This window comes from Pseudomonas asuensis, assembly GCF_014646755.1.
Taxonomy (GTDB): Bacteria; Pseudomonadota; Gammaproteobacteria; order Pseudomonadales; family Pseudomonadaceae; genus Chryseomonas; species Chryseomonas asuensis.
On record NZ_BMNW01000011.1, the window covers coordinates 68,804 to 111,850 of the forward strand.

At 47.1% G+C, this 43,047-nt stretch carries 57 protein-coding genes; 36 read left to right on the top strand and 21 right to left on the bottom strand.

Annotated features, from left to right (window positions below):
• Window positions 1-172: 172 nt before the first annotated feature.
• The 3 genes from IEX86_RS20315 to IEX86_RS20325 all read right to left on the bottom strand — a co-directional run bounded on the left by IEX86_RS20315 (window position 173) and on the right by IEX86_RS20325 (window position 1,477).
• Window positions 173-427: a hypothetical protein gene (locus IEX86_RS20315; RefSeq protein ID WP_188867972.1), complete on the bottom strand. Its 255-nt coding sequence runs from the start codon at window positions 425-427 to the stop codon at window positions 173-175.
• 322 nt (window positions 428-749) lie between these two features.
• Entirely contained in the window at window positions 750-1,088 is a 339-nt protein-coding gene (locus IEX86_RS20320) for a hypothetical protein (protein WP_188867973.1), read from the bottom strand.
• A gap of 65 nt (window positions 1,089-1,153) precedes the next feature.
• Window positions 1,154-1,477, bottom strand: a complete 324-nt coding sequence (locus IEX86_RS20325) for a hypothetical protein (RefSeq protein WP_188867974.1) — start codon at window positions 1,475-1,477, stop codon at window positions 1,154-1,156.
• Window positions 1,478-1,710: 233 nt separating this feature from the next.
• Here IEX86_RS20325 and IEX86_RS20330 point away from each other — a divergent pair, with 233 nt between their 5' ends.
• Window positions 1,711-1,995: a hypothetical protein gene (locus IEX86_RS20330; RefSeq protein ID WP_188867975.1), complete on the top strand. Its 285-nt coding sequence runs from the start codon at window positions 1,711-1,713 to the stop codon at window positions 1,993-1,995.
• A 140-nt stretch (window positions 1,996-2,135) separates the two neighbouring features.
• Here IEX86_RS20330 and IEX86_RS20335 read toward each other — a convergent pair whose 3' ends face one another.
• The 5 genes from IEX86_RS20335 to IEX86_RS20355 are packed head-to-tail and all read right to left on the bottom strand — an operon-like array spanning window position 2,136 to window position 4,516.
• Window positions 2,136-2,519, bottom strand: coding sequence for a hypothetical protein (locus IEX86_RS20335; RefSeq protein ID WP_188867976.1), 384 nt, complete (start codon window positions 2,517-2,519; stop codon window positions 2,136-2,138).
• 39 nt (window positions 2,520-2,558) lie between these two features.
• Window positions 2,559-2,981: a hypothetical protein gene (locus IEX86_RS20340; protein ID WP_188867977.1), complete on the bottom strand. Its 423-nt coding sequence runs from the start codon at window positions 2,979-2,981 to the stop codon at window positions 2,559-2,561.
• Between the two features lie 51 nt (window positions 2,982-3,032).
• Window positions 3,033-3,917: a DNA adenine modification methylase gene (locus IEX86_RS20345; RefSeq protein WP_188867978.1), complete on the bottom strand. Its 885-nt coding sequence runs from the start codon at window positions 3,915-3,917 to the stop codon at window positions 3,033-3,035.
• Window positions 3,914-4,204, bottom strand: coding sequence for a hypothetical protein (locus tag IEX86_RS20350; protein WP_188867979.1), 291 nt, complete (start codon window positions 4,202-4,204; stop codon window positions 3,914-3,916). Before IEX86_RS20350 ends, IEX86_RS20345 begins: the two co-directional genes overlap by 4 nt.
• 54 nt (window positions 4,205-4,258) lie before the next feature.
• Window positions 4,259-4,516, bottom strand: a complete 258-nt coding sequence (locus tag IEX86_RS20355) for a hypothetical protein (protein ID WP_188867980.1) — start codon at window positions 4,514-4,516, stop codon at window positions 4,259-4,261.
• Window positions 4,517-4,749: 233 nt separating this feature from the next.
• On the opposite strand from IEX86_RS20355, the gene IEX86_RS20360 reads away from it, so the two are divergent.
• A complete protein-coding gene (locus IEX86_RS20360) occupies window positions 4,750-5,034 on the top strand; it encodes a hypothetical protein (protein WP_188867981.1) in 285 nt (94 codons plus the stop codon).
• A gap of 183 nt (window positions 5,035-5,217) precedes the next feature.
• Here the strand turns inward: IEX86_RS20360 and IEX86_RS20365 are convergent, their stop codons facing one another.
• From IEX86_RS20365 to IEX86_RS20415, 11 genes are all read right to left on the bottom strand, one after another.
• Window positions 5,218-5,754, bottom strand: coding sequence for a hypothetical protein (locus IEX86_RS20365; protein WP_188867982.1), 537 nt, complete (start codon window positions 5,752-5,754; stop codon window positions 5,218-5,220).
• Between the two features lie 53 nt (window positions 5,755-5,807).
• Window positions 5,808-6,053, bottom strand: coding sequence for a hypothetical protein (locus IEX86_RS20370; RefSeq protein ID WP_188867983.1), 246 nt, complete (start codon window positions 6,051-6,053; stop codon window positions 5,808-5,810).
• 302 nt (window positions 6,054-6,355) lie between these two features.
• Window positions 6,356-6,694 carry a hypothetical protein gene (locus tag IEX86_RS20375; protein WP_188867984.1) on the bottom strand — a complete coding sequence of 113 codons (339 nt, stop codon included), beginning with the start codon at window positions 6,692-6,694 and terminating at the stop codon, window positions 6,356-6,358.
• A gap of 318 nt (window positions 6,695-7,012) precedes the next feature.
• Entirely contained in the window at window positions 7,013-7,387 is a 375-nt protein-coding gene (locus tag IEX86_RS20380; RefSeq protein WP_188867985.1) for a TrfB-related DNA-binding protein, read from the bottom strand.
• A 43-nt stretch (window positions 7,388-7,430) separates the two neighbouring features.
• Window positions 7,431-8,297 (bottom strand): LPD29 domain-containing protein, encoded by an 867-nt coding sequence (locus IEX86_RS20385; RefSeq protein ID WP_188867986.1) that lies wholly within the window; start codon window positions 8,295-8,297, stop codon window positions 7,431-7,433.
• A 132-nt stretch (window positions 8,298-8,429) separates the two neighbouring features.
• A complete protein-coding gene (locus tag IEX86_RS20390; protein ID WP_188867987.1) occupies window positions 8,430-8,699 on the bottom strand; it encodes a hypothetical protein in 270 nt (89 codons plus the stop codon).
• Window positions 8,700-8,755: 56 nt separating this feature from the next.
• Entirely contained in the window at window positions 8,756-10,372 is a 1,617-nt protein-coding gene (locus tag IEX86_RS20395; protein ID WP_188867988.1) for a DNA sulfur modification protein DndB, read from the bottom strand.
• Between the two features lie 501 nt (window positions 10,373-10,873).
• Window positions 10,874-11,728, bottom strand: coding sequence for a RepB family plasmid replication initiator protein (locus IEX86_RS20400; RefSeq protein ID WP_188867989.1), 855 nt, complete (start codon window positions 11,726-11,728; stop codon window positions 10,874-10,876).
• Window positions 11,729-12,271: 543 nt separating this feature from the next.
• Window positions 12,272-12,460: a hypothetical protein gene (locus tag IEX86_RS20405; protein ID WP_188867990.1), complete on the bottom strand. Its 189-nt coding sequence runs from the start codon at window positions 12,458-12,460 to the stop codon at window positions 12,272-12,274.
• A gap of 145 nt (window positions 12,461-12,605) precedes the next feature.
• Window positions 12,606-12,914, bottom strand: a complete 309-nt coding sequence (locus tag IEX86_RS20410) for a hypothetical protein (protein WP_188867991.1) — start codon at window positions 12,912-12,914, stop codon at window positions 12,606-12,608.
• 462 nt (window positions 12,915-13,376) lie between these two features.
• Complete coding sequence (locus IEX86_RS20415; protein WP_188867992.1) at window positions 13,377-14,300, bottom strand: replication initiator protein A; 924 nt, start codon at window positions 14,298-14,300, stop codon at window positions 13,377-13,379.
• An 869-nt stretch (window positions 14,301-15,169) separates the two neighbouring features.
• Between IEX86_RS20415 and IEX86_RS20420 the strand changes: the two genes are divergently transcribed.
• From IEX86_RS20420 to IEX86_RS20500, 17 genes are all read left to right on the top strand, one after another.
• The gene (locus IEX86_RS20420) at window positions 15,170-15,862 is read left to right on the top strand and encodes a DotI/IcmL/TraM family protein (protein ID WP_188867993.1); all 693 of its coding nucleotides are present in this window, start codon (window positions 15,170-15,172) and stop codon (window positions 15,860-15,862) included.
• A gap of 11 nt (window positions 15,863-15,873) precedes the next feature.
• Window positions 15,874-17,052, top strand: coding sequence for a DotH/IcmK family type IV secretion protein (locus tag IEX86_RS20425; RefSeq protein ID WP_188867994.1), 1,179 nt, complete (start codon window positions 15,874-15,876; stop codon window positions 17,050-17,052).
• 8 nt (window positions 17,053-17,060) lie between these two features.
• A complete protein-coding gene (gene traO, locus IEX86_RS20430; RefSeq protein ID WP_188867995.1) occupies window positions 17,061-18,422 on the top strand; it encodes a conjugal transfer protein TraO in 1,362 nt (453 codons plus the stop codon).
• A gap of 39 nt (window positions 18,423-18,461) precedes the next feature.
• Entirely contained in the window at window positions 18,462-19,280 is an 819-nt protein-coding gene (locus IEX86_RS20435) for a hypothetical protein (protein ID WP_188867996.1), read from the top strand.
• A gap of 11 nt (window positions 19,281-19,291) precedes the next feature.
• Window positions 19,292-19,825 carry a conjugal transfer protein TraQ gene (traQ, locus tag IEX86_RS20440; RefSeq protein ID WP_188867997.1) on the top strand — a complete coding sequence of 178 codons (534 nt, stop codon included), beginning with the start codon at window positions 19,292-19,294 and terminating at the stop codon, window positions 19,823-19,825.
• 20 nt (window positions 19,826-19,845) lie between these two features.
• Window positions 19,846-20,325: a DUF6750 family protein gene (locus IEX86_RS20445; protein ID WP_188867998.1), complete on the top strand. Its 480-nt coding sequence runs from the start codon at window positions 19,846-19,848 to the stop codon at window positions 20,323-20,325.
• A gap of 42 nt (window positions 20,326-20,367) precedes the next feature.
• Window positions 20,368-21,105, top strand: a complete 738-nt coding sequence (locus IEX86_RS20450; RefSeq protein ID WP_188867999.1) for an HNH endonuclease — start codon at window positions 20,368-20,370, stop codon at window positions 21,103-21,105.
• Window positions 21,106-21,117: 12 nt separating this feature from the next.
• Window positions 21,118-24,180, top strand: coding sequence for a putative type IV secretion/conjugal transfer ATPase (locus tag IEX86_RS20455; RefSeq protein ID WP_188868000.1), 3,063 nt, complete (start codon window positions 21,118-21,120; stop codon window positions 24,178-24,180).
• Window positions 24,177-25,415: a conjugal transfer protein TraW gene (traW, locus tag IEX86_RS20460; protein ID WP_229685432.1), complete on the top strand. Its 1,239-nt coding sequence runs from the start codon at window positions 24,177-24,179 to the stop codon at window positions 25,413-25,415. The genes IEX86_RS20455 and traW overlap by 4 nt, the downstream gene beginning before the upstream one ends.
• Complete coding sequence (locus IEX86_RS20465) at window positions 25,415-26,044, top strand: hypothetical protein (protein ID WP_188868001.1); 630 nt, start codon at window positions 25,415-25,417, stop codon at window positions 26,042-26,044. The genes traW and IEX86_RS20465 overlap by 1 nt, the downstream gene beginning before the upstream one ends.
• Entirely contained in the window at window positions 26,041-28,227 is a 2,187-nt protein-coding gene (locus IEX86_RS20470; protein WP_188868002.1) for a DotA/TraY family protein, read from the top strand. Before IEX86_RS20465 ends, IEX86_RS20470 begins: the two co-directional genes overlap by 4 nt.
• Before the next feature lie 136 nt (window positions 28,228-28,363).
• Window positions 28,364-28,870 carry a hypothetical protein gene (locus IEX86_RS20475; RefSeq protein ID WP_188868003.1) on the top strand — a complete coding sequence of 169 codons (507 nt, stop codon included), beginning with the start codon at window positions 28,364-28,366 and terminating at the stop codon, window positions 28,868-28,870.
• Window positions 28,871-28,895: 25 nt separating this feature from the next.
• A complete protein-coding gene (locus tag IEX86_RS20480) occupies window positions 28,896-29,711 on the top strand; it encodes a hypothetical protein (protein ID WP_188868004.1) in 816 nt (271 codons plus the stop codon).
• A gap of 96 nt (window positions 29,712-29,807) precedes the next feature.
• Window positions 29,808-30,146 (top strand): hypothetical protein, encoded by a 339-nt coding sequence (locus IEX86_RS20485; protein ID WP_188868005.1) that lies wholly within the window; start codon window positions 29,808-29,810, stop codon window positions 30,144-30,146.
• A gap of 1,561 nt (window positions 30,147-31,707) precedes the next feature.
• Window positions 31,708-31,902, top strand: coding sequence for a hypothetical protein (locus IEX86_RS20490; protein ID WP_188868006.1), 195 nt, complete (start codon window positions 31,708-31,710; stop codon window positions 31,900-31,902).
• A 97-nt stretch (window positions 31,903-31,999) separates the two neighbouring features.
• A complete protein-coding gene (locus tag IEX86_RS20495; RefSeq protein ID WP_188868007.1) occupies window positions 32,000-33,763 on the top strand; it encodes a DNA cytosine methyltransferase in 1,764 nt (587 codons plus the stop codon).
• 286 nt (window positions 33,764-34,049) lie between these two features.
• The gene (locus tag IEX86_RS20500) at window positions 34,050-34,364 is read left to right on the top strand and encodes a hypothetical protein (protein ID WP_188868008.1); all 315 of its coding nucleotides are present in this window, start codon (window positions 34,050-34,052) and stop codon (window positions 34,362-34,364) included.
• Between the two features lie 232 nt (window positions 34,365-34,596).
• Here IEX86_RS20500 and IEX86_RS20505 read toward each other — a convergent pair whose 3' ends face one another.
• Window positions 34,597-35,310, bottom strand: a complete 714-nt coding sequence (locus IEX86_RS20505) for an autoinducer binding domain-containing protein (RefSeq protein WP_188868009.1) — start codon at window positions 35,308-35,310, stop codon at window positions 34,597-34,599.
• 156 nt (window positions 35,311-35,466) lie between these two features.
• Between IEX86_RS20505 and IEX86_RS20510 the strand changes: the two genes are divergently transcribed.
• The 17 genes from IEX86_RS20510 (at window position 35,467) to IEX86_RS20590 (ending at window position 42,660) form a co-directional block, all read left to right on the top strand.
• Complete coding sequence (locus IEX86_RS20510) at window positions 35,467-35,832, top strand: DUF4902 domain-containing protein (protein ID WP_188868010.1); 366 nt, start codon at window positions 35,467-35,469, stop codon at window positions 35,830-35,832.
• 149 nt (window positions 35,833-35,981) lie between these two features.
• Window positions 35,982-36,653, top strand: coding sequence for a tyrosine-type recombinase/integrase (locus IEX86_RS20515; RefSeq protein ID WP_188868011.1), 672 nt, complete (start codon window positions 35,982-35,984; stop codon window positions 36,651-36,653).
• 34 nt (window positions 36,654-36,687) lie between these two features.
• Window positions 36,688-37,011 (top strand): hypothetical protein, encoded by a 324-nt coding sequence (locus IEX86_RS20520; protein ID WP_188868012.1) that lies wholly within the window; start codon window positions 36,688-36,690, stop codon window positions 37,009-37,011.
• Window positions 37,012-37,969: 958 nt separating this feature from the next.
• Window positions 37,970-38,185 (top strand): hypothetical protein, encoded by a 216-nt coding sequence (locus IEX86_RS20525; RefSeq protein WP_188868013.1) that lies wholly within the window; start codon window positions 37,970-37,972, stop codon window positions 38,183-38,185.
• Between the two features lie 16 nt (window positions 38,186-38,201).
• Entirely contained in the window at window positions 38,202-38,477 is a 276-nt protein-coding gene (locus tag IEX86_RS20530; protein WP_188868014.1) for a hypothetical protein, read from the top strand.
• Between the two features lie 12 nt (window positions 38,478-38,489).
• Complete coding sequence (locus tag IEX86_RS20535) at window positions 38,490-38,843, top strand: hypothetical protein (RefSeq protein WP_188868015.1); 354 nt, start codon at window positions 38,490-38,492, stop codon at window positions 38,841-38,843.
• A 136-nt stretch (window positions 38,844-38,979) separates the two neighbouring features.
• Complete coding sequence (locus IEX86_RS20540; RefSeq protein WP_188868016.1) at window positions 38,980-39,300, top strand: hypothetical protein; 321 nt, start codon at window positions 38,980-38,982, stop codon at window positions 39,298-39,300.
• Window positions 39,301-39,326: 26 nt separating this feature from the next.
• The gene (locus IEX86_RS20545) at window positions 39,327-39,467 is read left to right on the top strand and encodes a hypothetical protein (protein WP_188868017.1); all 141 of its coding nucleotides are present in this window, start codon (window positions 39,327-39,329) and stop codon (window positions 39,465-39,467) included.
• A 17-nt stretch (window positions 39,468-39,484) separates the two neighbouring features.
• Window positions 39,485-39,760, top strand: a complete 276-nt coding sequence (locus IEX86_RS20550; RefSeq protein ID WP_188868018.1) for an ASCH domain-containing protein — start codon at window positions 39,485-39,487, stop codon at window positions 39,758-39,760.
• Window positions 39,761-40,076: 316 nt separating this feature from the next.
• Complete coding sequence (locus IEX86_RS20555) at window positions 40,077-40,307, top strand: hypothetical protein (protein ID WP_188868019.1); 231 nt, start codon at window positions 40,077-40,079, stop codon at window positions 40,305-40,307.
• A 138-nt stretch (window positions 40,308-40,445) separates the two neighbouring features.
• On the top strand, window positions 40,446-40,694 hold the full coding sequence (locus IEX86_RS20560) for a hypothetical protein (RefSeq protein WP_188868020.1): 249 nt from the start codon (window positions 40,446-40,448) through the stop codon (window positions 40,692-40,694).
• Window positions 40,695-40,717: 23 nt separating this feature from the next.
• The gene (locus IEX86_RS20565) at window positions 40,718-41,038 is read left to right on the top strand and encodes a hypothetical protein (RefSeq protein WP_229685433.1); all 321 of its coding nucleotides are present in this window, start codon (window positions 40,718-40,720) and stop codon (window positions 41,036-41,038) included.
• An 11-nt stretch (window positions 41,039-41,049) separates the two neighbouring features.
• Window positions 41,050-41,340, top strand: coding sequence for a DUF5440 family protein (locus IEX86_RS20570; protein ID WP_188868021.1), 291 nt, complete (start codon window positions 41,050-41,052; stop codon window positions 41,338-41,340).
• Window positions 41,341-41,351: 11 nt separating this feature from the next.
• Window positions 41,352-41,618 carry a hypothetical protein gene (locus IEX86_RS20575; protein WP_188868022.1) on the top strand — a complete coding sequence of 89 codons (267 nt, stop codon included), beginning with the start codon at window positions 41,352-41,354 and terminating at the stop codon, window positions 41,616-41,618.
• A gap of 370 nt (window positions 41,619-41,988) precedes the next feature.
• Complete coding sequence (locus IEX86_RS20580) at window positions 41,989-42,210, top strand: hypothetical protein (RefSeq protein WP_188868023.1); 222 nt, start codon at window positions 41,989-41,991, stop codon at window positions 42,208-42,210.
• 12 nt (window positions 42,211-42,222) lie between these two features.
• Window positions 42,223-42,447 carry a hypothetical protein gene (locus tag IEX86_RS20585; RefSeq protein ID WP_188868024.1) on the top strand — a complete coding sequence of 75 codons (225 nt, stop codon included), beginning with the start codon at window positions 42,223-42,225 and terminating at the stop codon, window positions 42,445-42,447.
• 9 nt (window positions 42,448-42,456) lie between these two features.
• Window positions 42,457-42,660 (top strand): hypothetical protein, encoded by a 204-nt coding sequence (locus IEX86_RS20590; RefSeq protein WP_188868025.1) that lies wholly within the window; start codon window positions 42,457-42,459, stop codon window positions 42,658-42,660.
• Between the two features lie 154 nt (window positions 42,661-42,814).
• Here the strand turns inward: IEX86_RS20590 and IEX86_RS25135 are convergent.
• The coding region (locus tag IEX86_RS25135) for a hypothetical protein (protein WP_229685434.1) at window positions 42,815-43,047 on the bottom strand (233 nt) is incomplete at its 5' end.

Consider the following 43,047-nt stretch of genomic DNA (forward strand, 5'->3'; position numbering starts at 1 on the left):
GGCGAGCGGAGCGCTGCAAGTCCGGTTTACCGGACTGGAAGAAGTGAGCCGAACGCAGTGAGGGAAGGATGCCGCCCGAAGGGTCGAGACCCCGGCTCGACAGGCAGCCCGACCCAAAGGGGCACTCCCAGTCCTGAGAGTTCCCGCATGCGTGAATTTCAGTTGGAGATAGTTATATTGTGGTTTTGAGGTACTTGACGAGATCGTCTGCCTGACTTCGGGTGTCGCAATCCTCAACCCAGATATGTAATCCATCTGCGTCCTGCGCAAAGATTCCAAAGAACTCCGCATCGCAATCTTCACATTCTTCAACGCAATCATCTTTGATAATGCAGCCACGAATCTGGAAGTTTCCAGTCCAAGATTCAGGCAAATCGAAGATTTTTTTTGAGTGACTTGTTCCTGTGTCCACGTAATTGAGATTCATATATAGACTCCTGCGAAGGACTGACCCGAAGCGGTTGCCGCCGCCTGTATCGGGGTTAGTAGGAATGCCCTACCAACAGAGACAGTATCCCCTATCTGGGCTTTTATGTCAATGTCTGTATAATATTGTTATACATACACCATGTCTGATGTTCTTAGAGTCGTCGTTTGTGGCATCCACTTCCAACTCTGAGAATTCCCGCATGCGTGAACGGGATATGCAGGTCAGATATCTTGTCTACCTTGAGACTCTAATAAGCTGCGGCCTGAAAACGGAGCACCTAGTAATAAGGGTGCGGCAGTTTGCTGCCGCACCCTTATTACTAGGGATGATACCGGCAGGCAGCTAGTGAAGGATCATTGCATTCTTCACAGTAGGCCATTTCTTCTTCCTCGCACCCGTCAAAGTATCCTGTCCTATAGCTGATGGCCAGACAGTCTACATCTGCCAAGAATGGTGGAATTATAAGGTTTCCGTTTGCCTCTTTTCCGTATCGAGGTTTTTTAGCAAGCGCTTGGTCTCTTCCTACTTCGTAGGCCATATGAGCCGCCCAAAGCAATTCCTCACAGACATCTTCTGTCGGACCATAAACATCTATTGAAAGTGAAGCATTGATGTATTGAATACGTGCGTCGTAGGTGGCTTTCAATGCATTACACATATCTATTCCCTCGGTAATTCATCTACGATCACGTGCGTACTAAAAAGTACGCACGTCACATGGCACTAAGCGGTGGCTTGCTTGGAAAACGCTTTGTTTAGTAACTCAGCAAACAATTCGGCATAGGCTGAACATGGAAATTCAGCCACGCAATCCATTACGGATAGTTCCGTGACGTTCTCCAATTCTCCAATTACTGCATAAGCTGTAACTGAGTCATCAGTAGGAACATTGATAACCTTGAACGATTTGAACTCGTTGAGCTGATTTAAAGAATCAAACCAGAACATAGTTGGTATTTTCTGCCAGTTGCGATCTGTTGCACGACACTCACGCTCGGTTATACGAGAAAGTGCTATAGCCATTTCGTTAATTGGACTTAGGGGCATAAAAAGACTCCTGCGAAGGCTTGACCCGAAGCGGTTGCCGCCGCCTGTATCGGGGCTGGTAGGACTGCCCTACCAACACAGATAGTATCGCCTATTCGTCCTCTCGTGTCAATGTCTGTATAACTATATTATACATCATAATACACTTGACGCTCTTCGGGTGATGCTCTAGCTGGTGAGTCGTTTGTGACCCATAAACCCTAGCGCGACCGCTTGCGGTCGCTTCCGATTGCATGACTTACAAGCAGCGCTACCGCTGCTGGTGGTGCCCTGCGCAGTATGAGTTCGTAGCGACAGGCCGGTGGACCTCGGGACGGGCCGCCGTCAAGGGCAGAAGCGAAGCGTCCCTGGACGGCATAGGCACGGCTCGTGGTACACCTTTTGGACTGTGCTGCAACTCATCCAGCAGGGCACCTGGTACGGGATCGCAGAAGACATGCGGCAAGCCTTGCCATAGCAAGGCGCTGCAAGGGCGAGCGGAGCGCTGCAAGGCCGGCTTGCCGGCCTGGAAGGAGTGAGCCGAGCGCAGCGAGGGAAGGATGCCGCCCGAAGGGTCGAGACCCCGGCTCGACAGGCAGCCCGACCCAAAGGGGCACTCCCAGTCTTGAGAGTTCCCGCATGCGTGAATGATAAGCTGTATGGAGAGGCTATGTTCGATTTACTGCCAGCTGTCGGAATGAATCTTCGTAAATACCCAATCCCAGTAGCCAAGTAAAGAATAATCCTTGGATACTGCCTGCCGCCATTTCGCGATAGTGTAATAACTATGCTCAGTTTGCCCTTTATCCTGACAAGCTTCCTCAAGTTCACTTGAGCTAATTTTTTTATCAGTGAGAGGATATGGACAGGTATCTACTTCGTAGCCACAAAGTTTGTATTGGTCATGCCACGTATTCATGCATCCAGAACATGAAATTTGTTGCGTTACATACGTATCACTTCTTCCCATACCAAATCCCCAAAGCGCGTCTCCATTACAATATATGCAGCGCTGCCCCTTTAACTCTACATAACGTTCTTCTGAAATTTGTACACTACGCATCTTTGACTCCTGCATTTCTTTCAGTTGCCGCTGAAAGCATTAAACTTCATAGTACCCATCTAAGGCACCGCTGATAATCGCAGCATGTAGCTTCTGAGGTGAGTGAGCCACCTTCCCATCAACCCACTCAGAATAAGCCAACTCAACGTCACCCAGGTCAATATAGTTTTCGTGATACTCCTGCCATACAATCAGCATATGAAGTAAGTCCTTCCTGCTGTCGTCGGCAACGACTACGCCTGCTCTTTGCAAAGATTCCACAATCAGATTGATGTCCAGATGCTCTACGGGATGTCCTTCAATGTCGGATGAATAGGCAGCATTGTCTAACAACGCCCCCACCGGATCGGCCAAACCGTTCTCTGTCTTATAGAGAAATTCCCCATCTATGATCGACTCTTGAGCTTGTGACGTTAAATGATTACAAATCATCGCTGACACTGCTATCAGTGTGCTGTTCATAAGTTTCTCTCTTGTGAAGGTAGGTCTATCGGTGATGTAACAACAGACGTCTTAGGCAGCCAGTTGATACGTACCAGATGCAACCCGCACAAAATAGCGTTCGTCCTGTACAACCTGCCTAATTTTGGCTTGCCAGTGCTTATTGTTTTTTGTCCGTGCATACGGCTCGATAAGCACATTGATTTGCTGAAGAGTTAGTGTCTTGTTCCCTTGTAAGAGTCGCCGAACAGCTGCTCTCCAGGTGATACCTGTCATGGCCGCTGCTCTTTGCTCAATAGTCGCAAGAAAGAAAAGGGAATCTTTACCACGGCGAAAAATCAGAAGTTTTTCATGGGCTATACGAATGATCTTTCCTGAGTATGAACGTGAATTTGACTGACAATTGTGTTGGACCTTGATGATTTCATCGACAAGTTTGCCAGGGGCTATACGCTCAACTAGAGATGATAGGTTGTAGTAAGCTCCTTCTCGTCTAAGATTCCCCATCAAAATGCCGTAATGTCCCCCTTTTTCCACGCAGTCGTGAATGTTCATGACCGCGAGTTCAAGCGCTTCTGCAAACTCTGGCATACGCATGCGGCTCATGTCCCAAGGGTTTTCCTCCCCCCAGACATTACCGCTGTAATGAATCATATCCGCATAGGGGGGGTGCCAAAACGCACTGTGAGCGTCCTCCCCTGTAAAAGCTCTTAGATCGTCTAAAAGCAGGTTGAAACCTTGATGTAAATCTGTCCCCACAAACTTCAGTCCTAGTTCCGCCGCTACCTGGACAGAAGTCCCTCCACCGATGCTTGGATCAACAGCAATCCCTGATTTGTTACGGTGATAGGTTTCAAAAAAGCTTTTAATGATATGACCAGTGCAATTCCCCCGGTATTCATTGTCACCCCAGTGACCTCGGTCTGGATAGCCAACAACAGATGATTCAAATTTCATGATCTCAACGCCGCCTTAACAAAGTTCACGATACTTGCTGCATGACTAACCGCCAGGAGCGCATGCTCGTCACCCCTCTCAGCAGCATTTATTAAATCGAGAAGACTATATCCATCCCTCAAAAGGAGGGCGCGGGTGACTTCTATAACAACCCGTTGTTCGCTTGGGCCAGTGTCGGTCGAGATATCATCTAGGATGTTTTCATCCCGTAATGAAAGGATTTGAATGACCTTAGTAATGGTCTGTCGCTCACAATTGGCTGAAGCAGTATCTTCAAGAATGTTCATGCAGCCGTCCTCACTTCAAATAAAGCAGGGAGATACCTCCCTGCTCTGATTGCGTTAAATGGTTGAATGAGGATCGCGATGGATACCGCTAGCAAATTCCTTGAAGTCGGTTAGGTCGAGAAAATCATGTTGAATTTGGAAATCATATGCAGGGCGCAGCGCCTGGCCTGACATCCACCGATAGAGATGTAGGCATCCTTCCTTTATAGCCACAGTGGAGGGGAGTGATACAAATGTTCCACACTTTGGGCAGGGTGCATCAATGGTTGTGGCGTTGTCACTGGCTTGAGTTGTAGATTTGGTATGGCTCATAAAAAGACTCCTGCGAAGAACTGACCCGAAGCGGTTGCCGCCGCCTGTATCGGGGCTGGTAGGACTGCCCTACCAACACAGATAGTATCGCCTATTCGTCCTCTCACGTCAATGTCTGTATAACTATATTATACGTAATAATACGCTTGACGCTCTTCGGGTGATGCTCTAGCTGGTGAGTCGTTTGCGACCCATAAACCCTAGCGCGACCGCTTGCGGTCGCTTCCGATTGCATGACTTACAAGCAGCGTTACCGCTGCTGGTGGTGCCCTGCGCAGTATGAGTTCGTAGCGACAGGCCGGTGGACCTCGGGACGGGCCGCCGTCAAGGGCAGAAGCGAAGCGTCCCTGGACGGCATAGGCACGGCTCGTGGTACACCTTTTGGACTGTGCTGCAACTCATCCAGCCGGGCACCTGGTACGGGATCACAGAATACATGCGGCAAGCCTTGCCATAGCAAGGCGCTTCAAGGGCGAGCGGAGCGCTGCAAGGCCGGCTTGCCGGCCTGGAAGGAGTGAGCCGAGCGTAGCGAGGGAAGGATGCCGCCCGAAGGGTCGAGACCTTGGCTCGACAGGCAGCCCGACCCAAAGGGGCACTCCCTGCCCTAAGTTTTCCCGCATGCGGGAATTTCAGCCCAAGAAGGTAGTTAATGTAAAGTAAGGCAATAATAAACCGCCTCTTAGAGACGGTTGCAAAGTTTCTTAATATTCACAATTGTGGCTGCGTCTTTCTTTGCACAACTGCAATAAAAGTCTTAAGGCTCGATCCTTATTTGCAGTTGCATCAATCTCGGTTAATTCGATAGGGGTCCATGCCCGCTTCTCTTGAATCAGGTCTAACTCCAGTCCTCGTGAGGTAAGTTGTTCCAATTCATATTCTATATCTCTCACATCACCGTAAGCGCTTTGTTGACACTCATCCGGGAAGAGCATTATTAACTCAGGGTAATCACACAATACACACCAAGATGGGAGTGTAGGTTTGGACTCCAATTGAAGGCCATTAGGCTGATTCAAGCAGAGCGCGTTATTCACAAAAGCCCGATGAACATCGATAAGAGCGGCATAGGATTTTTCTTCATCTGAGAATGCTGAGTTGGAGCCTAGTGCTACTTGCCATTTCCGACCATGGTTAGACAATGCGGTTATCGTTGCCAAATGAACAAAGACTTCTTGCGTTAACTCATGAGGATCATGGGAAAGGTACTTGCTACGTTCAACAAGCATTATATCTGGCATGGTGATCTCCAAACGTTAAGCCCGAACCTTTTGCAAAGTCCGGGCTTACATCATCAGTTGACAGGCGAGAGCTGATTTACTGCTTCACATTTGTCCTGAGAAATCACATCATGATCATAGCCAAGCAGATCCCGAAGCAGGCCTATCGATACTTCGAGCTGCATACCATTATCGAGAGTAGAAGCCGGAAAACACCGCTCTGCATCCGTGATACTACGGCATAGCTCGTCAATCTCACCTCCATGCTGGACGCGGATTGCCGTAAGGCTGATAAGGGTAGAGGTAGAATTGAGACTCATACATTGACTCCTGCGAAGGATTGACCCTAGACGGTTGCCGCCGTCTGTATCGGGATTGGTAGGATTGTCCTACCAACAGGCACAGTATCGCCTAGCCAAACCAAAATGTCAATGCATGTATAAGTTTATTATACTAAATTATACGAAATTGCTTTCCCAAGGTTCTATTCCTTTAGAACGACCTACGGCATTAGTAACTTCAAAAGCAATGGCGGCTTTCCCTTGATTCATCGTCGCCGCCATTTGGTTATCCCAACCCTCCTGGTTGGCTAAATAGGCTCTCAAATTTCGCCTCCGATTACTCACAGAGTCGCTTTCAAATACAACTCCAATTGATCAATTGTGATGTTGTAGAACTCGGGTACATTGTTTAAGCGATTATAGATGCGTTGACTATCAATCTGGATAGTCTGACCATTTGTGTCGATAGCACGTTGCAGGATGTCCTGTGCTTCCTCAACAGGTACAGTGCCATTTACATCATCATAGTTTTGTTCCCATGTGCCAGGACCTCCTTCGTCATGGCCATAGGCATAAATGATGTCGTCTAGTCTTTGCCATTGGCTCCATTGCGAGTCATACATCTGATTATTTTCTTCACAGGCCTCGATGAGGGCCAGCAAGCTCATTTTCTTAGTCATCCGCTTACTCCAGGTGCCTTGCATATGGGATGTTATGCGAACTCAAGAACGGTTTTCGTAGCATCTGCGCTTTTCACGCTCTGAGTCACGACGATTACCAGAAGTTATAAGCCATGCAACAGATAAAATACCTGCACATACAGCCACATAAAATACATCCAGAAGATCAATATTCGTAAGATGCTCCATAGCCTTCACCTCCCGAGTGTTATGTGCCTGATTGCTTATACCCTTGCGTGTTAAGTCTTTAGGTATTGCGGGGCAAATCAAGACTTCCCCAAGTCTTCATCAAGATTAGTACCACGCCAAAGATTCTGTTTAGTTACCCTTATATTTTTCTGCCATCGCCCGTACTTTTGCCGCTTCATCTTTTGGTAGCCATACAGTCACTTCCTCCATGCCCATATGCTCCTCAAGATGTTTCTTAACACGCAATACGGCATTATGAACGTCGGCACGGCTTGCGCCGGCGATTCGGCCAGCTGCAGTAGGACCATTACCTTCAACTAGAACAAGCCGAGCCCTCTCAACGGTTCTCATAGACAATCGGCTAAGCGAAGGAACCACTTCTTTTTCCCAGTATTCGGGAGTGAACATCGGCGTCTGCTTAGCTTCCTTGGATTCGTCCTGTTTGGTCATGATAATTGCTCTTACTGCTAGGTTACTGTTGTCAAACTGTACATGTGCGTTCATCGTAATCCACTCCACTGATTAAGTCGTTTTGATTGTTGATGATCTAAACGGCTAATGACCCTGCTACCTCAGAGATAAGGTGTTGCAGGTTCTTATTCAGAACTGGAACTTCAATCCAGTTCGTATGGCCGCTGCGGTACTCGTTGACAGTGGGTATGGAAATGTCTGCTAGTTCAGCTCGGTATTTTGTGAAAACTGCATCAATGGCCCGAGCCATCAATGCATCAGATTTAGTGCGCGTAAGACGGACATGTGCTATTCCGCCAAAGACAGCCGACCATGCCGTCCGATTGAAAACATGGTGCCTGGTATCTGGATCGAAACGCTGAGAGACATACTGTGACGTGATAGTGTTGACTTGGCTTGTAGTCGGGCCATCGGTCCACTGTACAGCGATAGCATCGCCAGATGCTTTGCGTACGCTAAATTTCACGTCAGGATAGGTTTTGGCGAGCTGTTTACGAATATTAGCTGCCGCCGCTTTTCCATTGTATGGATCACTGTCTGCCCTGGTGAGCTTCATGTAACGACTATCACTCAACAAGGCCTGCACTTCCATGTTGAACTTGCTCTCTGCCGCCTGGCTCAGCTGGATTTTATCCGCTTTCACCTTCTGGGCGTTTTCAAGTTCTCGCCTGATCTCCTCAGCTGAAGCTACGCTGGCATAGATCGACCATTGAGGAGTGTTAAGCATTGCCTCATGAACATCTGTTAGATGACCATTAAAAAATACGATGTAATAACGTCTGCTCATTGCAGGCAGACGTGCATCTTTCGAGATGGAGCGGACATTCAAGCAGGATGCGTTATCACGCACCATTTTGTAGATAAGCCCATCTCCACACATAGGAAGCGAGCAACGGACCCGTTGGCCGGTAACGATAGTATCGAGAGCATGTGCCTGGTTCATAGCGATGACTCCTGCAGTGCTCCTGATCGCGGTTGCCGCCGCCTGATATCAGGAGCTGTTTAAGAACTTATGGTGAGAGTATGGCTGAGTTGAGCCATTCTGTCAATGCATGTATAACTTTTAAATACTCAGTTATACATATCCATCTTGCCACTGTCCTGTTTCTGAGCGTATTTGGAAGATAAGAGGAGAAGGGCAGGCAAGACTTTCAAAAGCCTCTACCTCTACATGATCTCCACAGCATTGTCCCTCATAGAACACAGATCCATTAGCCGCATTAACCAGGCGGAACGGTACACCAAATTGCTCTATATCGTTCTTTTTTATAGGAAAGCCAGATGCCTTAACATAACCAGGATGGATACGGTGCGTGTGGTCTCGCGTAATCATGAAAGCAAACATGTTAGTTCCTCTGTCAAAGATCAAAGCAGGCTGGCAAAGCCAACCTGCTGATACATTTACGCTGCTGCCATACTTCCTGAGGTAGTTGCCAAAACTCGCTGATCCAGTGCAATCAAATGCGGTGGAACAGGGGCTTTGCACATTTTGAGCAGTTGGGCGGCAGTAGATTTAACTCCGTCAGAGGTCTTCTGAAGCTTGCCATGTACGATGCAGCGCCCCTCCCACATGAGGCTGTCTTTCCTGGGTGCGATCTTTGAAAGATGCTTGATCATCTCCCAATCCATTTTGTCGAGATCGGTTTTACCCGAAGAATTCTTAGGCGCAGTCAAGAACTCGTCCCAGACTGTTTCATGACCAAACAGGCCCAAAGCTTCAAGAAACACACCATGGCCTACAACAAGATCCCTACGAACCTCGCTTGCGGCTACTCGTCCTTCGATCATCGCTGCCCACTGAGGAATGTGCTGCGAAGCTTCAGAAAAAAACCGGCAGATAAGCGCTTGCACTTCGTCCAGAAACTCTTCATCAGGAACGTTTCGCTCATGTATCCCGGTAAATTGAGTTATGAATTTTTTAAAGCTGATCAGGCTCCATAGTTTTAGGCTCTTAGGCCCCACGCTTGAACGTTCATAATCGATTTTTGAGCGTACACTTGGCATGCTTGCTAGGAGTTTCTTGATCCAGACGTTATATGGACCTCGGTGGTCATAAGCAGCACTCAAAGCAGTAGACGGCTTACGCTGGTTGGAGTTGATGTCACTGAACCGTTGTTGTGAACGTTCAAGTCCTTGATCGAAGTAGATCGTTACAGCAATGGTTTCATTTGCCAGAGATGGATCTTTCGAAATAGCGTATTCGATACCTACACGGCGATGTTGGCCATCATTGATAAGATTTGTGGCATTCATGGGAATTTTGAGCATTCCCAATGAGCCAGACTCATCTAGGGGCTCAAAAGTCATAGCTTCTGAAACTGAAGCTGTTATGGCTGGCAGGATATAATCGCTAGGATTAGCTAGAATGTAATCGCTAATGCCATCTGCGTGTTTAGGCAGTAAATCGCGCTGGGCTCTTAACTCAACAGGAAGAGACTCATCGTCGTCTCGTATAAACAAGCGTGCAAGGATACTGTAAGGGATCTGGCAAGCGTAGAAGGCTTCACCCGCCTGAATGCCTCTAACTGCGGGGAAGGAATAACAGAATTCATCGGCTGCTTTCTCAAGCTCTTCCTTTATAGCCTTCTGCCGTGCTTTAGCTTCAGCCAAATCGCCCTTTATTCGCACCTGTTGAGCACGAAACTCCAAAGCTCGCCCTTCGTAACGTTCCGCCAATTGCTCATAACTCAATTTCATTTCTTGAAGCTGCTGAGAAATCAAGGCGTCTTTACCCTGACCTGTCTCATTTAATGTCAAAACCTGGAGCATTAGTTGTGTAGCCTTTTTATCAAACTCCTCCTGCAGATGCTGCTCCAGGTGATCTAGATAAACCTCGCCTTTTTTTAAGGTCTCGCTGCGCTGTATATATCCAAATGCATCCCAGCTAGATTTATTGTTAAGTCTCTTAACATGATCCATAGCCGTAAATATGGATTTAGCCTGTCCATAGATTTCCCCACGCTCATAATCTTTTAGATCAATAGATACTTTCCGAAGGGCAATAATATAAATCAGCATAAAAAGACTCCTGCGAAGAACTGACCCGAAGCGGTTGCCGCCGCCTGTATCGGGGCTGGTAGGACTGCCCTACCAACACAGATAGTATCGCCTATTCGGTCTCATCTGTCAATGTCTGTATAACTATATTATACGCAATAATACGCTTGACGCTCTTCGGGTGATGCTCTAGCTGGTGAGTCGTTTGCGACCCATAAACCCTAGCGCGACCGCTTGCGGTCGCTTCCGATTGCATGACTTACAAGCAGCGCTACCGCTGCTGGTGGTGCCCTGCGCAGTATGAGTTCGTAGCGACAGGCCGGTGGACCTCGGGACGGGCCGCCGTCAAGGGCAGAAGCGAAGCGCCCCTGGACGGCATAGGCGCGGCTCGTGGTACACCTTTTGGACTGTGCTACGGCTCATCAAGCCGGGCACCTGGTACGGGACCGCAGAAGACATGCGGCAAGCCTTGCCATAGCAAGGCGCTGCAAGTCCGGTTTACCGGACTGGAAGAAGTGAGTCTTATTCGTCTTTCAGGTAGGCATTCAGGCGACGCAGCGCATCCTTTTCGCTTTCACCTGGAAAAGCTAGGCGACTAAGTTCTGACTTAATGATAGGCCTGGGAGCATCATCCTTTTCAGGCTCTTTTTTTGAAGGTGAAGAGGGTTGTTCTATCGGTAGGATATTCTTCATTTTCACGGTAAAGACTAGGTGTGTAACCTGACGCCCTGTCTTGCGTTCGCTCCATTCAACCGTTAAGTCGGTCAGCTCGTTGATTTGCTTTTCGGCGGGCTCAATTACATACCGCTTGAGCGCTGATAGCTTGCTGTACATATCTGTTAGCTGAAGAGTTCGCCGAAACTCTTCCATAGGGAAAACCCGAAAGCCAATCTTTTCATACTGCAACAATAGCTCGTACAGACGGATTGCATGTTGGCTTGTCATGCGGCCAATACGTTCTAGTCGGTAGCTGGTGAACTTTTCTTCTAGCCGTGTAATGAGCGGTACGATCATGGGATTAAAGTGAAGCTGCACTACGCCAGGCCGACTCACCACAGCTTTATTACCGATCCAACGGCTCGATATAACCCTCTCACTACCGGTCTCAGGATCGATGTCATAGAACAAAATGCTACGTTCGTATAGCTTCTCAATCCCTGCTTTCAGTTGTGAGTATACCGTCTCAGGATTCATTCCAAACATCTCGCCAAACTTACGCGAGTTCAACGTTAGGAAGCCGTCGTTAAGCCCTTTACCAGTTTCTCGTGCTTCTACAATGGCAGCTAGAACAATGCGCTGCTCAATCAAATCCAGCCGATAGCTTGCTTCGATCAGCTTGTTTGACTTGACGACTAGATCCGTTGCTTCTGCCTTCATCCTGCCACCTCTGCGCAAGCAGAGGAGCCTAAAAGCGTAAAGGATAGAAGTCAACTTCCTCTATCCCAGCAGTAAATCTCTATCCCTTAAGGAGACGGAGTATCGAACAGTAAATCTCTATCCTTTAACTGACAGTATAATTCTATCCCTCAACAGTAAATCTCTATCCCTCAACAGTATATTTCTATCCTCTAGCAATATCTTTCTATCCTTAGGCAATAAATCTCTATCCTTTAGAGGGCTGGAGGCCGCGCCACGTCTAGGTTACAGCTTGCTTAAAAGCTTTAAAAAGCTTAAAAGTCTTAAAAGCCCCAAAGACCTATCTTTGAAGAGGGAAAGCAGGAACAGTAAATCTCTATCCCTTAGAAGTAGATGCGGTTCGTGGGACCTAGTACAGGTGCGCAGAGGACATGCCGCCAGCCTTGCTAAAGCAAAGTGCTGCAAGGCTGGCTTGACTGCCTGGAGGAGGGAGCCGTACACAGTGAGAAGAATTTGTTCTCGAATGCCAATCGGCTGGGTTTGAAAGGGAGATTTACATTAGAATTAGGACTTTTTACGATCTAGTTTTGCCCAATAGTCTGACAAAGCCTCATCAATAATATCTGACTCACTTACACGGCTACCCTTATCGCGAGTCTGAACAAGTGCTTCTTCCTTCAATCGCATGAAGTAGCTCTCTCTTAATCGGAAGGTCTTGTTTAGCCGTGTCTCAGCATCAGATTTGTTAGCCATGTATGCTCCTTAGATTACTTCCTCCCTGTCAGGGATCAAACTAGCCCCAATAGGCTGACTTTTGTCGAGTCTCAAGGCTATCTTGATTACTTATATACGTAAGTACGTAACAACAAGCAAATCATGCATACATAAACCCTTGAATTCAAGTTCGCATATGACGCGATACGAGGCTTGTACGCTGACTTTTTCTCAAGCGCCGACGTAACCAAGCTATGTTTGTACGTATGGAACGAAGTGAGTAAGCTGGATACCCGCCGCCTTTTACAGAGCTTCGCGCCTTCAATTCAGCTATGTGTTCTTGCCCGAAACCTAGTTCTATAAGAGCTTGAACATCATCAGCAATTAATGCGGTGTGTGCCTTTTCCATCACCCGCTGTGCTTCCAATGCGCGTTTCAACTCAGCTTCCAGTATTGCCCTATTATCCTTTACAGACACATCATCAGGATTCATATCGTTCACCCCCTAGGCGGAATTCCTATTGCGTCAGGTAGCCGCCAAAAGTCGCAATAGGATCACGAATATTATAATAGTTACGTAATTGCGTAAATGCATAATTACGTAATAGATGCCAGCCATTACATCCTCCTATAAACGGATGCCATTAGGTGCTTTAGGTTATTCCGGGTAAGCGTCGGCGATATCCAAGCGTGTGTCGGCGATGTCCAACGGAGGTGTCGGCGAAGTCCAGTACTCGGCAAAATGCTCCCGCGTGGTCAAAATGGGAGAAAAGGAGCCTGAATTTCACCTACAGGAGAATAGAAATGGCCTTTTGGCATTATTTTTTAAGGCGAGAGGAGGTTCAACCTGTCCATTTGGACAGGCGAAGAGTGTAGATATCTCTGATGAGGCAGGATCTATTGTCGGCGATGTCCAAAATTGTCGGCGATGTCCAAAAAAACATGAAGCATCATTTCAGGCACATTGATGACGTTCTAGATTTTCAAACCATCCCGCTAAGTCATTGTTTATTAAGGCTTTTGACAGTAATTTGTTGTCACGAGTGTAGAAGACAATGCGATGTAATTCGCTAGCTTTATCTAACGCTATCCGATATTCAGGAAGGGGGTCGCGTCTGATTACATCTCTAATTTCAGATCGAAATCTCCTTATGTCTTGTGTGGTTCCTGTCTTTTCACGAACGATATCTATGTCACACTTCCAGAATGCTTTGGCCCCGACGTGTTTGCGAGCTATTTCATACAATCGTCGGTCGATGGATTGTGTCAACTCAAAATATTTCTTATCCAACGTAAGAACCTCATATTCCAAGAGGGCGTTGAATAGCCATTCTGAAATCTTGACCTGGACTTCGGCAACACCTTTTTTATTAGAGGTGTATCTAGTCACTTCATAGTCTTCGATCAATCCGAAGCCCCTAAGCTGCTCTTTCCCGCCTGTTACAATGTTTGTTTCTAGCGAGGTTCCTTTCAGCCGTCGTAGCATTGCTACGATCAATTCGAATGATCTGCCGCCCACTCTGCGGCCAGTTGCTGCTAGAAATCGACTAACATCTACTTCAACATACTGTGAAACTGGTCTACCAGCTTTTCTACCTTGAATAAGCTGAGAGCCTATAAAGATCAGTAGATCTTTATCAAAAACAGTGGCTGCTCCATCCATAGTAGGTGAAACTCGTATCGTTTTCCCCGTTGTAGGATTAGTGTATTCACGAATACGAATATCTTTTTGCTTTGAAAGCGAAAAGATAGGGAATTCCATACTAGCTACATCGTCCTTCACTGACCACTCGCTAAAGTCAGCGCAAAAAGCTTCAACAGGTACTTGTTCAGAAGAGATTGGATCTTCTGCGATATTGCTAGCATCTGCAATGTACATAACCGTCTCTCTTCGTTTTCTCACTAAAAATAAATCCGTATTGCGTACATTCTACAGAAAAATACTATATGCAGGTCCAGCTTTTTTTCAACTTTTAAGAAGATGACATAATTGTTACCACTAAGGGCTACTACTAACTAAATAGGTCGTTCATGGTAGATAGCATGAGGTAGATTGTCTCTACCAGTATCAATGCTATGTGATTCATCCCTATCCATCGCGCTTTTATACAGATCAAATCCGGTTAAAGAGAAAGCTCTGTTAAAGAGCGTTAAAACCGTGCGCGCGTGTTAGCACCTTCTTATTACTAGCCAATCCTTTGATTTTATTGAGTTTAGAAATGGTATTTGTCGGCGATGTCCAATTTCAGTGTCGGCGATGTCCAGCAATGTGTCGGCGATGTCCATAAAAATGTGTCGGCGATGTCCAATCTTAAACCTGAGTTATCCACAGATATCTCAGGTTTGAGGCCTACTAGCTCAGTGTCGGCGATGTCCAAAGCTATTAATACCAGCCCAGCAATAACCGCGAAGAGTCATGAACCCTCTAAATCCTTTGAATACAAGCTAATTAGCCAATCTGTGATGGCTAATTTTGTCGGCGATGTCCAAAAGCTCATGTCTTTTGTCGGCGATGTCCATAGGTAAACCGTAGGCGATATCTATCCCTGTCTGCGATGTCCAGTCGGGTAGTAAATATCCATTGAGATTTTCTGGTCTGAGACGGCTCATCCCTGATATTTCGTATTTCTACCACGATAAAAACTCAGGGTTTACAAGGCTTCTTGGCAATATCATCTGAAATGGGGATAAGCGGGCTTGTTCCTTTCCGCATGATATATATAATACGGAAAAAAGGAGGAGCCTTTAATGAGTGCTTATGAAAAGGTTGAAGATGAGATTGATGAAGTAGTTGCAAAACTCAAGCGGGACCGCGATGCAGTTGATCCCGCTGTTGCGACACAGAAAGATCGTAAGCAGGTTGCTGCTATCGCGGTTTCTTCCGTAAAGCTTAATTTCATATTGGGTCCAGCGTTAGTGTTGTCGCTTCTAACTAACAGCTATCTAGCTTGGAATGTTACGCATGTTCAGCCGGAGTATTTCGCGTCCGACAATGGCCGAATATTCCCGATGGTTCCTCTTTCTGCACCTTATCGTAAGACCGCCGATGTAATTCAGTTTGCCAAAGACACACTGAATGGATCGTTTTCTCTCGACTTTCTCAACTGGCGTCAGCAGCTAGAGGATCAACGGCAGCGTTATACGCGTTCTGGTTTCAAGAGCTTTATCGATGCTATTCAAGCGGCTGGGCTTTTAGAAAATGTCCGTACTAAGCGGATGAATATGACCGTTACAGCGAATACAGGTGTGCTCATCAAAGAAGGCATTGATAACGGTCAATACGTCTGGTTCGTTGAGGTGCCCATCGAGATCAAGCTGGCCGGTCAGACCTCGGAGCTACCTAATCAACGTTTCCTCGCCATTGTTCGCGTCGAGCGTATTCCTACACTGGATTCAATTGAAGGGATTGGTGTGGGGCAACTCGTTACCAAGCCGCTTTGAGGATGTGGCACATGAACCTATTTTCTCTGAAATCAGTAATCCATTTAATTGCAATGGGTGCTATTTCCTCTGCGTGGGCGCAAGAGTCTTCCCCATCTACACAGGGGCAACCGCAGTTTGTACCGCAACAAGCTATGCAGGTTCAGTCTCAGCAAAGTCAAATGCAGGATCGTCCCGTTCAATGGGTAAATGCGTCTACGGGAGGGCAGCCATTTCCTACACCACCTGGTCAGGCAAGTGTTTCATCGTCTCAGCAGATGATACAGGCTGCGTTTCCGCCTAGTAACTATGGTGCGGCCAACTATAACGTTGCTGGTTCTCAAGCAGCACCTCCCCAGCAGGGTAGTTATCAGCAGACGCCTTCTCAAAACGGGATGGCGAATCTTCCACCTCTTACGCCACCGTCCGCTTTACAGCAAGCAGAACAGGTCGTTGCTCCATGGCCGGCAAACGATATCAAAGAGATACGTGGGCATCTTGAGGAGACTCGTAAAGCCATGGGGTACGAACCTGTTCGAGCTATTCCCAGGATTAGTAGTACCTCTATTGACCTTTCTCCAGGCGCTGCCATACCAATTGTCCGCTCAATGCCAGGCCAGATGTCCACGCTTGTATTTGTAGATTCGACTGGTGCTCCATGGCCACTGGCTGCTCCTCCTAGGTCTACAGGTGGCAACATCTTTCAAGTTGAGTGGCTTGCAGGCACACCCATGGTAGTTATCACTGCTCTGTCTAGTTATGACGATGGCAACCTGACTGTTTTCCTTGAAGGGCTTCCAACACCTATCGTAGTCAAACTGGCTAGTGGTGAACCAGACTCGAAATCTAATACAAGGGTCGTGGATTGGCGTCTAGATATTCGCGTTCCAGGTCGAGGCCCCAACGCGAAAGCTCCTCTGCTGGGTCCTAATAAAATTGCCCTATATGACGACGTATTGCAGGGGTTTTTGGATGGTGTCCCTCCTCAAGATGCCAAAAAGGTCAAGGTAAGTGGTGATCTCCCTAATAACACCCACGTCTGGCAGTTCAATGGGAGCCTTTTTGTCCGAACAGCCAACGATATTCAAACTGCATTTGATCAGACCATGGCCGCTAGTGACGGTACGCGTGTGTATCGGCTGCCTTTGACGCCATACATCACGCTATCTGATATGGGACGTGCAGTTCCCTTACAACTTGAAATCCAATAGGAGGCTCCATGAAGGCGCAAGCTGATATTGGTCGTAATACCAAAGTTTTGGCAATTGGGGCTCTTATCCTTGTAGGCACAGGCCTTTATATAGGCTTTGGCTACTGGCAGAAGGGACAAAACCACGCATCCGACATACGTAGAGTGCAGACGGGCTCGGCCACAGCGTCGCAGGAGTCTCCTCACTATAGCCAAGTCTTAGATCGTTATAATCGAAAAGAGTCAGCTCAAGCAGAGGCTAACGGTGATTCGTATATTTCTGTGCCTTCTACAGCTGGGCCTAAAGATATTAACAATCAGCAAGCTAAACCAACTCCTCAGCCTGAACAGCCACAGATAGTTTACTACCAACCTGCGCCGCAGCCGCAGATACAGCAGGCACCTTCAAAGGCCGATCAAAAACGTACCGAGGAAATTAAGGAACAAACAAAAGCATTATTGGATATGTGGGTAGCCCAGCCTCATGTAGTGGCTACTGTTTCCAATGATATGGATACGTACGCTAAGTCGATCCGTGCCTCTCAAGTAACTCCAAATAATACAAACTCTTCTTTAACACCTCAGCCTCTAAATAATCTGGCCAATGGTAAGGTCGTCGATGATTTTTTTGTAACCCCAGCCTTGCTCCGTACAGCTCTTGATACCGATGAAAACTCTATGGTCACAGCTGTGGTTCCTACAGGAAAGCTGGCCGGAGCCAAGCTATATGCAATGGGTTATAAGCGCCTCACCAATACCATTGATATGACTTTTACATCCATGTCATTCAACGGGCGTTGTTACAACGTTACGGCTAAACCTGTTGATCCTGAGACCAACCGTACTTCCCTAAGTGGCGAAGTGAACAATCGGTACTTTGAAAGGATCATTCTGCCAGCTATCGCTGCCGGGATTGGCCGAACAGGTCAGCTCTATGAGCGTTCTAGTTCAGAAAATATCATTACAGATAGCGCCGTTGTACAAACCTATCCCAGTACACCAAGCGGTCGGAATGTAGCCGGTACGATAGTAGGAGGCATGGCTGAGCAAGCAGGTAGAGTTCTTGCAAACGACGCTGCAAATATGCCCCAAAAGCAAATTCTCAAAGGGATGAATGAGACTATCGGCATTCAATTTGTGGGCGGGGTATACGAGAGCAATGCCTGTCCGGTTGATGGCCAGCAAGGTCAAAATCAGGCTTTTATGAATATGGCTCAGCCAGCCTCCCAACCTCCTCAGCAAATGCTGCCTCCAGGCTTCGGTCAGCGTCAGTTTCAGAATTATGGTTCAGGTTCTTCGCCTTACGGCTCACCCTATCCATACGGTTCGTCGCCAAGTGGTGGGTATCAGCAAAATTATCCCTTGCCAAACTATGGAAATGTGCGCTATTAATTCCGTATAATATGCATCATACAAAAATTGGTATTGAGTATGACTGATCAACAGAACCGCGACGCACAGAACTCAGATTTCGACATATTCAAGCCGTCCGCTTCGTCTAGCTCATCTGATACAGAAGTTGAAGACAAACAGATTAATACAGAGAGCAGGAAAGGGTTTCAGGCTAAGGGCTGGCATTTTGGTGTAATCACAGCTATCGCAGCCGCAACCTGGATTTTTTTGCCGGGATCTTCTGCTCCTGCAAAAAATACACATGTATTAGAGCCAGCATTAGCAATGCGCAATGACCCTGCTAAGGGTGTAGGCCTTGATCAGAAAGATACTTCCTTGCAGCCTAAGGAAGTCTCATCTGAACAGCCAGTTCCAGGGCCAATGGATGGTGGACCAAAGCCTTCAGTCTCGTCTGTTGAGTCTGGTGAAAAGCATGATGAAATGGCAGGCCGGATCGCGATTCTGGAGGAACAACTACAAAAATCTAATCATGAGCTTAATGAGACCCAACTTCTTGTGGAACATTTGAAGCAGTCAAGCCATGACAAGCCTGAAATCGCTAACTGTCTAAAATCAAATACACACAAGGAAGTAGTAAAAGTTTCAAAGCCCAAGGCTGCGGTACATAAAACTGTTGCATCAAAACCAAAGCATGAAGTGCAAGTTGGTCAAGTCGCACATAAGGCTACAAGCTCATCTCAATTTAGTTTGAATACGGTCTATCGAGATCAAGCTTGGATACAAAATGCTGAACGTACTTATGTAGTACAGCCTGGTGATGTCGTTGAAGGACTGAAAATAGTAAGTATTGATCCGCTGAGTCGGAAAGTTGTGACTAACCACGGTGTGATTCGTTAAGGAGAACAATTGTGGATTTAGCCCAGATGATTACTGCGTTTGCCCCTACATTTGCAACAGCATTGTGGGGTTTGCTCTGGGCATTAGGTGGGCTGCTTGGGACTGTATATGTGGGCAACTCTTTGCTGAAAATGCAGAGATCGCAAAGGTTTCCAGGCCAGATACCTGTAACGTTTGGCGACGTTTTGCCGGTGATTCTTGTCGGCGGATTAGTCGCGAATCTGTCCCGGTTCATCAATGCAACATGGAACACGTTTGCAACTGGGACAGTGAGTTATGGCGCGGTTTCGTACAGCGGTGCTGCCGATTTTGGCCGTTTCGCCGAGGCGATTAATGCAGTCCTAACTCTAGCAAGTGTGGCCGGTGGCGTTTTCGCTCTCAGAGGGCTAGTGATTCTGAAGAAATCGCTCATGGACGGTCAGCAGTCACAGGGAGCGGATGATGGGGTATGGCGAGCACTAACCCATATCGTGGGCGGGGCGATGCTTGTTCAAATTGCGGAAATGATTGAGAAATTCCGCGAGTCATTTCATCTCTACTGGTAAGTCCTTTCTGGAGCACTCACATGAAAAAAATGATCAAAAAACCTTTCGCTTTAATCACTGACATTGGCCGAAAAGCGCATTTGACTCTGTTGCAAATGCACGGAAGTCTTTTGGCTCGTGCTGAGAAGTGGAACCAAAACCCTCGTGAGCGTGCAATTTATAAAACAAGTGCAGCTTTTACCTTGGTAGGGCTGACTCTTTCCAATTCTGCGCATGCTGATGGTTTCGCTGACATGTTTAATATCTCAGCCGAGCAGGGTGATCAGATCAAGGAATCGGCGGGCAAGCTCTTTGCTGCTGCAGGCTTTGGTGGTGCAGGTGTCGGGGGTTACAACTGGTGGCGTAAAGGTAAAGAGGGCGAGCAGAGCCAGATCAAAGGCGGCCAGATTATATGGCCTCTGGTAGGCGGAGCCGCTCTTGGCGCGACTGGCTTCATGCTAATCAAAGCCGGTGAGACTGTTGGCATTGCAAGTTCTGAGCAGGGTGCATTGCCGCAATAAGCACTTTGATGGAGTAGGCGGTCGTAAGGCCGCCTCTTTAATATGAATAGCCAGAATGATCCTAAAGATCCAGCCAACGTTTCTATCGATCAGGTTAATCCGCTCCCTGGTCTAGGCGCGAGTTTTGAAACTACGCTTTTATCCCCCTTACTGTTATCAAGTAAAAGCAGAATATTCGGAGATAAGTCCGGTCAGGCATTAGAACCTGTACTTTCTACAGAGCAGAGAAAAGAAGTACTCAAATCTGATTCTTACAAATGCATGTTTTGCGGATATCACTCCGTAGAGAATGAAATTCATAGTTTAAGTGACAATCATCAAGATGATCGTGAAGAGAATCTGAGAGTTGCCGACCCGCTATGTCATCGCTGGCAACATCTTGGCGAGCTTTCAAGTACTGATGCTGTAATGGTTTATCTTCCAGGATTGTCTGCACAAGATCTAAACCATCTACAACGTACCATTATGGTTGCGCTTGAGACTGGCGATGATCAAATAAAAAAAGATGCTAACAAGATCCTAAATTGGCTTGGGTCTCATCGTGACTATATAAAAGAGGCATGGGGCAGTTATGAGCCAAATGTCTTCGCAGAGGCCCTCTTAAGACTTAAAGAAGAAGATAAAGAAAAAAGAGAAGTAGTTTTTAAAGATATAGGTGTTGTGTTCAATCCTTCTGTATTTAAAAAGTACACCATGGTTTGGGCTCAAGAAGCTTATCGGGCTTTTCCAATAAGTGAGTGGAGCAGCATGTCTCATAGCGTAATGGTTGCGCCGGCATAGAGGTAATTTGGTATGGGAAGCTTTCTTGAGGGCGCGGTTGATACAGTCGAACATGCCCTTGCATACGCTGCTAAATACATGATTGGTAAGGATCTTGTTAGTTACTGTGAATTGCTTACCGCGCTTGTCCTGACTGATGATGACAGGAAGCGTCATCCAGATTTTAATGATCCCTATGCCCTTTTTACAGAAACCAACTCTATTCTTACGGTCTGCGATATGCAGGGCCTTTTCCAGGGGCTCTCCCCTGAAGAATATTCAGGAGTAATTGAGAATATCAGTGTTTCATTAAACCCGGTTTTCCAACGCCCTGGTTATAGCCTTTCGTTCTGCTTCGAGCGTGATCCCGATAGGGCTCTTGATGAGTTAATGAAGCTGGCTGAGCCGCAGATCAAAACAGCGCGGCGCATCGGTCTTGAAACAGAAGATATCATTCTGGATCGCGTCAAGCGCAATGCCCCTTTGGTAGCTTTTGAGCAAAATCTGCTAGTGATTTATACCCATCCAACTGTAATGGGTTCAGACGAAATCAAACGGGAAATGAAGTCTCGATCTGAAGCGGTTATCAAGCACAATTTACCCAGGCTGGATTACGCTCAAGATCCTGCGGCTATTCTAGCGGCCATGAAGTATCGACATGACACAATGGTTGAGAGGGTCATGCAGATTTTCATGAAATCCGGTACTAATGGAAGACCTGGTGTCCTGATACGACCGATCAGTGCTCATGACGCTATCAAGCGAGTACGTCTGATGGTGAATCGAGAAAGAACATCTCATAAATTCAGGCCTGTTCTGATTGGTGATCCTTATACCCCTCGTGGTCGTGAAGATGACAAAGATTATTCTGACCTGGCTCCCCCGCAGATTCGTCATCAGATTTGTAGCAATGATGTTGATATCAATGGACGATATGTAAAAACTCATAACCTCCTTCATTCGACCATCTCCTTAGAGTTAGGGCCGCAACTCATTACCCCTTTCTCTAAACTGCTGGGTGATATGGACCGAGAGATCCCTTGGCGGATACGGTTCGATCTTGAACCTGGTGGATTAAACCAGATGCGCTCCCGTCGCATGATTACAGCCTTTGCCGGTTTGTTTCCTAACAATAAGGAAATTCGTCAGTCATTTATTGACCTTGAGGCTACCAATCGAGAGGAGCCTGTATTGTCAATGAAAGTGATGGCTTCTACGTGGGCAGATAGTGAAGAAAAAGCCAAACGGCGTTTAGCTGTACTGGATAAATCTTTACAGGGATGGGGGGTCTGCCAAACGACAACAAGCCACGGCGATCCATTTGCGGCGTTCGCGTCTTCAATTCCGGCGTTCACCAGCAAAAACTGTGCAAACCGATTGGTCCCACCTTTGACTGATGCGATCCGCATGATGCCTCTGGAGCGTCCAGCTACTCCTTGGCCTGATGGGGGTAACTTAATCCTTCGAACGCCTGATGGGAAAATCTATCCAGTCCAGCAGGGAAGTCGGTTACAAGACACTTGGATCGATTTGGTCTCTGCAACTCCTGGTGCCGGTAAGTCAGTATTACTCAATACTATGCTCACGGGTACGTTACATAATCCTGGGGCTAGCCGGTTGCCGTTGATTACATTCATTGACGTTAGCAACGGCGAATCCGGCTTTGTCAGGATGGTTCAGGATGGCCTACCCGAACATCGTAAACACGAAGCATTAGGAATCAAGCTGCAGAATTCACTTGAATTTGCAGTTAACCCGTTTGACACGCAATTAGGCGCACGCTTTCCCACAAGCGCTGAAATGACCTTTCTTATTGACTTCCTTACTTTGTTTTCTACCAATCCTGCAAAAAAGCGAGCGATACATCCAGAGTGCGCAAGGGTGAATGAACTCATCATCAAAGCTGCATATACAGACCGAGCCTCTAAGAACCAAAATGCTTATGAGGAAGAGGTTGAAGTAGAGGTAGATAAGGTACTAGAAAGCTCAGGTATCAAAGCAAAATACGATTCCACTTGGTGGTCCGCTGCTACATGGTGGGAAATAACTGACCTACTCTTTGAAGCAGGATACGTGCGTGAAGCTGCAATAGCTCAGCGGCAGGCTGTTCCTGTTTTCATCGATTTTCCTGCATATCTCAATAGCGAAGCTGTTCGTCAAACATACGGCACTGCTCTTTTGGATAATGGCGAACCTTTGCTTCAGGCAATGTCTCGATCATTGTCGTATGCAGCAAACAAATTCAAACTTTTCGCGGGGCGAACTCGCTTTGAACTGAATGATGAGTCACGAATAGTTGCGCTTAATCTTCATGGAGTGATGGGGACTAAAACCGATGAAGGACATCTGCAAACAGCAATTATGTTTATGTTTGCTCGTCAGGTTGCGGCTAAGAACTATTTCCTTCATGAGGATGAACTTAATCCTGTCATCCCAGATATTTATCGCGAGTATCACGCCAAACGTATCAACGATGTGAAGGATGAGCTTAAAGTCATCGCATACGAGGAGTTTCATAACACTAAGGGACAAGAGGCCTTCGTTAATACAGTGATACGAGATGGCCGTGAAGTGCGAAAATGGGGGATACGTGTTGTGGCCGTTTCACAGTACCTTGAGGATTATCCCCCAGAACTGCTAAACGCTGCTACTTCGGTATATGTGGTTAGAGGAGGGAGTTCTTCAGATGCTGATGTATTGCGGAAAACCTTTAAAGTTAGTGAAGAAACGATTGCAAGGCTTGAGCGTGAGTGCGTTGGGCATACTAATGATGGAGCCAACTTTTTAGCTTTATTCAAAACACGGCTGGGCTCGATCGCGCAGATCCTAACCAATAGCGTCGGCCCACTTGAACTGTGGGCTTCTTCAAGCTCACATGATGATACAGCCCTTCGTGACCGCCTTTATAAGGCGCTGGGTTCATACAAAGCTAGAAAGTTTTTGGCCTCAAGATTCCCACTGGGTAGAGCTTCCCATAAGTTTGAACAAATGCGTTTACAAGCCGGTGAGAATAATGCCGGCTCGGTTGTACAGATTCTTGCAAATGAGCTCTTGGATGAATACGAGCGTGAGCAAACAGAAAGGGGCCAATTATGATCGGATTCAAGCGTAAACCGGTCAGTGCTGTTCTGTTCTTTGCCTCGATAGGATGCGCTCCTATGGCCTGGTCAAAGGATATCGTGTATGACCCAGCTGTCCATGAATCAACACAAGCGACCGCTGCAGCGGTGGGTATTGTTGATGCATCTATCACTGCAATGAATGCTAGTGTCAGCACACTTCTTTATAACATTGGCACCGCGATTAACCAGACGGGTAATAAGGTTTCGAGTACTGTTGAAGCAGCATCTCGTGCAGAGCGTGAGTTCCAGGCAGCACAGGAGCAAAACCGACGTCTAGAAGATGCAAGGCAGCGCTATCAGCTGCCCGATAATATTTGCAGTGAGTCCAGTGCTGGTGGATCTTATCAAGTGGCTGCGGCTTCGGTTGGAGCCAAAGCAAAACTGCGACCAGGAGTGACGGGAAAGCTTTCAAACGCTAGCGTAGCTCAGGCTGTAAATTCACCTGCGCCTTCTCAAGAGGTTGATGCCGCTCGCTCAGCCAAAATACATGCTCATTATTGTGATGCTGATGATTATGCAGCATACGGCGGAGCAAAAGCGTGCCCCTCTGTATCAGCCACAATGCCAGGTGCTGATAAGCGAGTGGACTCAGTGCTAAATGGTGCCGGAGTAGACGGCAAAGCCCCTGACCTTACGTTTTCACAAGAGCAAACAGATGCTGCTCTAATGTACACGCAGAATTCTGTCCGACGATCCGTAGGGGCACAACTTGGTAAAGGAGAAGCAGATACTGTAGCTGGATCACAGTATGTGGGGCTCATGACCCAGCTTGCCTCCAACCTATCTGCTGCTGCCGATCCTCAAGAGCAGCGTATTGCTGACAGCATTGCCAATCCTGCTACTAAAGAGTTGATTGCGGAAGCAACAGCCTCCGGTTCTGCAGCTACTTACTTCAGTCAAGTGGCCTCTGAAGAGGCTAAATCCACAGGCATGATGTCGACTCGTGAATTTGAGGCCTTTGAAGTAGGTCGTCGTTACGCTAATACAGAATATCAGGCCGATCTCCAGGCTATGTCTGGAGACAATCTCCTTCGCGAACAGATCCGCGTCACTAGCATGAGCAATTGGCTCATGTTGGGTATTAAAAACGAGCTTCAGCGAGGAAATATCATTAATGGGCTTGCCCTTGGTAGTGCAACGAGACAGGAGTTCGAGCCCATTCTTGCAAAACTTTATCGAACCATTAGCGGTAGCCTAGGGGGACAGTAATGGAGGAGATCAAAACCACTAGACTGCGTGTAGCAGGAAACATTGCCTGGAGGCTTTTAACACCAATCCCTGCCATGAAGCAGACCATAGCGCTGCATAAAAAAGCATTGGAAGATCAGAAAAAAAACCTGGAGTCAATCAAAGAGCTTTCCAGCCGCGCTGCCGCCTTGGTTAAAGAGTCTAGGGATAATTCTACAGTTCAGGCAAATATAAATTTCGAGGAGGCAATGCAAAGAAGAAGTGCCAATGCCTTGAATATTGATGAACTTTATCTGTTCTTTTTACGAAAGAAACGCGCAGCTATCTGTGCGGCTATTTTGTTTATTGCGTTCTCGTTAGTGTCAATCTCTACAAGCTTGGCGATTAGTGCTCCCGCCCTGGAGAGTTCAATCATCCGATTTACCCTTGACAACAAGGGGCTTGTATTTGGGATAGCCTCGATCCTAGTAAGCCAGCCTTTCTGTTTTATCCTAGCGATGAGTGCTGACTTGAGATTGTGGCAGCTTAAAACTCGGCGTCTTTCAAAGGCTGAAAATGGGGGATTTGAGGATTACAAAAAAGAAAATGCAGGCTGGTGGTGGAGCGTTATAAATCCTGAGATAGGGCATAAAAAAGGGAACATAACATGAAAATAAAATGGTCCCTTTTTGCCATTGCTTCGGCGTGTTTATATGCCATGCCAGCTTTGGCGGACTCTACCACTCTAGGCGAGATAAAAAGTGCTGCCGAAAGGTCTACAGACAAATCCCGCCAAGCATTAATCAGTATTTTCGGAAATGTCGTCAATGATCCTTTGGCAACAGGTGGTAGCGGAGGGGGCGATACTATCCTTGCCAACATTTTTGCTGTTATCAATGGATCACTCCTCGTTGTAGGAGCTATGTTTGCCTGCTATATCATGTTTCGCAAGGTCACTCAGACGGCCCATGACGGTAATGTTTTTGATCGCGAAAAACATACATTATGGGGGCCTATTAAACTTGTATGGGGACTTTGCACGTTAGTACCTACGGCCAATGGTTGGTCACTTTCTCAACTTCTCATGTTGTGGGCAGCCTCTGTTATGGGAGTGGGTACAGCCAATCTTGGTGTAGATGCATCTATTGAAGCCTTTAACAATGGCCAATCAATGGTTGTGCAGCCAGTTATGCCAAGTACCATCAAGTTGGCTCATAGTATTTATGAACTGAACCTTTGTATGCATGGCATCAATGCTGGACTCGCTCAAGCAGAAGCGAATGGAGCATTAGTAACTCAAGATGGTTACATTCAACAAAATGCTACTAACAGTGGGTTTGCGCTACGTAATAAGAGTTTTGTATGTGGTGGGGCTGATGTTAATCCTTTACTGGAAATGCAGGCCGAGTCGACGAGTTTGTTTTCAGGCACTATTGACACCTCTACAATACGCCAAGCACACCTCAAAGCTATAAAACAGATGCAGACATCCCTTTCGGTTTCTGCCCAAGCTTTTGTTAATGGGGTGGTGCAGAGGAAGAATGGCGGAAACGTTACCTTACCTAATGCCGAAACGGCCATTCAGTCTGCTGCGCTGCAGTATGAAAATACTATTGTGGCTGCAGCTGCAACAAAGCAGGGGAACATAGCAGGACTTGCGGAAAAGCTGAGTACTTCCATCAAAGAGGCTGGATGGTGGACCCTAGGAGCTTGGTATCAGACATACGCCCAAGCCAATACAAAACTTTCTGATGCGGTAGCAGCGAGAGCTGCGGTGTATGGTATGTCATCCGAGGGTGATCCTGCCATGACAGCCATATATGGCAATGTCATGGCAGCTTATAAATCTCAACAATCTACGTCTAACTTTACTCCAACGATTGGTACAGTTAGTACTGGAGATTACTCGAAAGGAGCTGCAGGGACTGATGCGAATAAAATCATCGGAAGCTTTTTCTCTGCACCAGGTCAGAGCATCGTCAATGGGCTGATTGATACCAATGCTGGAGGCGAGGGCAGAGGACAGCTCAATCCAATTATAAAAATGAAAAACCTCGGTGACTACACCATGGTCGCGGCTGAAACAGCTCTAGGTGCCTATGCAGCTGCTAAAGCGATTATTTATGTTAAAAATGGGGTAAGTATAGCCGGTGCATTTTCAAGTGTAGTCAATGCAGTGACATCAATAGGCGATGCCTTGCAAGGGGTGCTTGAGGCGATGTCACCATTTGTAATCATGCTCATAGTTGCCCTTATCATTCTAGGTGGTACTTTGAGCACTTATGTACCGATGGTTCCGTTTATTATTTGGTTTGGAGCGGCAATCAACTGGTTGATTGTTGTTGGCGAAGCCATTGTAGCAGCGCCGCTCTGGGCGTTTGCACACTTAGGCAGTGACGGCGACGGTATGGGGCCACGAACAGCACATGGTTATATATTTATATTAAATGTGATGACGCGCCCTATACTTATGGTAGTTGGTTTCTTCCTTGGTGGAGCTGCAATTGTTGCAGGTGGGACGCTTCTTAATCAGCTATTTGGGATTGCACTTGCTAATGCCCAGTTTGACTCAATAACCGGAATGATAAGTATCATTTTCTTCCTCACCATTTACTTATCCATGTGTTTGAATCTGATACATTCCTGCTTCAACTTGATCTATATCGTGCCTGACCAGGTTATCAATTGGGTGGGCGGCCAAGCTTCTGCATCTTTGGGACGTGATGACAACGATCGGATGCGTCATGCCATTCAGGTGTTTGGTCAGAAGCTGGACCATTTAACCCCCAGAGGCACGCCTAATCTCAATCGAAATAGGCAGCCAGGGGGAGGGAGTGGAAACGGGTTTTCTTGACGAGGAAACAAAGGGCTGGCTAGATGCCAGCCCTTTTTTATGCTAGAGGATAAAAGATATGCGTGCTAGAATAATTATCTATTAATTCCGTATGCTATATGCTATACGGAATACAAAGACGGCTAGGAGGTCGTGAATGAACCTAATCTGGTGGGTACTGAAAAGCTTTTATCTACTTGGCCTTTTTGCAGTAGTACCATTAGGCGGAATATTCATACTCAATTTTGGACGGCACCCAGAAGTAGGTAATCCGGTCATAGCTTTGAGCTTCCTATATTTTATTTTTGGATATTTCTTGCTGAGGGTGATTCCAAAATGGATGGAGTCTCGCCTTATGGATAAAGCCAAAAGATTCAAATTGAGTGGTTTTAAGCCCGAAAAAGAGATAATTTCGCTCATCTACAACCGCTATTTAGGTTTCGACTCAAAGAGCCGCTCTGTTCTGTTTATCGACATCAACGATGGGACTGAAGTGATTGTACCCTTTGATAAGATCAAAGCATGGCAAGTGGACAATGATTGCAAAAAGGCTGTACTGATGAAACTCTTGACTCAGCTACCAAATATGCCAGTTATTGGGTTAAATATTAAAAGAAGCCAATTCTCTGAGTCTGAGGCATATCTATACTCGATCTTCAGTTGATCGATAAATATTGATGGAGTTTTAAATGAAGCGAAACACTACTGTATTGGCCATGACGGTAGCACTAGCAATAGTTGGATGCGATGATCAAGATAGAGTAGTAGCATCACAGCAACAAAATACTAAAGCTAGTCAAGCTTCTCCACCATCCAGCTTACTAAGTAGTCCGAAGCCGAAACTAAGCCATACACCGCAGACTACTCAGAATGAAGTGACTGCCATACCAAATGCAAATGTCTCGGTTTCAAGTTATACAGATCTTAATCAAGAGCCCAATGGTATGGGTCTTACTTACTTAATCACTTCCCGCTCTCTTGAGCCTATATCAGAAGATGAGCTTCTGAATAGACTATCTCCCATTTACTATAATGAGTCTGATGTATTCAAGAAAAGAGAACTAGCTAGGTCTGAGCTACCAAAGATTGATGCTGTCATTAGAAAATATAAATTACAACAGTATTTCCAGATACCTATATCTACTTATGCCGAACAGCCTCTAACTCTGACGAATATTAGTCTTGGGGCTTATGACTTTGGAACCAAGAGCTTTCCAATTATAAGTTATGGAAAGAACTGCTGGGGCGGCGTGATAAGAAACCAGCAAGGGGCAACAATGAGAATAATTGGCTCGGACTTACCGTGCAGTCTTCAAGTTGAAGATGAAGATCAAGCAAAGATGATCGAGTCAGCTAGGTCTGAGAATGCTTTACAGCTTACAGGAAAGCTCTACATATTCGTGCCAGAAGCTAAAGAGGGTACAGCCTTAGCAGTGCCCACTCATGTCCAGATCCATCTCAGCAACGCTCAAACGAATGCTCCTTTGGCTAGCTTGAAACTCTAGTTGACCCTTACCGGAGTTGCTTAACTGCGCTAAGCCAAACTCCAGCGGAGGCGTAAGATTTGAACATATATATAATTTCTTTCGTTACGGCGAGCCATGACTATTGATAATGATCTTGATCACTGGTTGAAGACACTCAAAGATATCAAAGAGAAAAAAAGACCCAGACTTAACGGGAGCGAATATAAGGCATTGATTGAAGCAATAGAGGATTCCAGAGCTGAACCAGCCCTGAGGCAGATAGCTAAGCAGGTGATTAGGGATTTGGCTATACATCAAGGTGCTGCCAAGAATGCTTACTTGAGAGAAACCGAACTTGAGGAGAATTGGATGAGTAATGAAAGGCCAGGGATAGAAAATCCCAAATTGGCCTATATGAATACTCGCGAAACGAATGTAGGGAAGAAGAAATTAGTGCGTCATAGGCCTATGTAACTGACCCTGAGTATTCGCCTATGTCTGATTTCTGAAAAACTTTAGTTAAGCTAAAGAGGCCATAATCCAAGCCTCTAACCTATCTGGCTCCGCTTTTTCTAGTAACAATATTTACAATTACAGGTTTAGTTTTATCATCCACAATTATCATTGCTTTTGCCTGATAATAATCTTCACTAAGCAATAATTTGCGAGATAATATTCTGTTTACTTCTGACTGAATTGATTGTATTGATCGATCTCCGCACGTAATAACTAAACTATCGCCAGGAGCTAGATTGCATATGGCTTCAGACTTCTTGAATGGTGATATAAAATTCATACACTTCCCGCTAATACTTTTATCTTAATATTGTCGTCTTAGGAAAAGTTATTCGATTCGACCCTTGCTGTTAGGCAAAGAAGTCTGTCAACTTGTGTTGAAACATCACTTAATGTTGTCCTTTCAATCGTGGCACCCACCTTTTCGAAAAGATCTATTACGACTGGCAGGAAGTGCTCGTCAGTTTCAGACAGGCGCAATATCCAGCATCTTTCTAAATCGTTCCAATTACAGCCTGGGCCGGTAGCTACATGATTAAGACTGTTTATAGGAACCCCTAGAAGAAGGTTGATAGTCTTAGCAAACTCGTTAGCTTGAGTATGTATTTGAGAGTGGGTCCGATTGAGCATATCAAACTCCTAGACGTTCCACGCCTGTCAGGTTGCTGACTTCTTGCACCACGATCAACGTCGTGCTCTAGTTGATAGTAACGTAATTACGTAATTACGCAAGTACGTAAAGGTTCTCTCAGCTCAATATTTTTCCCAAGCCTAGTGCTAGGATTATTTCTTGCCCTGCATGTCTAGATATTGAGTTTGGGAACAGCTTTTGCTCAGGCGCTTTCATTGCGAATGAAGAGGGATGTAATGCGTTTAGTAATCATGATATTGAGTGCTCTAGTCGTATACTCCGCTTTAGCACGTGTTAATACCGGCGATGTATCAGCTCAAGCTAATATGAAAATCGTTAGTACTGTCTGTAAAAAGCTGCCTGATGGTACGTATGAGCCTAACTGGGCAGGTCTGTGCCTTCGTATGGAACAAATGTCCCCCGCTGAAGCTTGTAAGTTTCTCCGCCACATCAAAATTGCAGGTTTCACTTGAGCCAAGCCAGGAGACTCTACCTGCATACTTAAGAACCGCAGTGAGCTTTAGAAGAAGACTGTTTCAGATTCAGCAATTCCCGCATGCGTGAAGAATAGGTGTGGTTCTAATTGTGGGAGAGCTTTGTCTACTAGAGCGTTTTTATAGATTCTATGTGCGTTCTGGCACGCATGTACGAGGATACTTGATCCTCGTACATAGTCCTTCGTTTACGTGCACTTTCTGCTCTCACAGATCGCGAGCGGCAATCATATTTGGAAAACTCCTGTTCTGGAGCTGGAAATTTGCATAGCGGCATTGCGAATCCAACTCTTTAAGAGGCTGTTTTATTCATCCGGCAACTCTTTCCCCCATCGTTTTCAAAGCTGGAAGTAAAATATGCTGAATTGTCTAGTTGTTAAGGAGTGTGGTTTGAATGACAGATACTAGGTTGTCGCCAGATGAGTTCAAGCGCATCTACAAAGCGAAGGGCTGGACAGGATTAACGTTGGCTGCTCGCTGGAACATAACGCCACAATGGTTGAGTCGTCTGGGAAAAAACACTGCGAGGGAGATCATCTGGGATGATGCAGTGCGAGGTTTGGAGGATCTGAAGGGCTCTAAAAATTAAACTCCAGTTAAATATCTCTTGCAAAAATTTAACTACAGTTAAATAATTCTCTTGGAATTTAACCTCAGTTAAATAATCGAGTGATGCAGGGGATCTTATGAAGCAGGTTCTTAAACATTTCCATTTCTGTTGCGGTTTAGGCGGCGGCGCTAAAGGGTTCAACCTAGCTTCTCCACGAGTAGGCAATGTTCAAGCTGAATGGCAATGCTTAGGAGGTGTTGACGTAGATGGTGCTGCATTGAAGGACTTTGAACGCTTAGCTGGTGTTCCTGGTACTCAAATGGATCTCTTCACTCGTGATCAGTACGTTCGCTTCCATGGTATGGAGCCTCCTGCAGGTTGGCGAGAAGCTACAGCTGATGACATTCGACGAGCTGCTCAATATCAAGATCCGAACTGCGTCTTTATTAGCTCTCCTTGCAAGGGTGCATCAGGTCTTCTTCCGGAGGAAATGAGTAGAACCCCTAAATATCAGGCGCTGAACGAACTTACGTTACGCTGTGTTTGGCTTATGTGCGAAGCCTGGAAAGACAATCCTGTCGATCTAATTGTTTTCGAAAATGTGCCCCGTCTTGCCACCAGAGGTCGCTATCTCCTTGACCAAATAGGAGCTTTGTTGAGCAGTTATGGTTATGCGGTAGCTGAAACAACTCATGACTGCGGAGAGTTGGGTGGGCTAGCCCAATCGCGCAAACGCTTTCTGCTTGTTGCAAGACATATAGAAAAGGTCCCACCTTTTCTATACGAACCACCTAAGAAAACACTCCGTGCCGTAGGAGATGTTCTCAGCCGTATGCCGTTAGCAGGGGATATCGGTGCCGCTGGTCCTATGCACCGCGTACCTCAACTGCAATGGAAAACTTGGGTGCGCTTGGCCCTAGTGGAGGCTGGTAAGGACTGGCGATCTCTGAACCGCCTTGCTGTTGATAATGGCTATCTACGTGACTACGTGCTGGCCCCCGAAGCAGAATACTCAACATCTACAGTTGATTTTGCAAGGGTTGCAGATCCTAGGATCGAAGGTCATCCTAAATCAGTACAGATGGGTATCAGGCAGTGGGACCAATCGGCTGGCGTCGTAACAGGGAAGATGTTAGTAGGAGGCGGTCCCCATTCGATAGCAGATCCGCGCTTACCTGAAGAGGGCCAAAGCCTAGGCTACAGAATTGTTCCCGCCAATCTGTTTCCTCAAACACATAATCATTTGCCACTAAATGACCCTCGGCCACAATGGAAGCGGCACGGCAACAATATGACTGTGATGGATTGGGATGGTCCGGCTCGGACAGTTATAGCTGGAGGCAAAGGGGTTCAAGGAGGGTGGATGTCCATTGCAGATCCTAGGCCAGGAATGGCTCGTCAGAAGGGGGACGCCTACCTAACGGGTGGACATTACGGTGTAGTGGATTTCAATGAATACGCCGGCGCAGTATCAGCCAGTGCTTGTCATGACAATGGGCGCTGGAGTGTAGCAGACCCCTGCATACCTGCAGAGAATGACAGGCTCACCTGCATGATCCGAAGTTTGGATAATACCTGGCATCGTCCATTTACGACCCTCGAATTAGCTGCTCTACAATCTTTGATTGATCCTGAAGAGCATTGGTCCACTGATGCTTTCGATCAGTTAGAGATTAAGCGCCGGCAGTTTTGTTCGCATTTTACGCTCGCGGGTAACAGTAATAGCGATTGGCGAGAAAGAATAGGTAATGCTGTCCCTCCTGCTGCTGCGCAGGCGATAGCGGAAGTCATGGGGACAACCTTACTCCTGGCTGCAGCGGGCGAAACGTTCATGCTCAATAGTATGCCGATCTGGGTACGAAACGTTGCTATAGCTCTTAACGTCGCTCAGATGCAATAAGTGACTTTTAGGCTAGGTCGTATGGCTTAGCCTCTTTTATAAGTTAGAGTAGTGGCTATTATCATGTCCCCAGCTGAGTTTAAGCAGTCATACAGGAGTAAGGGCTGGACAAGTAAAGCCTTGGCAGCACGCTGGAATCTGTCCGAATCTTGGGTGAGTCAGCTTACCAATAACCCGTCTAGGGCATCCCATTGGAATGATGCTGTTAGAGGGCTCCCCTATAAGATAGATAGGCTTGAAATTAATGGATTGACCTTTACCACTTGCACAAAGGAGATCAAGGTTGATGTTGAATAACCGACAGATGCTACAACGTAAGATTGCAAATGGATTAGCTACTCGCGATGAAATAACCAAGTTCAAATTCATGAACAATTTTCAATGGCTTTCTCTGGTTGTTAGTGCATTTCCTTGGATATTTGCCGGGGTATGTACAGGTGCGCTGATAAGCTTGGTAGGTCAAAGTGTATTTTATGGAGCGATGCTAGCTATTGGCTATCCTGGAAACGTATCTGAATATCTAGAGTGGCTCGCGCAGAGCACTTTAATGGTGAGTTCATTAACGACATATGAAAGTTATAAGCTTTATTATGATCGATGATTTGAGCAGAGCATGTTCTTATATCGCGAAGCTCCTAGAGCGGGCGTCAGCTTCGCTGAGGCGGGATCTAGGAGCCGACAAGCGTAGCGCGTCAGAGTTTTTAAATGCTTCAAGATGGTATGCTAGGCCATCAGCCCAAAGCTGACCCTGAAAACAAGCAGATCGATATGTTTCAACAGTGATAGGAGCATGGGCCTGGCCAAAGCCCTACGCTTCCCTTTGCCTAACCTTATCAAAAGAGCATGCCTAGCAAGGATGCTTTTACTGCTGCCTCAGCCTTGTTGACTGCATTAAGTTTGCGCATGCAATTGGATAAGTGAAACTTGACCGTTCGTTCATCAATGCCAAGTATCATTCCTATTTCTATGTAGGTTTTTCCTACCGCTGTCCATTTCAGTGTTTCCGTCTCACGTGGCGTCAACTCTGCTGTTGATTCGGGCATCAGCTTTGGAGTTAAAAGCCGTGTCATAGCCGAATGTATCAGCCGCGTCAGCCAAATAAGTTTGGCCTCTTTATCGTCCAATTCTTGGGACGTTATCTTATCTGATGAGCGTACAAGCGAAAGTAATCCTCCCGTACTATGGCTTCCTAGCGAAGACAGACACCAGCCATGGCAAATATTGTGCTGCCTAGCCTCCTCCCAGAACTCGTATTGATCCTCAGCCTGATCAGCTGCCCACGCAAGAGGCAAATCTTCGGTCATGCCATGTTTGACCGTTGGGTCTATATCAACATAGTTGTTTGTTACATAGCGTTCTTTCCACTTTGATGGAAAATTAGTTAGTAACTGAAAAGTCGGGTTAGTAACCGGAAGTGGTACGCGCAAGCCGTAAGAGCAGTACTGGAATCCAAGACTCTCAATGAGTTTCTCCAGCTCTTTAAAAAGCTCGTCCTCGGACTGTGCTACGGAGCATAGATTGAGATAGCTTTCACGCCAGTCATTCACTGATAATCACACTCAACTAAAAAAGGATAGCTGCCTGAATGGGCAGGTATCCAATTGTAGCTGAGCACGTAGCATTTGCTGTGAAAAAAGCGACTAATCTGTCTTAAGCTTGCCTACAACCCTCTAGCAATAACCATCCTGATCAAAGACCATCCTATGCTTGCTCATGCGCCTGACCATTTCATCAGACAGTCTTTAAAAGAATTCAGCCAACTAACCTTCCAGCAATACATGGTTTGGATGGATGCCGAGCTGCAGGAAGAAATGCAAATGTTAGGTCTCGACTCAAAGACGGCAGGTTTTTGTGAGTGGGCGAGTACGAGTGGTCTACCTCAAGTAAGTTTGGGTTGGGCCTGGTATCGCTCACAGGCAGATAACCTTATCTACCTAGCTCCCGGAGGCATCCAGACCAACCTGATGTTATGTTGTAAAAAAGGCTATGATCTTGGCGTCCGTTGCACGGAAGAGATGCTGATCTCTTGGCTTGCCAGCCAAGACTGGCAGAGTGATATTTCACTCTAAGCTTTCGCATTTCAGAATTTGACCTTGCGAATCCTTGGGTATTTTCCGTGAACTCCAGGTAGGGCCTGCTGATACCATTGTTAGGAGGCCCCGGCCTGACTCTCTCCAGATCGAGCACGAATTCCGTGCAATCCTGACAGAGAGGCCCTATGACCATCCGCCGCGCTACTTCCCTTCGCCCTGGACAATTCAAGCACCTGATCCGCGTTGCATCCGTCACTGGTAGACAGCCAGAGCGCGACGTGATGTTGTTGTGGCTGACTCATACGACTGGCATTCGTGTTACAGAATTGGCCTTGCTGGAAGTCGCAGACGTGCTGTACCCAAGCGGTGCTATCAAGCCCGAGGTGTACTTGCGAGCAGAAATCACAAAGGGGTGTCGTGCGAGAAATGTGTACCTAACCCATGCTCGCTGCCTTGCGGCACTCGATGCGTGGCTAGACGTGCGTCAACAGCGCCGTTGGGGCCTTTCCGCCGTTGATGAATACCGAGGGTTTCGCCCAGGTTCAAAGTTGGTCATGACGCACAAGGGGCAAGCCTTCGAACTCGCTTTCAAACACCGAATGCTGGACAGCGGGCCGGAGGTATACCAGGCCTGTGATTCACTCCAACAGACGATCAGCAGGCTCTACCGGCAGGCCGGTATCAAACAGGGTACCTCGCATAGCGGCAGGCGTTCGCTGGCCGCAAAGGTGCTGGCCGCAACCGGCGACGTTGAGACTGTGCAGGCGATCCTTGGGCATGCTCGTCTTGACCACAGCAAGGCGTACATGAGCATTGACAAAGAAACCATTCGACGGGCCTTCGAAGTGGCTTTATAGTTCCGTTAATCGGCACGGTCGGAGTTTGTATTAAGTGTTTGAAATTAATGAGAACGGTGTTCCCCAGTACCCGAAAGGGCATGCTGGTCGCCTTCTAGTGACGTTGGCGGCCATTGATCGCCTGGAGCGTGCGACAGCATCCAGCGTTGCGGCATTGACGGGGCTCAGCAAGGGCAAAATTGACGACTATGTGCAAGCATTGAATGCCGAATTTGGGACTGTGATAGTCAAGAATGGCCCTGAGTATCGGGTGGAGTCATGGGGGGAAATACTAAAGCGTGCCGGGGTTAAAAAGGCCTTGACAGTTCCGTTAAATGGAACTAAATTTACACCTATTGAAGCGCAAGACAGCTTATAGGAATCCCTTCAACGTTAAGTGAGGCAGATAAATGGAACATCATGTAAATGCTGCTAGTGATATGGAAACCACCGGGTACTAGGGATTGACTGGATGCACCATAGAGTTCTACTGGACCGAGCGGGTCTAGAGTAAACATCAATTGAGAAAGTAACCTTCGAGCCTGCCTTAGGCTCCCACGATAACTAAGCAATGGAAGGCCCACGTTTTTCAACACTAAACCAAGAGAAAATAAGGAGGCATTATGTCATCACTAAATCTTTCAGAGATGGTTCTACCTGAGTCGCTTCTAGCAGTAAGCCCACTGAATATTTCAGTTGAAACAATCATATTTATTGTAGGTTTTATGCTTATAAGTTTGTTTGCTTTGGTTTTAGGGATATCAAACCTTCGAGGACTCTCTGCTTATCAAAGGAATCATGCTTTCAAAAGCCTTCTGATATCGATTCTTGCGTCTGTTATACCTCCTCTCGCGATAATGTTGTTCTACCGCACTGCACGTTATGTACTTACTGTAGAGCCTGCCGCAGCATCGGCTTCGCAAGAATAAACCGGCAACCACGAGTTAACGGAAAATCCTGATGATGACATTACTTCCAGAAGCGGTTCTATTAGGTTGGGCAGCATATTGCTTCTTTACTAGCCTTAACGCTCAACTTTGGGTTAGACAACACTGTGATTGACGATAGGCAACTTCATGACAATTGATGACAGGCAACCACTACCAGTTGGAACCATTATTGAGTTTTGCGGGGCGCAAGGGGAAGTCATCTACGATCATGGCGGAAATGGCCGTATTACCGTAAAGGTTGATGGGCACCAAGCTTGGTGGCGATGGACTTACGAAGGTGTTTCCTGCTCTATCGTTCACCCTCTTAAGCAACGTCTCCAAGTGAGTTAAGAAACTATGGAGTTGCCAGCGTCCTAGAATCGTTGAGGACCGTATAGGAAAACTGTAATGACCTACCTACAGGAAAACATCAAGCTGGGCCTGGCTTCCGTTCTGGCTTTTATCCTGGCGATTGTCCCGCTGGTTATTGGCTACCAGGTATCTCAGTTCGCCTGGGGGCTTTGTTTCTCCGGGGCTGTCGTGCTGACTATCAAACTCTTCTACGAGTGCGGTAAGTACAATGGATCGTTTGAGAAGCGCGGCGCCACGCACACAACAAGATGATCAAGGAAAACAGCAGATGGCAGCTAATGGCAGTCGTTTCATCCTTGGGCACTTGCGTATGTCGGACTATGCACGTCTTGAGGATGATCAAGAAGCAATCATCGTGTTGAACCCCGCCGAGCCAAATGCTCGGGCCGAGGCTTCAAAAGGGCTCAAGGCTGTATACGCCAAAGCTGGGCGGCGTTGTGTGATCAGCAGCCAGTCGATCTTGGTTGAGTCAGAGCCCGGAGTCTGGAATCAAAGCCACTTTTTGAAGGTAAGACCAGTGCCCTTGAATCACGTCGAGAAGTAAAAGGAAATCCGCATGGCTCAAGTAAAGAGTGTTACCAGTACATCCCAGGAACTGATCGTAGCGCTTCAGCAGATGCACCCGGACATTTGCTGGGGAGAGTGGCCGCTGGGCGACTACGATCAATACGCGGAGGCTGATGCTCCCGATATCCTTGTTACGTTCAACAGCGTGGAGAAAGAGCTTGAAGGGCTAGCCGACCCTTACTCAACCATATATGGAGAGCACTGCGAGCCCTCACAATGGGGGCTTTCAGAAGTAGCTGCACAGCTGATCCAGGCTCATAACAAGGTTTTTGTGGCCAAGTATCCAAACTGCGACGGCCCTAAGCTGCGGGCACTCATGCAGATCGAGCAGCACACCAGTTAAAGGAAGCTGATATGGATACGAGTGATTTTATAGCTGCCTTGGTCTTTGGTTTTATAGTGTTTCCCCCGGCCATTTACTTGCTTCACAAGCTATTCAGTCGTTAATGCCACTTATTCAGGACAGCTAGGAAAACACGATGGATACTGCTGCGTTCACCCCGTGTGCAGAGGTTGAAGAACTGGTCATGGGTATAAAACGGTTGTCCGTTGGCAATGAGTTCTTTGAGAACAAAGCTCTCTATGACCACGTGGAAGACCTGATTGAAAAGCACCTGATCCGAGAGTCCGATACAAGCGCTGATCTAGCACCACTGAACTCTGCATATCTCATTTCTCAAGGCATCCCTGTTGAAGCCAGCAACCCAGACGAGAGTGGTTTTTGGTGCGGAATAGTCAGTGTTGGCTCTGCCTACAAAATCTATTTCAAATACACTGGTCAGCAGGCGTGCGGAGTCTGACCGTTCGGAAGTTCAAGGAAACCGGCATGAAACCACTCATCTTCTTTCGAAGATTCACGGTCGCAACACTACAAGTCGGCCTGGCGGTATGCGTCGTATTGCTTTGGCCCAAGTTTTTTGGCGTTGGTCAACTGTTAGGCGACATGCTCATTACATATCTGTTTTGACATAGGAAAACATGACCATGGCGACTCTGACATTGGCCCTCAAAGGTGAATACTTTGACGCGATCAAGGCGGGCATAAAGCCCGAGGAGTTCCGCCTGCTAACGCCTTACTGGCGTAAGCGGCTGGAAGGCTGTACTTATGATTGCATCGAGCTTACCAAGGGCTATCCAGCGCGGGGGGATCAGGTTCGGAGGCTGTCGCTGCCGTGGAGAGGCTACCGAATAACGACTATAACCCATCCGCACTTCGGCTCAGAGCCGGTTGAGGTTTTTGCAATTAACGTCAAGCTGTAGGAACTCAAGCCATGAACGAAACAACTGTATTGAGCATAGCCAGCGTATTTTTCGCGCTTCACGTAGCGACTACATACTTTCCACTCAAAAGAGAACACCGTGGTATCAAGGGAAGACCTGGCATTGGAGAGCTGATCTGTTACGGGAGTTTTATCGTCGCGTTTTTGCTTTTCGCTTGGCGTGATTATGCCTCATCCAAAATCACGGTGGCGGATGTAGCCGCTGTATGTTTGATCCTTGCCTTGGTGACTACGTACTTTCCACTCAAAAGGGCACACCTTGGTATCAAGGGAGGAGGTAGAGCGGGTGAGATCGTATGCTATGGACTCTTTTTTATGACCTTTTCGCTCGTGGGATGGTGCCAGTTCTATTCGTAGACACGGCTGTTCTGGATGTCTGTTCCGCCATCGACCGGTGGCGAATGGCGGGTATCAAGAAAACCGCTCCACTCCTGCATCAGCCTCCTTCTCTTTTCCAGCAGGTCTCCACGGTTATAGGCCGCTTCCACCTTGCTGCCCAGCGTATTGAAGGGCTGCAGAAAACATAAGATGAAACTGTAAGGATTTTCCTTTATTTTTTGTATAATAAGTATTATACAAAAAATAAAGGATCGGTATGAAGAAGAAGTAAGCGCTCACTTGTGTATGCAGCCCTTCGCGCCGCTTAGTACAAATAGGAAAACAATATGAATACTTCAGCAATAGATCAAGCATGTGCTGCTTTGCAGAAAGCTCCGATATCTACTATATCGATGACTCTTGCGACCATAGCCACTTTCTTTTTCTACCTCGTAGCTCCTTTTGGCTCAATGTTTTTCATAGCCTCAATGATTGCTGTTATTAGCTTTGCTTTTATGTTGCTCCAAGTTGCTGAAGTCACGTCGGCAGCGTCCGAAAGAGCTTTGAAGCGACAGAAAAACTCATATCGCCATTAAGAGTTGCTGCCTAGGAAACCATCATGCAATTCGTCTTCACGCCATCGCCGCACTTTGTCAATCCAGGACATGAGGCTTCGTCCGATCTGCATGTAGATTCCGAGACGGCAACAGATGTTGCCAAGCTGCGGGACTTATACCCCGAGCTGGGGAGTTGGGGCGATTTGGCCCTGTATGTAGCGTGGGGCAGCTTCTCTCAGCAGGTCAATATGATTTCGTGGGAGCCCATTACAGAGCGAGAGGAAGACTTCCTCCATTTCTGCTGCTGGGAGCAGACCCGAGGTGAATTCCCGTGGGGTAACGACAGGCGTGAGCTTGCCCAAGCGAACAAGTGGAAATTTTAGAGGAAAACAGCATGAAATCTCAATCGCTTCCGCAGCTCCCGCAAGGGTTGCGTTCAGAGTTTGAAGTAGTGAAACAGGAGGGCGAGCCGGGCCGCAGAACGTGGGTACTGCGCGACGTGGCGACACATGTTGAGTACGAGCTTTCCCCTTCTACGGTAGAGGGCTGGGATATTCCCGTAGCAGCGTCGAAAGGGCCAAGCATTATCGTTGCGTTGAACCCCTCGATGGTGGCAATGCACTTACCTACTGGCGAGTTTTACCGGGATAAACCACCGCCCAGTCGATTCAGGGCGAAGCGATAGGAAACCAAAATATGAAAATGTTCCGCATACTAGGCGCGATCAGCCTCTTTTTTATAGCAGTCGAGCTGTACCACTTCAGCGCAATTGTTGACTTTATCGCTACGAGCGCACAAGACCAGTACGACACTGCGCAAAACATAGCAGAAGGCGGTTTTCTATCGGCATTGACATGGTTCTTCTGCCTGCTCTGGTGGCTAGTTGTGAACATAACCGCTTTAGTTCTAATGATTATCGCATTCATACCCACCAAAGATTCGAGTGATGATGCGTCAACCTAAGTTCGAGGAAAACAAAATGATACGAGCACTGGGGCGTCATCTTGGTAATGAGTTTCTTCTGCTAATTGTCTTGCTTCCAGCAGCCGCTATCTTTTTTTCACCTTGCAGTAAATGGACAGCGATAGTAGCCATTGTCTACTCCGGCTTCTGCGGCCGACTTTATGGCTCATGCCGCTGGGCCGAAGGATTTTCAGAAGGTCTCAAAATTGGTAAGCAAACGCCTGGCAATGGGAAGAAACAGGAAACTGATTTCGCCAAAGACAGCTAGGAAAAAGCCAATGGCAACCGAAAATGATAAAGATGCCATTCAGCGTCGGGACGAAGCGCTAGACCTGGCTCGACGCTTTGGTCAGAGCCAGGAAATCCCGCAATGACATCGAAACCTGAACTTGACCAGCGCGACCATCAGAACATGGACGCATTTCTCAGGCATGTGCTTGACGGCTACAAGACCGGTGAAATCACTAAGGACGCTGCTGTGGGGGCCGTGGCTCATGTAATGACAGCCCTCGATTTGGGCAACTACACCGAAGCACGATCTTGGTTCGAAGAAGGGCGGAAGTTCCTTTCGAAAGAACCTATCACTGAATGATAGGAAAAAGCCATGAAGGGATCGAGCGTTTATGTCACTGCCCAGGAACTTGAATCGCTGCATGACATTTCCAGCTACTTGAGCGCGATCCTTGAAGCCAGTTCGGGTGACGTAGCGCATCTGATAGCTGCCAAGGCTGGGTTGCATAGCGTGATCGAAAAGGCCGGGAAATCCAAGCGCGCAGCGGCACGGCGCAAGGCCATCAACGCGGCATTGCAAGCTGCTGAAAACGAATAGGAAAACGCCATGCCAATGAAGAAGATCAAAGACTTGTCAGTTACTGAATGGGCATTGAAGGTACAAGCTGGGCATGAAGTGGATGTGAGCATAACGCTGCATCCGAATGGGTCAGGCACTATCAAAACCAGCCGAGGCGAGGCGTCGTATTTCCATACGCCAGAAGACGCCCTTCATTGGCTTGGCGAGCCTGAAACAGAGGTGCAGGTTTAGATAGGAAAATCCTGATGATGACATTACTTCCAGAAGCGGTTCTATTAGGTTGGGCAGCATATTGCTTCTTTACTAGCCTTAACGCTCAACTTTGGGTTAGACAACACTGTGATTGACGATAGGCAACTTCATGACAATTGATGACAGGCAACCACTACCAGTTGGAACCATTATTGAGTTTTGCGGGGCGCAAGGGGAAGTCATCTACGATCATGGCGGAAATGGCCGTATTACCGTAAAGGTTGATGGGCACCAAGCTTGGTGGCGATGGACTTACGAAGGTGTTTCCTGCTCTATCGTTCACCCTCTTAAGCAACGTCTCCAAGTGAGTTAAGAAACTATGGAGTTGCCAGCGTCCTAGAATCGTTGAGGACCGTATAGGAAAAC

Bases quoted from the DNA above. Each gene is read 5' to 3' on its own strand.
- IEX86_RS20345 (WP_188867978.1), bottom strand. From the start codon at position 3,917: ATGAAATTTGAATCATCTGTTGTTGGCTATCCAGACCGAGGTCACTGG.
- IEX86_RS20495 (WP_188868007.1), top strand. From the start codon at position 32,000: ATGAAGCAGGTTCTTAAACATTTCCATTTCTGTTGCGGTTTAGGCGGC.
- IEX86_RS20545 (WP_188868017.1), top strand. From the start codon at position 39,327: ATGAAACCACTCATCTTCTTTCGAAGATTCACGGTCGCAACACTACAA.
- IEX86_RS20340 (WP_188867977.1), bottom strand. From the start codon at position 2,981: ATGAACAGCACACTGATAGCAGTGTCAGCGATGATTTGTAATCATTTA.
- IEX86_RS20375 (WP_188867984.1), bottom strand. From the start codon at position 6,694: ATGACTAAGAAAATGAGCTTGCTGGCCCTCATCGAGGCCTGTGAAGAA.
- IEX86_RS20370 (WP_188867983.1), bottom strand. From the start codon at position 6,053: ATGAGTCTCAATTCTACCTCTACCCTTATCAGCCTTACGGCAATCCGC.
- IEX86_RS20410 (WP_188867991.1), bottom strand. From the start codon at position 12,914: ATGAATCCTGATGATGTGTCTGTAAAGGATAATAGGGCAATACTGGAA.
- IEX86_RS20365 (WP_188867982.1), bottom strand. From the start codon at position 5,754: ATGCCAGATATAATGCTTGTTGAACGTAGCAAGTACCTTTCCCATGAT.
- IEX86_RS20500 (WP_188868008.1), top strand. From the start codon at position 34,050: ATGTTGAATAACCGACAGATGCTACAACGTAAGATTGCAAATGGATTA.
- IEX86_RS20465 (WP_188868001.1), top strand. From the start codon at position 25,415: ATGGAGGAGATCAAAACCACTAGACTGCGTGTAGCAGGAAACATTGCC.
- traW (WP_229685432.1), top strand. From the start codon at position 24,177: ATGATCGGATTCAAGCGTAAACCGGTCAGTGCTGTTCTGTTCTTTGCC.
- IEX86_RS20555 (WP_188868019.1), top strand. From the start codon at position 40,077: ATGCTATGGACTCTTTTTTATGACCTTTTCGCTCGTGGGATGGTGCCA.
- IEX86_RS20425 (WP_188867994.1), top strand. From the start codon at position 15,874: ATGAACCTATTTTCTCTGAAATCAGTAATCCATTTAATTGCAATGGGT.
- IEX86_RS20525 (WP_188868013.1), top strand. From the start codon at position 37,970: ATGACCTACCTACAGGAAAACATCAAGCTGGGCCTGGCTTCCGTTCTG.
- IEX86_RS20435 (WP_188867996.1), top strand. From the start codon at position 18,462: ATGACTGATCAACAGAACCGCGACGCACAGAACTCAGATTTCGACATA.
- IEX86_RS20350 (WP_188867979.1), bottom strand. From the start codon at position 4,204: ATGAACATTCTTGAAGATACTGCTTCAGCCAATTGTGAGCGACAGACC.
- IEX86_RS20420 (WP_188867993.1), top strand. From the start codon at position 15,170: ATGAGTGCTTATGAAAAGGTTGAAGATGAGATTGATGAAGTAGTTGCA.
- IEX86_RS20455 (WP_188868000.1), top strand. From the start codon at position 21,118: ATGGGAAGCTTTCTTGAGGGCGCGGTTGATACAGTCGAACATGCCCTT.
- IEX86_RS20535 (WP_188868015.1), top strand. From the start codon at position 38,490: ATGGCTCAAGTAAAGAGTGTTACCAGTACATCCCAGGAACTGATCGTA.
- IEX86_RS20415 (WP_188867992.1), bottom strand. From the start codon at position 14,300: ATGTACATTGCAGATGCTAGCAATATCGCAGAAGATCCAATCTCTTCT.
- IEX86_RS20585 (WP_188868024.1), top strand. From the start codon at position 42,223: ATGAAGGGATCGAGCGTTTATGTCACTGCCCAGGAACTTGAATCGCTG.
- IEX86_RS20320 (WP_188867973.1), bottom strand. From the start codon at position 1,088: ATGTGTAATGCATTGAAAGCCACCTACGACGCACGTATTCAATACATC.
- IEX86_RS20360 (WP_188867981.1), top strand. From the start codon at position 4,750: ATGACTTACAAGCAGCGTTACCGCTGCTGGTGGTGCCCTGCGCAGTAT.
- traO (WP_188867995.1), top strand. From the start codon at position 17,061: ATGAAGGCGCAAGCTGATATTGGTCGTAATACCAAAGTTTTGGCAATT.
- IEX86_RS20490 (WP_188868006.1), top strand. From the start codon at position 31,708: ATGACAGATACTAGGTTGTCGCCAGATGAGTTCAAGCGCATCTACAAA.
- IEX86_RS20315 (WP_188867972.1), bottom strand. From the start codon at position 427: ATGAATCTCAATTACGTGGACACAGGAACAAGTCACTCAAAAAAAATC.
- IEX86_RS20450 (WP_188867999.1), top strand. From the start codon at position 20,368: ATGAATAGCCAGAATGATCCTAAAGATCCAGCCAACGTTTCTATCGAT.
- IEX86_RS20560 (WP_188868020.1), top strand. From the start codon at position 40,446: ATGAATACTTCAGCAATAGATCAAGCATGTGCTGCTTTGCAGAAAGCT.
- IEX86_RS20385 (WP_188867986.1), bottom strand. From the start codon at position 8,297: ATGAACCAGGCACATGCTCTCGATACTATCGTTACCGGCCAACGGGTC.
- IEX86_RS20390 (WP_188867987.1), bottom strand. From the start codon at position 8,699: ATGTTTGCTTTCATGATTACGCGAGACCACACGCACCGTATCCATCCT.
- IEX86_RS20405 (WP_188867990.1), bottom strand. From the start codon at position 12,460: ATGGCTAACAAATCTGATGCTGAGACACGGCTAAACAAGACCTTCCGA.
- IEX86_RS20330 (WP_188867975.1), top strand. From the start codon at position 1,711: ATGACTTACAAGCAGCGCTACCGCTGCTGGTGGTGCCCTGCGCAGTAT.
- IEX86_RS20325 (WP_188867974.1), bottom strand. From the start codon at position 1,477: ATGCCCCTAAGTCCAATTAACGAAATGGCTATAGCACTTTCTCGTATA.
- IEX86_RS20565 (WP_229685433.1), top strand. From the start codon at position 40,718: ATGCAATTCGTCTTCACGCCATCGCCGCACTTTGTCAATCCAGGACAT.
- IEX86_RS20510 (WP_188868010.1), top strand. From the start codon at position 35,467: ATGCTTGCTCATGCGCCTGACCATTTCATCAGACAGTCTTTAAAAGAA.
- IEX86_RS20475 (WP_188868003.1), top strand. From the start codon at position 28,364: ATGAACCTAATCTGGTGGGTACTGAAAAGCTTTTATCTACTTGGCCTT.
- IEX86_RS20395 (WP_188867988.1), bottom strand. From the start codon at position 10,372: ATGCTGATTTATATTATTGCCCTTCGGAAAGTATCTATTGATCTAAAA.
- IEX86_RS20530 (WP_188868014.1), top strand. From the start codon at position 38,202: ATGGCAGCTAATGGCAGTCGTTTCATCCTTGGGCACTTGCGTATGTCG.
- IEX86_RS20355 (WP_188867980.1), bottom strand. From the start codon at position 4,516: ATGAGCCATACCAAATCTACAACTCAAGCCAGTGACAACGCCACAACC.
- IEX86_RS20400 (WP_188867989.1), bottom strand. From the start codon at position 11,728: ATGAAGGCAGAAGCAACGGATCTAGTCGTCAAGTCAAACAAGCTGATC.
- IEX86_RS20575 (WP_188868022.1), top strand. From the start codon at position 41,352: ATGAAAATGTTCCGCATACTAGGCGCGATCAGCCTCTTTTTTATAGCA.
- IEX86_RS20480 (WP_188868004.1), top strand. From the start codon at position 28,896: ATGAAGCGAAACACTACTGTATTGGCCATGACGGTAGCACTAGCAATA.
- IEX86_RS20570 (WP_188868021.1), top strand. From the start codon at position 41,050: ATGAAATCTCAATCGCTTCCGCAGCTCCCGCAAGGGTTGCGTTCAGAG.
- IEX86_RS20335 (WP_188867976.1), bottom strand. From the start codon at position 2,519: ATGCGTAGTGTACAAATTTCAGAAGAACGTTATGTAGAGTTAAAGGGG.
- IEX86_RS20485 (WP_188868005.1), top strand. From the start codon at position 29,808: ATGACTATTGATAATGATCTTGATCACTGGTTGAAGACACTCAAAGAT.
- IEX86_RS20515 (WP_188868011.1), top strand. From the start codon at position 35,982: ATGACCATCCGCCGCGCTACTTCCCTTCGCCCTGGACAATTCAAGCAC.
- IEX86_RS20550 (WP_188868018.1), top strand. From the start codon at position 39,485: ATGGCGACTCTGACATTGGCCCTCAAAGGTGAATACTTTGACGCGATC.
- IEX86_RS20540 (WP_188868016.1), top strand. From the start codon at position 38,980: ATGGATACTGCTGCGTTCACCCCGTGTGCAGAGGTTGAAGAACTGGTC.
- IEX86_RS20445 (WP_188867998.1), top strand. From the start codon at position 19,846: ATGAAAAAAATGATCAAAAAACCTTTCGCTTTAATCACTGACATTGGC.
- IEX86_RS20470 (WP_188868002.1), top strand. From the start codon at position 26,041: ATGAAAATAAAATGGTCCCTTTTTGCCATTGCTTCGGCGTGTTTATAT.
- IEX86_RS20580 (WP_188868023.1), top strand. From the start codon at position 41,989: ATGACATCGAAACCTGAACTTGACCAGCGCGACCATCAGAACATGGAC.
- IEX86_RS20380 (WP_188867985.1), bottom strand. From the start codon at position 7,387: ATGAACGCACATGTACAGTTTGACAACAGTAACCTAGCAGTAAGAGCA.
- IEX86_RS20590 (WP_188868025.1), top strand. From the start codon at position 42,457: ATGCCAATGAAGAAGATCAAAGACTTGTCAGTTACTGAATGGGCATTG.